General features: G+C 32.1%; 46 protein-coding genes and 1 rRNA gene (1 of these 47 running past the window's edge). 28 read left to right on the top strand and 19 right to left on the bottom strand.

What is annotated here, in order from left to right; all coding sequences use genetic code 11:
• The 9 genes from L3X39_RS10160 to L3X39_RS10120 form a co-directional block, all read left to right on the top strand.
• Positions 1-3,268, top strand: the 3' portion of a protein-coding gene (locus L3X39_RS10160; protein ID WP_237231679.1) for a nitrate reductase. The gene continues 254 nt to the left of window position 1, outside the view; only the last 3,268 of its 3,522 coding nucleotides appear in the window; its start codon lies beyond the left edge, outside the window; it ends in the stop codon at positions 3,266-3,268.
• Positions 3,265-4,698, top strand: a complete 1,434-nt coding sequence (locus tag L3X39_RS10155) for a rubredoxin domain-containing protein (protein ID WP_237231678.1) — start codon at positions 3,265-3,267, stop codon at positions 4,696-4,698. Before L3X39_RS10160 ends, L3X39_RS10155 begins: the two co-directional genes overlap by 4 nt.
• Positions 4,699-4,817: 119 nt before the next feature.
• On the top strand, positions 4,818-5,483 hold the full coding sequence (locus L3X39_RS10150; protein WP_237231677.1) for a Crp/Fnr family transcriptional regulator: 666 nt from the start codon (positions 4,818-4,820) through the stop codon (positions 5,481-5,483).
• Between the two features lie 255 nt (positions 5,484-5,738).
• On the top strand, positions 5,739-7,127 hold the full coding sequence (locus L3X39_RS10145) for a CmpA/NrtA family ABC transporter substrate-binding protein (protein WP_237231676.1): 1,389 nt from the start codon (positions 5,739-5,741) through the stop codon (positions 7,125-7,127).
• Between the two features lie 24 nt (positions 7,128-7,151).
• On the top strand, positions 7,152-8,258 hold the full coding sequence (locus L3X39_RS10140) for an ABC transporter permease (protein WP_237231675.1): 1,107 nt from the start codon (positions 7,152-7,154) through the stop codon (positions 8,256-8,258).
• 121 nt (positions 8,259-8,379) lie between these two features.
• A complete protein-coding gene (locus tag L3X39_RS10135) occupies positions 8,380-9,228 on the top strand; it encodes an ABC transporter ATP-binding protein (RefSeq protein ID WP_237231674.1) in 849 nt (282 codons plus the stop codon).
• Positions 9,229-9,237: 9 nt separating this feature from the next.
• Positions 9,238-10,068, top strand: coding sequence for an ABC transporter ATP-binding protein (locus L3X39_RS10130; RefSeq protein ID WP_237231673.1), 831 nt, complete (start codon positions 9,238-9,240; stop codon positions 10,066-10,068).
• A gap of 126 nt (positions 10,069-10,194) precedes the next feature.
• Positions 10,195-11,475 (top strand): alginate export family protein, encoded by a 1,281-nt coding sequence (locus tag L3X39_RS10125; RefSeq protein WP_237231672.1) that lies wholly within the window; start codon positions 10,195-10,197, stop codon positions 11,473-11,475.
• Between the two features lie 132 nt (positions 11,476-11,607).
• The gene (locus L3X39_RS10120) at positions 11,608-12,459 is read left to right on the top strand and encodes a zinc-dependent peptidase (RefSeq protein ID WP_237231671.1); all 852 of its coding nucleotides are present in this window, start codon (positions 11,608-11,610) and stop codon (positions 12,457-12,459) included.
• On the opposite strand, the gene rpe is transcribed toward L3X39_RS10120, so the two are convergent.
• The 4 genes from rpe to L3X39_RS10100 form a co-directional block, all read right to left on the bottom strand.
• Complete coding sequence (gene rpe, locus L3X39_RS10115; protein WP_237231670.1) at positions 12,456-13,118, bottom strand: ribulose-phosphate 3-epimerase; 663 nt, start codon at positions 13,116-13,118, stop codon at positions 12,456-12,458. The two genes, L3X39_RS10120 and rpe, sit on opposite strands and share 4 nt — an antisense overlap.
• Positions 13,119-13,263: 145 nt before the next feature.
• Positions 13,264-14,127, bottom strand: a complete 864-nt coding sequence (locus L3X39_RS10110) for a sigma-70 family RNA polymerase sigma factor (protein ID WP_237231669.1) — start codon at positions 14,125-14,127, stop codon at positions 13,264-13,266.
• Between the two features lie 209 nt (positions 14,128-14,336).
• Positions 14,337-14,711 (bottom strand): hypothetical protein, encoded by a 375-nt coding sequence (locus tag L3X39_RS10105; protein ID WP_237231668.1) that lies wholly within the window; start codon positions 14,709-14,711, stop codon positions 14,337-14,339.
• A gap of 63 nt (positions 14,712-14,774) precedes the next feature.
• Complete coding sequence (locus L3X39_RS10100; protein WP_237231667.1) at positions 14,775-15,773, bottom strand: hypothetical protein; 999 nt, start codon at positions 15,771-15,773, stop codon at positions 14,775-14,777.
• A gap of 136 nt (positions 15,774-15,909) precedes the next feature.
• Between L3X39_RS10100 and L3X39_RS10095 the strand changes: the two genes are divergently transcribed.
• From L3X39_RS10095 to L3X39_RS10060, 8 genes are all read left to right on the top strand, one after another.
• Positions 15,910-16,062 carry a hypothetical protein gene (locus L3X39_RS10095; RefSeq protein WP_237231666.1) on the top strand — a complete coding sequence of 51 codons (153 nt, stop codon included), beginning with the start codon at positions 15,910-15,912 and terminating at the stop codon, positions 16,060-16,062.
• 227 nt (positions 16,063-16,289) lie between these two features.
• A complete protein-coding gene (locus tag L3X39_RS10090; protein WP_237231665.1) occupies positions 16,290-17,429 on the top strand; it encodes a helix-turn-helix domain-containing protein in 1,140 nt (379 codons plus the stop codon).
• 133 nt (positions 17,430-17,562) lie between these two features.
• Complete coding sequence (locus L3X39_RS10085) at positions 17,563-18,255, top strand: DUF6134 family protein (RefSeq protein WP_237231664.1); 693 nt, start codon at positions 17,563-17,565, stop codon at positions 18,253-18,255.
• Complete coding sequence (locus L3X39_RS10080) at positions 18,252-18,929, top strand: CPBP family intramembrane glutamic endopeptidase (RefSeq protein WP_237231663.1); 678 nt, start codon at positions 18,252-18,254, stop codon at positions 18,927-18,929. Before L3X39_RS10085 ends, L3X39_RS10080 begins: the two co-directional genes overlap by 4 nt.
• Positions 18,926-19,906: an NAD-dependent epimerase/dehydratase family protein gene (locus L3X39_RS10075; protein ID WP_237231662.1), complete on the top strand. Its 981-nt coding sequence runs from the start codon at positions 18,926-18,928 to the stop codon at positions 19,904-19,906. Before L3X39_RS10080 ends, L3X39_RS10075 begins: the two co-directional genes overlap by 4 nt.
• Positions 19,907-19,908: 2 nt before the next feature.
• A complete protein-coding gene (locus tag L3X39_RS10070; protein WP_237231661.1) occupies positions 19,909-20,679 on the top strand; it encodes an SDR family NAD(P)-dependent oxidoreductase in 771 nt (256 codons plus the stop codon).
• Positions 20,680-20,791: 112 nt separating this feature from the next.
• Positions 20,792-21,187, top strand: a complete 396-nt coding sequence (locus tag L3X39_RS10065; protein WP_237231660.1) for a hypothetical protein — start codon at positions 20,792-20,794, stop codon at positions 21,185-21,187.
• 357 nt (positions 21,188-21,544) lie between these two features.
• On the top strand, positions 21,545-22,039 hold the full coding sequence (locus tag L3X39_RS10060; protein WP_237231659.1) for a hypothetical protein: 495 nt from the start codon (positions 21,545-21,547) through the stop codon (positions 22,037-22,039).
• A gap of 72 nt (positions 22,040-22,111) precedes the next feature.
• Here the strand turns inward: L3X39_RS10060 and L3X39_RS10055 are convergent, their stop codons facing one another.
• From L3X39_RS10055 to tamL, 5 genes are all read right to left on the bottom strand, one after another.
• Complete coding sequence (locus L3X39_RS10055) at positions 22,112-24,361, bottom strand: polyribonucleotide nucleotidyltransferase (protein ID WP_237231658.1); 2,250 nt, start codon at positions 24,359-24,361, stop codon at positions 22,112-22,114.
• Positions 24,362-24,546: 185 nt separating this feature from the next.
• Positions 24,547-24,816 carry a 30S ribosomal protein S15 gene (gene rpsO, locus L3X39_RS10050; protein ID WP_237231921.1) on the bottom strand — a complete coding sequence of 90 codons (270 nt, stop codon included), beginning with the start codon at positions 24,814-24,816 and terminating at the stop codon, positions 24,547-24,549.
• Between the two features lie 129 nt (positions 24,817-24,945).
• Entirely contained in the window at positions 24,946-25,803 is an 858-nt protein-coding gene (accD, locus tag L3X39_RS10045) for an acetyl-CoA carboxylase, carboxyltransferase subunit beta (RefSeq protein WP_237231657.1), read from the bottom strand.
• A 293-nt stretch (positions 25,804-26,096) separates the two neighbouring features.
• Positions 26,097-27,164 carry a class II fructose-bisphosphate aldolase gene (gene fbaA, locus L3X39_RS10040; RefSeq protein ID WP_237231656.1) on the bottom strand — a complete coding sequence of 356 codons (1,068 nt, stop codon included), beginning with the start codon at positions 27,162-27,164 and terminating at the stop codon, positions 26,097-26,099.
• Positions 27,165-27,286: 122 nt separating this feature from the next.
• Positions 27,287-29,782 carry a translocation and assembly module lipoprotein TamL gene (tamL, locus tag L3X39_RS10035; protein WP_237231655.1) on the bottom strand — a complete coding sequence of 832 codons (2,496 nt, stop codon included), beginning with the start codon at positions 29,780-29,782 and terminating at the stop codon, positions 27,287-27,289.
• Between the two features lie 213 nt (positions 29,783-29,995).
• Here tamL and L3X39_RS10030 point away from each other — a divergent pair, with 213 nt between their 5' ends.
• Positions 29,996-30,715 carry a TrmH family RNA methyltransferase gene (locus tag L3X39_RS10030; RefSeq protein WP_237231654.1) on the top strand — a complete coding sequence of 240 codons (720 nt, stop codon included), beginning with the start codon at positions 29,996-29,998 and terminating at the stop codon, positions 30,713-30,715.
• A 3-nt stretch (positions 30,716-30,718) separates the two neighbouring features.
• Here the strand turns inward: L3X39_RS10030 and porT are convergent, their stop codons facing one another.
• Both porT and ubiE read right to left on the bottom strand, forming a co-directional pair.
• Positions 30,719-31,450, bottom strand: coding sequence for a type IX secretion/gliding motility protein PorT/SprT (gene porT, locus L3X39_RS10025; RefSeq protein WP_237231653.1), 732 nt, complete (start codon positions 31,448-31,450; stop codon positions 30,719-30,721).
• 4 nt (positions 31,451-31,454) lie between these two features.
• The gene (ubiE, locus tag L3X39_RS10020) at positions 31,455-32,180 is read right to left on the bottom strand and encodes a bifunctional demethylmenaquinone methyltransferase/2-methoxy-6-polyprenyl-1,4-benzoquinol methylase UbiE (protein WP_262910980.1); all 726 of its coding nucleotides are present in this window, start codon (positions 32,178-32,180) and stop codon (positions 31,455-31,457) included.
• Between the two features lie 136 nt (positions 32,181-32,316).
• Here ubiE and trkA point away from each other — a divergent pair, with 136 nt between their 5' ends.
• The 3 genes from trkA to L3X39_RS10005 all read left to right on the top strand — a co-directional run bounded on the left by trkA (position 32,317) and on the right by L3X39_RS10005 (position 35,873).
• Positions 32,317-33,666 (top strand): Trk system potassium transporter TrkA, encoded by a 1,350-nt coding sequence (gene trkA, locus L3X39_RS10015; protein ID WP_237231652.1) that lies wholly within the window; start codon positions 32,317-32,319, stop codon positions 33,664-33,666.
• A gap of 6 nt (positions 33,667-33,672) precedes the next feature.
• Positions 33,673-35,166, top strand: coding sequence for a TrkH family potassium uptake protein (locus tag L3X39_RS10010; RefSeq protein ID WP_237231651.1), 1,494 nt, complete (start codon positions 33,673-33,675; stop codon positions 35,164-35,166).
• Between the two features lie 452 nt (positions 35,167-35,618).
• Positions 35,619-35,873: a hypothetical protein gene (locus tag L3X39_RS10005; RefSeq protein ID WP_237231650.1), complete on the top strand. Its 255-nt coding sequence runs from the start codon at positions 35,619-35,621 to the stop codon at positions 35,871-35,873.
• Positions 35,874-35,920: 47 nt separating this feature from the next.
• Here L3X39_RS10005 and L3X39_RS10000 read toward each other — a convergent pair whose 3' ends face one another.
• Entirely contained in the window at positions 35,921-38,608 is a 2,688-nt protein-coding gene (locus L3X39_RS10000; protein ID WP_237231649.1) for an FIDD domain-containing protein, read from the bottom strand.
• Between the two features lie 206 nt (positions 38,609-38,814).
• On the opposite strand from L3X39_RS10000, the gene L3X39_RS09995 reads away from it, so the two are divergent.
• The 3 genes from L3X39_RS09995 to L3X39_RS09985 are packed head-to-tail and all read left to right on the top strand — an operon-like array spanning position 38,815 to position 39,571.
• The gene (locus tag L3X39_RS09995) at positions 38,815-39,081 is read left to right on the top strand and encodes a hypothetical protein (RefSeq protein ID WP_237231648.1); all 267 of its coding nucleotides are present in this window, start codon (positions 38,815-38,817) and stop codon (positions 39,079-39,081) included.
• Between the two features lie 32 nt (positions 39,082-39,113).
• On the top strand, positions 39,114-39,380 hold the full coding sequence (locus L3X39_RS09990; protein ID WP_237231647.1) for a hypothetical protein: 267 nt from the start codon (positions 39,114-39,116) through the stop codon (positions 39,378-39,380).
• An 11-nt stretch (positions 39,381-39,391) separates the two neighbouring features.
• Complete coding sequence (locus L3X39_RS09985; protein ID WP_237231646.1) at positions 39,392-39,571, top strand: hypothetical protein; 180 nt, start codon at positions 39,392-39,394, stop codon at positions 39,569-39,571.
• 144 nt (positions 39,572-39,715) lie between these two features.
• Here the strand turns inward: L3X39_RS09985 and L3X39_RS09980 are convergent, their stop codons facing one another.
• Positions 39,716-40,900, bottom strand: a complete 1,185-nt coding sequence (locus L3X39_RS09980) for a pyridoxal phosphate-dependent aminotransferase (RefSeq protein ID WP_237231645.1) — start codon at positions 40,898-40,900, stop codon at positions 39,716-39,718.
• Between the two features lie 22 nt (positions 40,901-40,922).
• Positions 40,923-42,023 carry a fatty acid desaturase family protein gene (locus tag L3X39_RS09975; RefSeq protein WP_237231644.1) on the bottom strand — a complete coding sequence of 367 codons (1,101 nt, stop codon included), beginning with the start codon at positions 42,021-42,023 and terminating at the stop codon, positions 40,923-40,925.
• A 142-nt stretch (positions 42,024-42,165) separates the two neighbouring features.
• Between L3X39_RS09975 and rsmG the strand changes: the two genes are divergently transcribed.
• Positions 42,166-42,795: a 16S rRNA (guanine(527)-N(7))-methyltransferase RsmG gene (gene rsmG / locus L3X39_RS09970; protein ID WP_237231643.1), complete on the top strand. Its 630-nt coding sequence runs from the start codon at positions 42,166-42,168 to the stop codon at positions 42,793-42,795.
• Here rsmG and L3X39_RS09965 read toward each other — a convergent pair whose 3' ends face one another.
• Positions 42,796-43,755: a tetratricopeptide repeat protein gene (locus L3X39_RS09965; RefSeq protein WP_237231642.1), complete on the bottom strand. Its 960-nt coding sequence runs from the start codon at positions 43,753-43,755 to the stop codon at positions 42,796-42,798. It lies immediately after the preceding gene.
• Positions 43,756-44,019: 264 nt separating this feature from the next.
• Between L3X39_RS09965 and L3X39_RS09960 the strand changes: the two genes are divergently transcribed.
• On the top strand, positions 44,020-48,948 hold the full coding sequence (locus L3X39_RS09960; RefSeq protein ID WP_237231641.1) for a DUF8202 domain-containing protein: 4,929 nt from the start codon (positions 44,020-44,022) through the stop codon (positions 48,946-48,948).
• Positions 48,949-49,002: 54 nt separating this feature from the next.
• On the opposite strand, the gene L3X39_RS09955 is transcribed toward L3X39_RS09960, so the two are convergent.
• The 4 genes from L3X39_RS09955 to rnhB all read right to left on the bottom strand — a co-directional run bounded on the left by L3X39_RS09955 (position 49,003) and on the right by rnhB (position 54,876).
• On the bottom strand, positions 49,003-50,052 hold the full coding sequence (locus L3X39_RS09955) for a nucleoid-associated protein (RefSeq protein ID WP_237231640.1): 1,050 nt from the start codon (positions 50,050-50,052) through the stop codon (positions 49,003-49,005).
• 121 nt (positions 50,053-50,173) lie between these two features.
• The gene (locus tag L3X39_RS09950; RefSeq protein WP_237231639.1) at positions 50,174-51,718 is read right to left on the bottom strand and encodes an OmpA family protein; all 1,545 of its coding nucleotides are present in this window, start codon (positions 51,716-51,718) and stop codon (positions 50,174-50,176) included.
• 94 nt (positions 51,719-51,812) lie between these two features.
• Entirely contained in the window at positions 51,813-54,245 is a 2,433-nt protein-coding gene (locus L3X39_RS09945; RefSeq protein WP_237231638.1) for a ribonuclease HII, read from the bottom strand.
• 31 nt (positions 54,246-54,276) lie between these two features.
• A complete protein-coding gene (gene rnhB, locus L3X39_RS09940) occupies positions 54,277-54,876 on the bottom strand; it encodes a ribonuclease HII (RefSeq protein ID WP_237231637.1) in 600 nt (199 codons plus the stop codon).
• Between the two features lie 146 nt (positions 54,877-55,022).
• Between rnhB and L3X39_RS09935 the strand changes: the two genes are divergently transcribed.
• Together L3X39_RS09935 and L3X39_RS09930 are read left to right on the top strand one after the other, a co-directional pair.
• Positions 55,023-56,990, top strand: a complete 1,968-nt coding sequence (locus L3X39_RS09935; RefSeq protein ID WP_237231636.1) for a putative porin — start codon at positions 55,023-55,025, stop codon at positions 56,988-56,990.
• A gap of 581 nt (positions 56,991-57,571) precedes the next feature.
• A 16S ribosomal RNA gene (locus tag L3X39_RS09930) occupies positions 57,572-57,671 on the top strand; the annotation flags it as partial.

Raw genomic sequence — 57,671 nt, 5'->3', positions numbered from 1 at the left:
TAGAGCTACAAGTGTTTTTAAATCAATTATTAAAAAATATGGACCGGATAGTGTGGCATTTTATGTCTCTGGACAAAGCTTAACTGAAGAATACTATATTGCCAATAAACTTACAAAGGGTTTTTTAGGAACTAATAATATTGATACAAACTCACGTTTATGCATGAGTTCTGCAGTGGTTGGCTATAAAAAAACTTTTGGTGAAGACAGTGTGCCTATAGCTTATGAGGATATTGAGTTGGCCGATTGTTTTTTAATTACTGGAGCTAATCCCGCGTGGTGTCATCCTATTCTTTTCAGACGTATTGAAAAACATAAAGAAGAGAATCCTGATGTTAAAATTATTGTGGTAGACCCAAGGAAAACGGACTCTGCTAATTTTGCAGACTTACATCTGCAATTAATTCCGGGTACAGATGTAACTCTGTATAATGCCATTGGTAGATGTTTATATAAACGCGGGTTGATAGATGACGATTTCATAAAAAATCACACCGAAGGTTTTCATGCCTACAAGGAACAAATTTTTGCTACATCTCTTAAAAAAGCGTCAAAGATTTGTGGAGTTTCAGAAAAAGATATAAGAAAAGCAGCCGATATTATTGGGCTTTCAAAAGGCTTTATAAGTATGTGGGCAATGGGGCTTAACCAAAGTGTTATTGGAACTGATAAAAATACGGCTTTATTAAACTTATCACTTATAACAGGACAAGTTGGAAAACCAGGTTCTGGTCCATTTTCATTAACGGGTCAACCCAACGCTATGGGTGGGCGTGAAGTTGGTGGAATGGCTAATCTTTTGGCAGTGCACAAAGATTTACAAAATGAAGAACACCGTAGAGAAGTTGCTCAGTTTTGGGGTGTTGATAAAATTTCTTCCACTCCCGGATTAACGGCAACCGAAATGTTTGATGCCTTAGAATCTGGAAAGTTAAAAGCAGTTTGGATTGCATGCACTAACCCACTTGTGAGTTTACCAAACACGCATCGTATAGAGCGTGCTATGAAAAACGCAAAGTTTGTGGTAGTTCAAGATATTTCACATAAATCGGATACTGTGGCTTATGCGGATTTAGTACTTCCAGCTGCGGCTTGGTTGGAAAAGGAAGGAACAATGACGAATTCTGAACGACGCATTTCGTATTTACCAAAAGAAATTAACCCTCCAGGTGAAGCTCGACCTGATGTTGAAATATTCTGTGACTTCGCTCAACGAATGGGTTTTAGAGGTTTTAATTTTAACAGCACAGAAGAAATTTATGACGAGTATTGTTCTATGACCAAAGGAACAAAGATTGATATATCGTTTTTAAATTATGATAGATTAAAAAGTGAGGGCACTTTTCAATGGCCAGTACCAGAGTATCGCCATACTGGAACTCCAAGGCTATTTCAAGACAAAAAATTTTATACGCCTTCGCAAAAAGCCATTTTTAATGTAGCTACTAATACTGAAAACACATCGCCCCAGCCCAACGAGAATTATCCTTTAATACTTACAACTGGTAGAGTGCGAGACCAATGGCATACCATGACCAAAACTGGCAAAGTAGCACGTTTAAAAACCCATTATCCAACACCAGTTTTGGAAATTAATCCTGTAGATGCGTACTTATCTAAGGTAAAGGACGGTGATATTACCGAAATAAAAAGTGAGAACGGAAATGTACGCGTGCGAGCAAAAGTTACTGATAACATTGCCAAGGGATGTGTGTTTTTACCAATGCATTGGGGTAAAAAACTAAAAAGTGATTTAAATAGAGCTAATAATTTAACCAATACTCATGTAGATTCAATTTCAAAAGAACCCGACTTTAAATTTACAAGAGTTTCGGTGTCAAAATATAAAAAACCCGTTGAGAAAATAATAATTGTTGGTGCCGGAGCTGCAGCCTTTAGGTTTGTTCAAAATTATAGAGAACATAACGAAGTTGATGAAATTCATGTGTTTTCAAAAGAGCCTAATTTATTTTATAATAGGGTGCTCTTACCAGAATATGTTACCGAAGAATTATCGTGGGAACAACTCCTAAAAATTAAAGAAAAAGAGTTAAGTAAATTGAATATTAAGGTGCATCCCGAAACCTCTATTAATAAAATTGATAGCAAAAGTAAAATAGTTACTGATACAAATGGAGAATTGCACAATTACAATAAACTTATTTTAGCCACAGGTAGTCGCGCTTTCATTCCAAAAGATGTTCAGTTGGACTTACCAGGACGGTTTACTATGCGCAACAAAAGCGATGCCGATAGATTTAAAGCTTATTTAGATGCTACAGGATTACCACCAGAGGAACAGCATGTAATTATTGTTGGAGGTGGTCTTTTGGGATTAGAATTGGCAGCGGCCATGAAGCACAAAAATGTAAAAATCACTATTATTCAAAGAGCATCAAGGTTAATGGAACGGCAGCTGGACAAAGTTTCAAGTAAACTTTTGGCTTTAGACGTGCAAGAACGAGGTATTCAAATTTATTTTGATAATGAAGTGAGTACGGTATTTGATGATGAGGATACAGGAGAATTAAACGTTACTTTAAAGAGTGGTAAATTTATAACAGCCAACGCTATAGTTTATGCTATTGGTACTATTCCTAACATTGAAATAGCACGAGAAAATGGCATAGTTTGTAGTCGCGGAGTGAAGGTAAATCAGCACTTACAATCATCAAATCCAGACATTTTTGCCATAGGAGAAATAGCAGAATTTAATAATCAATTATTTGGAATAACATCTGCCGCTGAAGAGCAAGCAACAATATTAGCAAACTTTATTGCAGGAGATATTAGTTGTGCTTACAATGGTTCGGTTTTAATGAACATCTTGAAATTCAACGATTTAAATTTATGTAGTATAGGTAATATTGACGTTCCTGAAAATGATGATTCGTATCAGGAAGTTATTTTTACTGATATTTCAAAACGTTATTACAAAAAGTGTATCGTAAAAGATGATTTATTGATTGGTGCGGTTTTAATGGGTGACAAAAATGAGTTTGCTGAATTTAAAACCATGATTGAAAGTAAAATTGAAATGTCTGAAAAACGCAATACTTTATTGCGAGGTTCTTCTAACGATGTTCCAGTTTTAGGAAAACTTGTTTGTTCATGTAGTCAAGTAGGATCTGGTAATATTGAAGAAGCAATAAAAGACGGTTGTGTGAATTTCACTGAACTGTGTAACAAAACAGGAGCAGGATTAGGTTGTGGAAGTTGCAAAACCGAAGTTCGAGAAATACTTAATAACGCAAAAGTTTTAGCATGAAAGAGTTATATAGATTAATCATTAATGGAGGTGTGCTTTCACCAGGAGAACTAAAATATATTTGTGAGGTCGCAGAGAGTTTGGGTTTAGATGCTATTTCGTTCGGCTCAAGGCAGGATATTATATTTCCCAATCCAGTTAACAAAGAAAAACTAAAGGCCTTTGATAAACTTCAAGTTGTGATTCCAAGCGAAGTTCGTATTGAAAATATGGTAACTTCATATGTGTCTGCCGATATTTTCCCAAGCACTTCATGGCTTACAGGTGATAGGTATTTATATATAGCAGAACAGTTTAAACATAATCTTAAATTGCGAGTAAATATTACTGATCCTAAACAGCGTTTAGTGCCATTATTTACAGGTCATATTAACTTTATTGCTTCCGAGCATGAAGATTATTGGTATTTGTATATTCGATTGCCAGAATGGAAAAAAACGGTCATGTATCCAGCACTTATTTATAGCTGGGATTTAGATAAAGTAGAATTGGCTATTGAAAATATTTTGAAAGAAGAGCCAGAAACTATCGAAACCATTTTTGAGTTAGTAAGTGATGCAGTAGATTCAAATAACAGAACAGTTGATAAGCCTTTAGAGGTGCCTTTTTACCCGTTTCCATATTACGAAGGAATGAACAGGATTGGAGATAAATATTGGTTAGGTTTATATTGGAGAAACAACCGATATGATTTAGCGTTTTTAAAAGCCATGTGTGATTTGTGTGCGGAAAACAAAATTGGAAAAATTTCTATAACGCCTTGGAAATCATTCATAGTTAAGGGGATTCCTGTGCAGGCTAAACTTCAATGGGAAAAGTTTTTAGGTAAATTTGGAATTAATGTTAGGCACTCCATGCTCGAATTGAATTGGCACTTACCTGTAAATGATATCGAGGCATTAAGCTTAAAAAAGTATTTAGTTACTAATTTTGATCAGAACGATATAAGTACTTACGGTTTAACCTTCGGTGTTACCAATTTTTCAAGTAACGCGTATTATTTTACATCAGTTGTGGTTGAAAAAAACAAGCAGCCTGAAATATTGGGAGATTTTATTGTTCGAGATACTTACAATTTACTTTACGCTAAAAATTTCGATCCGAATACGAGGGAATATATCTTACATGTACAAGATGTTGATAAGGTAGAGTTGCCAGGATTGTTAATGGAACTTAGTCAATTATATTTTGAACAATTAGGTACAGAGCGTGAGGAAGCTATCAATGAAGATGAAAAAAAGGAAGTAGTTGAAGATAAAGTTTATCAATGTAAAGACTGTTTAACTATTTACGATGAGATTTATGGAGATATTACCCAAAATATAGAAGCAAATACGTCTTTTGAAAATCTTCCCGAAACCTATAAATGTTCGCTTTGTGAAGCTCCAAAAAGTAGTTTTGAGGTGAAATTTTTAATAAGAACACAATAAGTAATCTCAATTTTAAAATGGCATTAACGCAAAATCTGAATAAAGGCATAATTAAAAAAGGTCCAAGCAAGACTTTTTTGAATGCTTTATCTTGTGATAGTTGTGTTAATACAAATTGTTTGATTAAGAAAAACTTAACTACAATTTCTAGTTCATATCTTACTAAGCAAAAGAACAATCTGAAATGCAAAAAAGGGCAACAATTTATAATGGAAGGTGCTCCCGTTAACGGATTGTTTTTTATTTTAAAAGGTACAGTAAAAGTATTTAGAACTGGAATCAACGGTCGAGAACAAATTGTAAGATTTGCAAAAGAGGGTGAGATTATTGGGCATCGAGGTTTTGGAACAGAAGAGTATTATTCTATAGGAGCAATTGCTTTGCAAGATTCAGTTTTATGCTATTTCTCGAAAGAAAATTTGCAAGCAGCTCTACTTGAAACCCCGAAGTTAGCCTATGATATGATGCTGTTTTATGCTAACGAATTAAATCGAAGTGAAAGCAAGGTGAAATCGATTTCTCAAATGACGGTTAGAGAACGTGTCATTGATACCTTATTATATATTCATAGAAAATTTGGCGACTTAAGAGGCTTTTTAAATTTACCACTTAGTAGAAAAGAATATGCTGATTATGCTGGTACTACTGAGGAACAAGTTATTCGAATCTTTTCTGCATTAAAAAAAGAAAAGTTAATCACTTCTCAAGGACGAAAAATTGGTATTTCTAATTTGGATCTACTTAAAAAAGAAATTAACGAGCATAACTATTTCTTAGATAGTTAATTTCATAATAATTCAAATAAATTTATAAAATATAGAGAGGCATACGTAAGCTTACGTATTTTTTCTTTAGTCAAGTGTAAAAGTCATTTTACACAAATTCAATTAGTTACGGATTAAACCTGTTTTTTAACAGGTTTTTTTATGTTTTAAAAAGAGGTTGTTATATGGTTAATGTCATACAACGGAATTAATACTACTTATATATTTGTCAAAAAATAAGTATTTATACTTAGTGTTAATTTTAAACTAGAAAATATGAAATCATTAATTACAAAAGCTTCATTATTAGTTTCCCTTTCCATAATGCTTTTCGCATGTGGAAATGAAAAAAGGAAATCTACTGAAGATGTTGCAATCGCAACTACAAAAACCAAAGCATTAGAAATAGAAAAACCACAATTAACTTTTGGTTTTATAAAGTTAACTGATATGGCTCCTTTAGCAATTGCTAAGGAGAAGGGATTTTTTGAAGATGAAGGATTATTCGTTTCGGTTGAAGCTCAATCTAACTGGAAAAATGTATTAGATCGTGTCATAGATGGTCAATTAGATGGATCGCACATGTTAGCTGGTCAGCCAATTGCTGCGGGAGCTGGTTTTGGTAGACAAGCAGAATTAGTTACACCTTTTTCAATGGACTTAAATGGTAATGGTATTACAGTATCTAATGATGTTTGGAGTAAAATGAAACCTAACGTTCCTAAAGGAGCAGATGGAAAACCCATTCATCCTATAAAAGCAGAAGCGCTAAAACCAGTTATCACTGAATATAAAAACTCTGGTAAGGCCTTTAAAATGGGTATGGTTTTCCCAGTTTCAACTCATAACTATGAAATTAGATATTGGTTAGCAGCAGCGGGTATTCACCCTGGAATGTATACTGCAGATAATGTTCAAGGACAAATTGATGCAGAAGTTTTATTGTCTGTAACACCACCACCACAAATGCCGGCAACACTTGAAGCAGGTACTATTTATGGATATTGCGTAGGTGAGCCGTGGAACCAACAAGCTGTATTTAAAGGTATAGGTGTACCTGTAACTACCAATTATGACATTTGGAAAAACAATCCTGAGAAAGTATTTGTAATGACAAAAAAGTTTGTTGAGGATTATCCAAATACTGCGGTTGCCGTAACCAAAGCACTTATTAGAGCTGGAAAATGGCTAGATGAACCAGAAAATAGACCTGAGGCTGTTAAGATATTATCTATGTCTCAATACGTTGGTGCTGACGAAGCAGTTTTAGCAAACTCAATGACTGGAACTTTTGAATTTGAGAAAGGTGATAAACGCGAAATGCCAGACTTTAACGTATTCTACAAGTATAATGCAACTTATCCGTTCTACTCTGATGGTATTTGGTTCTTAACTCAAATGAGAAGATGGGGACAAATTCCTGAGGCTAAACCAGCTGATTGGTATGCAGAAACGATTAAGGATATATACAGACCAGATATCTGGACTAAAGCTGCAAAATTATTGGTAGAAGAAGGAAATATTCCAGCTGAAGATATCCCACAAACAGATGGATACAAGCCAGTAACTACCGATTTTATTGATGGAACATCCTATGATGCTAAAGATCCTATTAGCTATATCAACAGCTTTAAAATTGGTAACAAAGACAAAGCAATTCAATAATTCGCTTAACTAAAAATTAAAGTCATGAAGCAAAGCATAACATTAGGAAAAGTCACCAAATTTATGGGATTAGGTTTCTTAAGTACTTTAAAAGACTTATTCACTGGGAAGCTAGAAAAAGAAGATTTTATTAACTTCTTACGTAAAGTAGTCGTACCACTTGCTTCCGTACTTTTATTTATTGGACTCTGGCATATGGGGTCTCAATCTTTATATAACATAGAAGCAGAGTTTAAAATTGAAAAAGCACTAAACGATCAAGGTCCTGCAGCTGCCGAAGCTATGCGTGAATGCATTGCTTCGGGAGATGTAAGTTGTAAACCTAACACGCTGCCATCGCCAGCGCAGGTTTGGGATTCTTATAAATCTTTATTAAGAGACCACAACATAATTAGTGCGGATAAAGCTGCATTTATTGAAAAAACGGCAGCTTTAAATGAAAAACGTATTGCTGAAGGTAAAGATGCAATTACTTATACGGGAAGACCATCGTTTGTTGATCAAATATTTAGAAGTTTAAAAACTGTATTTGCCGGATTTCTATTGGCATTAGTTATTGCTGTTCCTTTGGGAATATTTATAGGGTTAAGTCCAACGTTGAAAAGTTCATTTAATTGGTTTATTCAAATTTTTAAACCCGTTTCGCCTGTAGTTTGGTATCTGTTAGTTTTTATGATTGTAAAAACATTATTAATCGACTCTAATGAAGATAGCTCGTTTACCATTTCGTTTATTAGTGTTGGTTTATGTTCTATGTGGGCCACATTAGTGAACACTGCGATGGGAGTATCATCTGTAGATAAGGATTATATAAACGTTGCCAAAGTATTAAAGTTAGGACCATTTCAGAAGATATTTAAAGTGGTATTACCATCGTCTTTACCATTAATTTTTACAGGTTTAAAAATTACATTATCTGTAGCGTGGATGGTTTTAATTGCCATTGAATTATTGGCACAAAGTCCTGGATTAGGACTCTTTGTTTGGGAGGAATTCCAAAATGGTGCAAATGACTCTAATGCGAAAATTATTGTTGCCATGTTTGTTATTGGAATTATTGGGTTTTTATTAGACCGATTGATGTTAACCATACAAAACTGGGTAAGTTTTGATAAAACGGATGCAATTTAAATAGAGTTACAAATACGCGTTAGGGATTGCAGAGAAAAGCCCACAGCCTGACGAAGGAAGTGCGAGGACTTGTTGCATAAATCCCGACCCTTGGGGTAACGCCCATATAAAAATTAGAAAAATGGCATACTTAGAATTAAATAATATTTATAAAACTTACGGACAAGACGAGCACGCAACCGAGGTACTTTCGAATATAAATTTATCGATTTACGAAGGTGAATTTGTAGCGATTGTTGGTTTTACAGGAAGCGGAAAAACAACCTTGGTAAATTTAATTAACGGTTTGTTAGAGCCTACAAGTGGCGAGGTTTTATTTAAAGGTGAACCAGTACAAGGCACGAGCCATGAGCGTGGTGTTATTTTTCAAAATTACTCGCTTTTGCCGTGGTTAACTGTTGGACAAAATGTGTTTATGGCAGTTAAAGAGGCGTTCCCTAAAAAAAGTAAAAACGAGTTAAACGCAATTGTTGCCGAATATGTTGAAATGGTAAGTTTAACACCTGCTATAAATAAAAGACCTAAAGAACTTTCAGGAGGAATGCGACAGCGAGTTGCTGTAGCTAGGGCTTTAGCCATGAAACCTGAAATGATTATTATGGACGAACCTCTTGGAGCCTTAGATGCTTTAACTCGAGGGAATCTGCAAGATGAAATACTTAATATTTGGGGGAAAGAAAAGCGTACTGCGTTATTGATTACCAATGATGTTGATGAAGGTATTTATATGGCAGATCGTATTATTCCCCTAAGACCCGGTCCAAATGCAACTTTAGGACCTGAGTTTAAGATTGATATTGAAAGGCCTCGTGATAAAACCGAAATGAACGATAATGCCAATTTTAAGAAAACTAGAAATGCCATTATTGAATATTTAATGGACATAGGTAATGAACGAAAATTGGAAGCTTCGGAAGAGTTTATACTTCCAGATTTAAGTCCGAAAGATTTTGTTAATCAATTTAAATAATCGAAGCAAATGGCAACTATTATAAAAGATAAAGCAAATGTAACACTTACTGAAAATGGATTGTTTCCATCGTCTGAAGTGATGCTAGATTTAAAAAACTTAAAAAAAGTTTATCCAACGCCAAAAGGGGATTACGTGGTTCTCGAAGATTTAAATCTTCAAATTAAAAAAGAAGAATTTGTAACTATTATTGGGCATTCAGGTTGCGGTAAAACCACGATGCTTTCAATGATAGCTGGATTAAACCCAATTTCAGGAGGAAATATATCGGTTTTAAGTAAACATATAAAAGGTCCTGGACCTGATAGAGGTGTTATTTTTCAGGCGCCTAGTTTAATGCCTTGGATGACAGCGCTACAAAATGTGCTTTTAGGTGTTAACCAAGTGTTTCCTGATGCTACCAAAAAACAACGAAACGATATCGCAAAATACTATTTGCAGAAAGTAGGTTTAGAAGATTCTTTTAATAAACGCGCTTCAGATTTATCGCAAGGGATGCAGCAACGTGTTGGTATAGCAAGAGCATTTGCAATTAAACCTAAAGTTTTATTGTTAGATGAACCCTTCGGAATGCTAGATTCTCTTACTCGTGGGGAACTTCAAGATATACTTATCGAAATCTGGAACAAAGAAAAAATTACAGCTGTAATGATTACACACGACGTTGACGAGGCCATATTTTTAGCAGATCGCGTTGTGATGATGACTAGCGGACCAAAAGCCAAAATTGGTGATGTTTTAAATATAGATTTTGAAAGACCAAGAACTCGTAAATCTGTACTAGAGCACGACGATTATTACAAATACAGAAAACATTTAATTGACTTCTTAGAGCATTAATTAGCATAAAAATAAAGGCATAAATGAGGTTATGAAAGAGTCGATTTTTTATAATCATAGGATAGCTACAATCAAAATTTAAAAAATAAAGAATTAATAATAACTCAAATTTAAAAACAAGTAACAATGAAAAAACAATATGTATTAATAGGCTTGATGGTATTGATAGTTCAATTTGCACAAGCACAGTTTACTTTAGATGGTGAATTTAGACCACGAACAGAATATAGAAACGGATTTGGAAGTTTAATTGCAGACGATGCCGATGCAGGATTTGGTATTTCTACAAGAGCACGTTTAAATGCGGGCTACAAAACAGAAGCTTACGAATTTTATTTAAGTATGCAAGATGTATTGGTTTGGGGTGAAAACAGACAAATTTTACCTTACGACCAAAACAACTCTTTTGCTATTTTTCAAGCATGGGCAGAAATTAATTTTGGTTCTGGTTGGTCTACTAAATTAGGACGACAAATACTTTCTTATGATGATCAGCGTATTTTAGGTGGTTTAGATTGGGCACAACAAGGGCGTAATCATGATGCTGCATTAATTAAATATCAAAAAAATAAATTTATGTTAGATGTTGCTCTTGCATTTAGTCAGGATTATTCTAACCCAACTGGCTTTATTAATGAAGGGACTGCCTACAATACAACAGGGTTCTTTACTTATAAAACCATGCAATATGCATATTTAAAACAGTCTTGGAAAAACTTTTCAGGAAGTTTATTACTCATGAACAATGGTTTTCAAGAGTTTGATACGAATAGCGACCCTGATGGTGTAAGTAATTTACAAACTTTAGGAACGCATTTAAATTATAAAAAAGGAAGTTTTGGTGCTGCACTTAATGCATTTATCCAAACCGGTAAAAGACAAGGTGAAGTAGATGTAAAAGGGGCACATTTATTAGGTCTTGAATTAACCTATAAAGCATCTCCTAAGGTTGGATTAGGCGCCGGAGTTGAAATAATTAGTGGTAACGATGCTGATACCGGTGAAACAGGTGCATTCTTCCCATTATATGGAACCAATCATAAGTTTAACGGATTTATGGATTATTTCTATGTAGGTAATCATGCAAACTCTATTGGCTTAGTAGATATTCATGTTAGCGCCAACTTTAAATTAAGCGAAACTTCTAGCTTAATGGTAAAAGCACTAAATTTTAGTGGAGAGCAAGAACTTGCAAGCGGGGAAAAATCGTTAGGAACTGAAATCGATCTTGTATTCAAAAAGCAATTTAAAGGATATGCTTTGGTTGCTGGATATTCTCAAATGTTTGCTAGCGATGGTATGTACGAGTTAAAAGGAATTGCTGAAAGTGCTGCAGCCAGTGGTCAAAATTGGGCTTGGGCTATGTTAGTTATTAAACCAAAGTTTTTGAATAACTCTAACAATTAAATAAAATTTTATTATAGTTAAAAAATAACCAGTATTTTAAACTCAAACTTAAACCATGGTTTTTGGCATAAGTTTGAGTTTTTTGTTTTAAAATTACAATAATTTAAATTTTAAAAACACGTTATATTTACAATGCTGGTAACTTTATTATTTAAAGAATTTAATTTAGCAAGCCAATTAATCCTTGCAGGGTTTCTGGTTGTCATGACTATTATTATCCTTCATTATGGATTTAAACTGATAGAAATGGGTTATGTTTTACGTCATAAAAAACCATTATATAATCACTTCTACTTACGTTTAAAAAAATTAAAAAACAATCAAAAGTCTATTTTAGAAAATCAGTTTTCATTTTATAGGAAACTTTCAGCGAAGGAGAAAAAATATTTCGAACACCGTTTGGTATTATTTATTAAGGATAAAGATTTTATTGGAAGGGAAGGGATTATAATTACTGATGAAATTAAAGTCTTAATTTCTGCCACAGCAGTAATGCTCACATTCGGTTTTCGAGATTTTTACGTCGGAATCATTTCTAGAATCGTTGTTTACCCAAGTAAATTTTATTCTAATACAAATGAAAATTATCATAAGGGAGAATTTAATCCAAAATTAAGAGCATTAGTGTTGTCTTGGGAAGATTTTAAGGAAGGCTTTGCTGATGGGAAAGATAATTTAAATTTAGGTATTCATGAGTTTACCCATGCCATACATATAAATAGTATCAAAGAGCGCGACGTGAGTTCGATTATTTTTAGTGATACTTTTAAGGAATTTTCCATAATGCTTTCAAAGAATGAGGCATTACGAAGTAACATATCATCTTCGGAATATTTTAGGGAATATGCCTATACTAACCAATTCGAGTTTTTGGCAGTAGCTATTGAAAATTTTATTGAAACTCCAAGAGATTTCAAGCTACAATTTCCACAGGTTTATAGTAAAATTAAGCAAATGCTAAATTTTAACGTTGCGGGTTATTAAGAATTTGCAAGAGCCTTCAAATCTTTTATCGTATCCATTTGGTGTTTGCTTTTAAAAACATAACTACCAGCAACTAATACATCTGCACCAGCATCAACCAGCTGTTTAGCATTTTTATTAGTAACACCGCCGTCAATTTCAATAAGTGTTGAAGCTCCCTTGCGAGTTATTAGGTCCTTAAGTTGTTTTACTTTATTATAAGTGTTTTCAATAAAGCTTTGTCCACCAAAACCAGGGTTAACACTCATTAAACAAACTAAGTCTATATCGTTAATTGTATCTTCTAAAACACTAATATTTGTATGCGGGTTTAATGCAACACCGGCTTTCATGCCTTCAGCTTTAATAGCTTGTAAAGTTCTATGCAAGTGAGTGCATGCTTCATAATGTACAGTTAACACGTTACTACCTAATTCAGCAAAGGTTTTTATATATCTATCAGGGTCAACTATCATTAAATGAACATCTATTGTTTTTTTAGCATGCTCAGAAATAGCTTTTAAAACAGGCATGCCGAAAGAAATATTCGGTACAAATACGCCATCCATGATATCTATGTGAAACCAATCTGCTTCACTTTGGTTTACCATGTTTATATCACGTTGAAGGTTTGCAAAATCTGCAGCTAAAATTGATGGTGCAATTAATTTAGAACTCATTTGTGTTTTTTAAGTTGAACACTGCAAATATAGAAAAAATAAACCCCCGGTAATCAGCCGGGGGTTCTTTCATCAATCAAAAAACGAACAGTTATGTGTAACTGTTTGTTACGGTAATTTAGTCGTAATTTTCACTTAAAAATTACTATCCTAAATAGGTTTTTAATATTTTACTTCTAGACGTATGTTTTAATCTACGAATAGCTTTTTCTTTTATTTGTCTTACACGCTCACGTGTTAAATCAAACGTTTCACCAATTTCTTCTAAAGTCATCGGGTGTTGGTTTCCTAAACCAAAATATAAACGAATAACATCTGCTTCACGAGGTGTTAATGTCTCCAATGCACGTTCAATTTCAGTACGTAATGATTCGTGTAATAGTTCTTTATCTGGGTTTGGAGATTCTCCACTATTTAATACATCGTATAAGTTAGAGTCTTCACCTTCTACTAATGGCGCATCCATACTTACGTGACGGCCAGAGTTTTTCATTGACTCTTTAACGTCATTAATAGTCATATCCAATTCCTTTGCAATCTCCTCAGCACTTGGCGGACGCTCATGACTTTGCTCTAAAAACGCAAATGTTTTATTAATTTTATTAATAGAACCAATTTTATTCAAAGGTAAACGTACAATACGAGATTGTTCAGCCAAAGCTTGAAGAATCGATTGACGAATCCACCATACAGCATAAGAAATGAATTTAAAACCACGTGTTTCATCAAAACGTTGAGCTGCTTTAATTAAACCTAAATTACCCTCATTAATTAAATCAGGTAATGTTAAACCTTGGTTTTGATATTGCTTAGCTACCGATACAACAAAACGTAAATTCGCTTTAGTCAATTTTTCTAAAGCTCTTTGGTCTCCAGCCTTAATACGTTGTGCTAATTCTACTTCTTCGTCTGCGGTAATTAAGTCAACTTTTCCAATTTCTTGAAGATATTTGTCTAACGAAGCCGTTTCTCTATTAGTTACCTGCTTCGTAATTTTAAGTTGTCTCATCTAAAGTTCTCCTGTAAGTTTAAAATGAATATTGTTATTCAGTAGTTATACGTATAAATAAGAGATTTTGTTACAAAAAAATTAAAAAATATTTTGGCATCCCCTTTTTAAGACTTAAAAATTTTAAAAAGGTCACGCTATTCGTTATATCTTTTATTTAAAAAATAAAAGGATGCCACTTCTATCGATAATGCACCATAGAAAACGCACTAAATTTTTATTAAATTTTTGTGTGATAAGTTTATGCTTTCCAGCATGTCTTCAGTAAACTTATAATGTCCACGCGCAGTTATTAATCTAAATCGGGATGATTTTAGGTTACTAAGTGTGTTTAAAAACAACCATTTAGATTTTAATAATTTTGGTTTTTCAGATTTTAGGCTAATGTCAAAATAATGCTTTCTACCTTCTTTAATTGCAACAATATCCGGAGTAATACTTATATCGCTGCCCGCTTTGTGATAAGATTTTGGCGTTTCATAACCATCCATATCGGCTTTAATATTTTCATAGCCGTGGTTTTCTAAATACGAAATAGAATTTTCTAAAATGTCGGAGTATTTTTCTTTGTCTTCATGTATCATAACTTGTAATATAATGAAAATCAATAGAAAAGCAAATTTTTAACAGGTTTTAACGGTTATATGTTAAAGGAAAGACATTTTTTCATCGATTTCAATACGTTCTCTAAGGAGTCCTAATTTAATATGTAGTTTTTTAAAAAATACGGATCTATCTCTCTCGCCAGTGTTAGCTAATAGTTTGGAGTTTGACATTTGCTTTTGCAAAAAGTCATAGATATGTTCACATGTTTCTTGATGCTCAACCTTAAAATAGTTTAATACGGTATATGGAGAAAAAAATATTTTTTTAAATGGTGTTACTACCATAAGAGTGTTGTTTAAGGGGTGTAACTCCGATTTATATAAGCTGTATGCAGCTTTATTGTTTGATCCAATATGGCTTTGAAGAATAGTTTGTTTTTCTGTATGATTTATAACATCTTCAAAATCATTGCAGATTTTTAGTGCGTTTTCTTTAGATAGTAACCCAGCTTCATAATAATATAAGACCTGTTGAAATGAGCCTGTCATGGTATTTTCGCTCCATATTTCAGTTATATTAATGTTTTTGTAGACATTGCCCAACAAATAAGCGGCATTGAGTAGAGATTTTGGTAAAGCCTCTATAAAATTCTCATAATTAACTTTTGAGGTTGTTAAATTTAAATCCACATCTTTTATCCATACAAACATCTTAAAACGGGTTAAATGTGTATCTGTAAGTGAATGAAAAATTGGGATATCTTTTGCTGCATATATAAGTGTAGCTTTTTTGATTTTTGTTAACGGTTCGAGATTAATTAATGACTGCTTAAGCCATTCCTCCAAGCCTTCAACATTATTTATTCTTGGTGATAGCTCTGTAAGTATTGTATTTTGACTTCCAACTTCATAAAGCCTGTTTAATGAAATGTTATAGTGTTTTGCTAGTTTTACACCTTCTTCTAATGATATACTAGTTTTTTGATTAATTCTTCTGTATGCCGCATCATAACCAATATCTAAAACACTAGCTATTTCTTCAGCAAAGGAAGTATTATCTTTTACTTTGGTCTTTAAATATTGTATAAATAAATCTTGCATTTTTTGAGGTATTGCAAGCAGGTTTATGTCCGTTTTGTGAAAATTAAGAAAAATAATTCATTTTATAGACAATTTCTCATATGTGTTATTAAATATTACAATTATTTTTGACTAATGAATAAATAATCAGAGAATCATGAAAACGAATAATATGTTTCCGAAAACTTTTATAGATAGGCTTTTAGATGGGTATATCTATTATTTAATATTAAATGAATCTCAAAAACAAACTAAACTCCGCTCTAAAATAGGTTTAGTAAACAACAAGCCACAACTGTCAAGAGCTTGATTTTTTATTAAACGCATAGCATCTAAAGTATCCAGATAACTTCAACCTGAAAATAATCGTATTATTTTGAAATAAAGGTAATTATAGATGATATAGCGTTGAAAAAAATCTTTTTTTGTTATATTCGTCTTAAGTAAGTTTAGTATTCTCCTTTGTATTATTAATAGTTTGATTTTAATCGATTTTAGAAGGTCTCTAGGGCATTCTGTTTTTTTTAATCGTACTGAATGGATATAGTTTCAATTATCAATTTTTTACTAATTGCTGGGGTTATTCAAGGATTTGGATTTAACCTTGTAACCATATTTGTTAAAAAAAAGTTTGGTAAAGTAATCATATTTTTAAACTTAGTGGTTCTGTTCATTTCTCTCAACAACTTACAACGGTGGCTAATTGATAATGGATTTATTTCAGATTTATTTTTAATTCAGCAATTAGAAGTGCCTTGGTATGTTCTTATATTTCCAATGTTTTATGCATTTGTCACCCATTTTTTAAAAATAGAGCACAAGGTAAATGATTTTATTAAATTCACTTTCATAATTTTTACTATAGAAATTATTATAAGATTATGCTTAATTTCTTATGTCTTTTATGAAGTTCCAGATTTAGATGATTCCTTAATTGAAAGATATACAAGAATCGAGGAAATATTTAATCTTTTTTATTGTGTTTTTCTATTTGTTAATACATGCCTAATCATATTTAAAAAACATAGTTTGCTTGAGTATATTTTAAATTTTGACGATTTAAATTGGATTAAATGGTTTATTAGGTTTGGAGTAATCATTTTATTTTTTTGGGTTTTTGCCGTAATAGTGAAAAGCACTACCGGAAATGAAATGGCTTATATTCCACTAAGACTTGGCACATCAATTTTATTGTATTGGATAGGTTATCAGGGGTTTTACAAATACAATGTGGTACAAGATCGTATTTTTTTAAGAAGTACTTTAGAGACTAATAAGATGTTAATTTCTGCTAGTCACGATGAATTATCAAATCAAAAAGAAAATACACTAAACATAAAGCACCAAAAAGAGTTTGAAGCTATAAAAACCCATATTGTTAAAAACAAACTTTACCTCAATCCGTTGTTAAGCATGGAAACTATAACGGATGAATTGGGAATTAGCAAAAGTCACTTTTCAAAATTAATAAACACTTATAGTAATTATAATTTTTCAGATTTTGTTAATTCTTTACGCGTAGAGCAGGCAAAAAAATTTCTATCAAAAGGTGAATTTAGCGAATATACTATTGTAGCTATAGGACTAGAATGCGGTTTTAACTCTAAATCAACTTTTTATTCAGCCTTTAAAAAATTTACTTCTGAGACACCAAGTAGTTATCGCGATAAATTTTAATTTTTCACTTTTTAATTGTCCGAAATTATCGTTGGACATCCTGATTTTTACATTCTAGAGTATCTTGGATATTAGTACTTCTAATTGCTAATAATTTTACGATTAAATAAAAATAATCTAAAAACTATTAGTTATGATTCCTGCACTGATTTTATACCTTATTAGAAGATTTAAAAGAAAATCTGATCCTTCAAAAGGAAGCGAAACCTTAAACAAACTTGCACTCAAGTTAAAATCTGTTTTATTCTTTGCGGTAATAGCCTGTTCTTTTGCCTTTACTAGTATAAGTAGTAGTAAGGCACTTAAATATCACGTAGTAAAGAATAACGAAGTTATTGGAACCATCAAAATTAGTAAAAACAGTTTTGAAGATTCTATAGTTTATAATCTAGAAAGTAATATTAAGACAAAGTTTCTTCTGAAGTTTAATATTACAGGGAAAGAAAAATCAATATATAAAAAGGGATTATTAGTTTATTCTTCAGTATTCCGCACCCTTAATAATAAAACGAAAGTCAATCATAAAATAATATTTCAAGACGGACAGTATAATCTTCAATCTGATGAACGTCTTGAAACCTTAAACTTCAATGTAATAAAGCAAAATCTTATAACACTTTATTTTGATGAGCCCCTTGGCATTAATACTGTTTTTTGTGACAATTTAAAAGAAATGGTAACGGTAAATGCTTTAGGTGGTGGTAAATATAAAGTTGATTTTTCAAGCGGCAAGCATAATATTTTTCATTATAACAATGGAAAATGTATCAAAGTTGAAGCCGTAAGCACCTTATTTAATGTAACCTTAATTCCAGTAAAATCATGAATAATATATCCATTATATGGACACTAATTGTAGTGATTTTTACCACCTATTTTGTTGTTAGTTTGGTGTACAAAAAGTTAGGAGTTAATAATCTATATACAGCATTATTATCAACCAACGGATTGCGGTTATTGAATTTAAAACACCTACTCGGTATTGTGCTTTTCGGGGTGCTTTCATACATTTCAATTCCGGAATTAAAATACCTGGTTAATACTATTGAAATTCCAAGATTAGAGGTGTTACTACCTTTTATTGTAATCTTATTCCTTTCGGCTTTTGTATCACATTTAAGCATTCAAAAGCAACAAGATTTTCAAGAAACTCAAATTAATCAGTATAATTTTTCAAATGCGTGGTTCTATTTTATAATAAGGTTTTCATTTTTATTATGTTATGAATTTTTCTTTAGAGGAGTCTTGTTATTTAAGTTTTTAGAACATACTTCACTTTCTATAGCCATATTATATAGCACCATTTTATATGTAATCATTCACATTTTTGATTCTAAAAAAGAAATCATTGGGGCCATTCCTTTTGGAGTTGTTTTATGCCTATTTACCTATCTCACAAACAGTATTTGGTATGCCTTTTTAATACATCTTGCCTTATCGGCTGTTTATGAGATTTCGGTGTTTTATTATCTAACCTTAAAAAACAAAATAACATCATGAAAGTATTTGTAACAGGAGCAACAGGTTATGTTGGTCATCAATTAGCATTAAAACTAGCCAATGAAAACTATACAGTTATTGCGTTAGTAAGAAATTTAAACTCAGATAAAATTCCTAGTCATAATAACATAATTCCTGTAAAGGGAGATATCTGCGATTATGAATCTGTAGAAAAAGGAATAGAAGGTTGCGACTATGTTTTTCATGCAGCAGCTTACACAAATTTGAAATGTAAAAAACTAGATAATTTTTATGATGCCAATGTATTGGGTACTGAAAACATATTGAAAGCTTCATTAAAACATCAGATTAAGAAGGTTATTTATACCAGTACACTTGCCGTTCATGGACCTTCTTATAAACGCATACCCATCACAGAAAATCAACCTCGATTGATCTCTTTTTCTAATGATTATGAGTTGACTAAAGGTATTTCTGAAGAGTTGGTATTTACATATATTAAAAAAGGATTGCCTTGTGCTATCTTAAATGTATCCAGGGTATATGGACCTGGTTTAAAAACGTTCACTAGTGGGGTTAATACGCTTATTTCAAAAATAGCGAAGAACGATTTTTTAGTGGTCCCTTCAAAACTCGATATTACTACAAATTATGTTTTTATAGATGATGTTGTCAATGCTCATATATTGGCAATGAAGAAAGTAAACTCTACCGGTAAATATATTATAGGTGGAGAAAATGCAAGCTATGAAACTCTTTTTGGAGCTATTAAAAGCATAACAAAAAGCAAAATAAAAATTGTAAAAGTTAACTATGGTTTAATAAAAATGAGTTTTTCGTTTGTAAATCTATTAAAAAGACTTTTAGGTGTCCAATCAGGAATTACCTTAAAAGTGTTGGACACATTATTTGTGAATAGGGTAGCATCATCAGAAAAGGCGTTAAATGACTTGGGCTACCAAGTTACATCTTTGAATCGAGGTTTAACGACAACAATTAATCACTTAAAAATTTAAAAATGAAAGGCTATACTTTAATAACGGGAGCCAGTCAAGGTTTTGGAAGAGCATTGGCAATTGAACATGCAAAAAAATCTATGAACTTAGTGTTGGTGGCACTACCGAATTCGGGATTGGAACAATTAAGTGATTTTTTAACATCTAATTTTAGAATTGATGTTTCATTTTTTGAGATGGATTTAAGCTCAAAAAAGAATTGCTTACGCCTATATATTGAAATGAAAAGAAAAGGGATTTCAATAAAATACCTAATAAATAATGCTGGAATGCTAAGTAATGGTTTGTTTGAAGATATGACCGAGGATTACTTTTTAACTCAGATTAAAGTAAATGTGGCAACACCAACCTTACTAACAAAATTATTTTTGGATGATTTTAAAACAAATGTACCATCAGGAATTTTAAACGTAAGCAGTATGGCTAGTTTTTTTCATTTACCAAGAAAACAAGTTTATGGAGGAACCAAAGCTTATCTATTATCTTTTTCTAAAAGTTTAAGAAAAGAATTAAAACGATATGGAATATCAGTGTCTATTGTTTGCCCTGGAGGTATGAATACTACATCAAAATTATGTTTACAAAACAGAAAGTTAAACCATGTTTCAAGAAGCTCCATTTTGAATCCTGAGGAAGCTGCAAGAATAACACTTAATGATTTTTTTAAAGGAAAAGAAGTTATTATTCCTGGAGCTATGAATAAGATTTTTATGTTTTTGGATAGTATCATTCCAGCATTCATTAAGAATAGACTCACGGCCAACGTTGTTTGAGTTTGAAAGTGTCTTGATATGTCCTAAATCATCCATAAAATATAATCTCGGACACCAATTATATATAGATAAGGCAAATTTGTATAAGACAACCAGCCTAAATAAAATTAAGATGAGAACACTTTTTATAACTTTTGTATTTGTTTTAATGATGAACCTGATTCAGTCTCAAAATCAAAGACAAATCACTGATTTACATATGTCTGATAACATATCCAACAACTTTAGCATAGATAATACATTGAAGTTATTTAAGTGGATAGATTTAACTATGTCACCTCAATTAGGAGGGCTCTTTGCTAAAATGTTCAATACAGTTGCGCCTAATTTAAAATGGCAAGATATGTATAACGATTTTGATTTTGGATTTAATGCAAAAGTAGGATGGAGGCCGAATAAAAAGATAAAGATTCGGGCTTTTTATAATATTGGAATGCTAAAATTTAATAATAATTTTGGAGAGGCTAATGCTTATCAAATGAAAGTATCTGTCGTTTATAAATTTTAATGGAATTATGAAAAATATTCTAGAGACAGGTGCAAGTGGATTATTAGGTATAAATAAAATACAATGATTACTCTGATAGAGAAAGGATATCGTGCCACAGGATTTCCAAGGAAATATAAAAATATATCAGTTTTATATATGAAAATCCTTAAATACTGGATATTTTTTATATAGATATAGTTGTTCAGACAACAACGATTAGAGATTAAAGTTTGTTTGAGTATTTTAAGCAGTTTTTGAGTACTGTAAGATATAAAAACGGTCCTATACAAATGATGCATTCGGTAATATTACTTTTAAAAAAGTTATGATATAGGATGCTAAAAAAAAAATCTATTAACCAATAATTAAATAATTATGAATGCACGAGTTAAAACTTTTCTTTTAGCCATTTCATTTTTTGTTTTTACCAATTGTAGCAAAGATGGAGTAGAAGAGCCAGCGCGAAATGAGTATGGAGTTTTGGAGGCCAGAATTGATGGAATTCAAAGAATTTTGCCTGCAATTTATGGAGCTCCCTTTAATGGGATTGATGATATAATCCTTATATATGGTTATAACGACGATAGTGAAATAGGTATTTCAATGCAAGTTCCTCCGGCAATTGGCACCTATAATTTTAGCGAAGATGCATATAGCGCAACTTTAACCTTTGGAGATCCTTTTGATTTTTTTGATCAAAACAATGATGGACCTACAGTAGACTATTTTTCGGTTGAGGGATACGTTACTATTACTAAGATTGATGGAGAAAGAGTTGTTGGGGTATTTGAATTTACCGCTGAACAAGACTATCTCGGACAGCGCTCTGTTGAAGAAGGCAAGTTTGATGTTTTGAGACAAAAAAATTAGATTTTATAATAAAAAAAGCCTGCTAAGTTAAAATTAGCAGACTTTTCTTATTAAATTAATAGAGAATTAGAATTAATCCTCTTTCTTATCCTCTCTAGGTCTTCTATCATCACGACGGTTGTCACGTCCACGATTATCTCTACCTCGGTTATCACGTCCACCACGATTATTATCTCTTGGCGGTCTAGCTACATAACCTTCTGGTTTTTCTAGTAAAGCCTTACGAGACACTTTTTCTTTACGCGTTTTTGGGTCTACACCAAAATACTTCACGTTAAAAACATCTCCCATATTAACAACATCAGAAACATTTTCAGTACGTTCCCAAGCCAATTCACTAACATGTAATAAAACCTCATTTCCTGGAGCCTGTGTATATTCAACAACGGCACCAAAATCTAGCATTTTAATAACTTTTACTTCGTAAGTGCCTCCAACTTCTGGTTTAAACATTAACGAATCAATTTTAGCTAAAACGACATTAATGCCATCTTGACCAACCCCTAAGATTTCAACAATACCTTCTTCAGTCACCAGATCTTCATTAATAACAATAGTAGTTCCTGTTTCTTTTTGTAACTCTTGAATCACTTTTCCACCAGGACCAATTAACGCACCAATAAATTCATTTGGAATTCTTCTGGTTATCATTTTAGGCGCATGAGGTTTTACATCAGCAGCAGGAGCAGCAATGGTATCAGTTAATTTTTCTAAGATATGTAAACGACCTTCTCGAGCTTGTTTTAAAGCATTTACAAGAATTTCGTAACTCAATCCTTTTACTTTTATATCCATTTGGCAAGCCGTAATACCGTCTGCGGTACCAGTAACTTTAAAGTCCATATCACCTAAATGATCTTCATCACCTAAAATATCGGATAGAACCGCATATTTTCCAGTTTCTAAATCTGTGATTAAGCCCATAGCTATACCAGAAACGGGCTTTTTTAGTGTAACACCAGCATCCATAAGCGCCATTGTACCTGCACAAACAGTAGCCATAGAAGAAGAACCGTTAGATTCTAAAACTTCTGAAACCACACGTACTGTATAAGGGAAGTCTTCAGGAACCATGCCCTTTAAAGCACGTTGTGCTAAATTTCCATGACCTACTTCACGACGAGACGTTCCTCTTAAAGGACGTGCTTCACCCGTTGAAAAAGGAGGGAAGTTATAATGTAAATAGAAACGCTCTTCACCTTCAAAAGATGGCATGTCTATTTGGTTAGCTTCTCTAGATGTACCTAAAGTAACAGTTGCTAATGCTTGAGTTTCCCCACGTGTAAAGATTGATGAACCGTGTGTAGAAGGTAAATAATCTACCTCACACCAAATAGGTCTAATTTCATTAGTTTTACGTCCGTCTAAACGTAAACCTTCATTTAAGGTTAAATCTCTAATGGCAGCTTTTTCTGCTTTACTATAATATTTTGATACTAAACCACCAAAATCTTCTAGTTCCTCTTCAGAAAAGGCAGCTTTTATTTCTTCTTTAATTTCTGAAAAAGCAGCACCTCTTTCATGCTTTGAGGAACCCGCTTTGGCTACAGCATATACTTTATCGTATGCCATATCGTGAATCTTTTTCGCTAAATCTTCATCCTCTCTTTCAGGCTCATATTCACGTGTTTCTTTTTTACCAAAAGCTTCAGCTAATTTAACTTGAGCAGCACATTGAACTTTAATGGCTTCATGCGCAAACTTAATTGCTTCTGCCATTTCTTCTTCTGAAATCTCATCCATTTCACCTTCAACCATCATCACTGAATCAGCACTAGCACCAATCATCATATCAATGTCAGATTCTAATAATTGTGATTGCGTTGGATTGATAATGAATTCTCCATTGATACGACCAACTCTTGCTTCAGATATTGGAGTTTCAAAAGGAATGTCAGATAATTGAATAGCTGCTGATGCTGCTAATCCAGCCATAGCATCTGGCATCACATCTTCGTCGTGAGACATCAACTGAATCATCACTTGTGTTTCAGCATGATAATCTTTTGGGAATAATGGGCGTAATACTCTGTCTACTAAGCGCATAGTTAAAACTTCACCGTCACTTGGTCTAGCTTCTCTTTTAAAGAAACCGCCTGGGTATCGTCCGGCCGCAGCAAATTTTTCTCGATAATCTACCGTTAGCGGTAAAAAGTCAACATCACTTTGTTGGTAGTTGGAAACAACTGTACACAAAAGCATACATTTTCCAGATTGCACAACAACAGAACCATGTGCCTGTTTTGCTAATTTTCCGGTTTCAATAGAGATTTCTCTACCGTCACCAAGGTCAATGACCTCTTTAAATGTCTTTGGAATCATAAATTTTTAATTCTAGTTCCGACGAATTTTTCCATGTCGGAACAATGTTAAACAATGGTCGTTGTGTTGTTGTGTGTAGTTGTTGTATGACCAATGAAAAACTGTAATTAGCTTCTTCAAAACGTGTTTATACTCTACGCAGAGTTGTATTTTAACAAAAAAGAGGCTGTAAAAGCCTCTTTTTATTATTTTCTTAATCCTAATTCTTTTACTATGGCACGATATCTTAAGATATCTTTCTTAGTTAAGTAATCTAGTAAAGCACGACGCTTTCCTACTAGTTTCACTAACGAACGCTCTGTATTATAATCTTTACGATTATTTTTTAAATGTTCAGTTAAGTGATTAATTCTGTGCGTAAATAACGCAATTTGCCCTTCTGCACTACCAGTATCGTTTTTTCCTTTACCGTGTTTTGCAAACAATTTTTCTTTTGCTTCTTTTTCTAAATACATGCTAATATTATTGTAAATGATTTTTATGTATACGAAAGGTTTTCTTTCGAGCGGCAAATATAGTAATTTTTAGTGATTTGCAAACGAAGTATATAAAAAAACAAAAGCGACTATTTAGTCGCTTTTGTTTTATGCTCTTAAAGGTTGATTTAATATTAAATCTAGATATTGATTTATTTTATCTTTTAGGTCTTTACGATGTGTAATAAAATCTAAGAAACCATGTTCTAATAAAAACTCTGAGGTTTGGAAACCTTCAGGTAATTCTTTACCGGTAGTATCTCTTACAATTCTTGGACCTGCAAAACCAATTAAGGCACCAGGCTCTGCAATATTAATATCGCCTAACATGGCAAAAGAAGCTGTTGTTCCACCAGTGGTTGGATCGGTGCATAATGAAATGTATGGAATACCAGCATCGGCTAATTGAGCTAATTTTACCGATGTTTTAGCCAATTGCATGAGTGATAATGCTGCTTCCATCATACGGGCACCACCAGATTTTGAAATAACTAATAAAGGAATCTTATTTTTTAATGAATAATCTGCTGCTCGTGCTATTTTTTCACCAACAACACTTCCCATTGAGCCACCGATAAATGCAAAATCCATACAAGCTACTACCAAATCTTTTCCTTTGGATTTACCAACTGCACATCTCACGGCGTCTTTTAGTTTGGTTTTTTCTTGGGCTGCCTTTAAACGGTCTGGGTATTTTTTGGTATCAACAAATTTTAAAGGGTCTTTAGATTCTAAATTAGCATCTAATTCTTTAAATTTATTATCATCAAAAAGAATTTCGAAGTATTCTCTACTGCCTATACGAACATGATATCCATCTTCTGGACTAACGTAGAAGTTTTTTTCTAACTCTTCTGTATCTACTATTTTTCCTGTTGGAGATTTATACCAGAGCCCTCTTGGGGTGTCTTTTTTTTCTTCTGTTGTGGTTGTTATACCTTTTGTTTTTCTTTTAAACCAAGACATAGTGCTTTATGTTTTTAGATTAACAATTTACGATTTTGGACTAAACTTACTCCATGACATCGAAAAACTGCATTAAGGATTTAGGCATTTGTTGAAGCTCACCCGATTGTTATCGGGAAGCGACTGCCGAAAGCCTGACTACAAAATTAAACCTTTTTTTAATTTTGTGGTAACGCCCAAACGATTTTATTAATTAGGAACTTTTAATTATCTGATAATTAGAGCTGTAAATAAAAAGGGTTCTGAAAATAACAGAACCCTTTTAAGATATGTTTGTAGTAAATTTACCTAGTTTATAAGGTGTTTACGTTGTTCAAATCTTCAAATGCCTTTTTTAAACGCTCAACAAACGTTTTTTCACCTTCTCGCAACCATACGCGAGGGTCGTAGTACTTTTTGTTAGGTACATCTTCACCATCAGGGTTTCCTATTTGTCCCTTTAAATAATCGGCTTTAGCATTCATATAATCGCGAATACCGCTCATAAAGGCATATTGTAAATCGGTATCGATGTTCATTTTGATTACTCCGTAGCTGATACCTTCGCGAATTTCTTCAACCGTTGAACCTGAACCACCATGGAATACAAAATCAATATGATTATGCTCGACACCATATTTTTTAGTAATATACTCTTGAGAATTTTTTAAGATTTTTGGCGTTAATTTTACATTGCCAGGTTTGTAAACACCATGAACATTACCAAAAGCCGCCGCAATTGTAAACTGAGGGCTTACCTTGCTTAACTCTTCGTAAGCGTAGGCCACTTCTTCTGGTTGTGTGTAAAGTTTAGAATCATCAACATCGCTATTATCAACACCGTCTTCTTCACCACCAGTTATACCAAGTTCAATTTCTAAAGTCATACCCATTTTGCTCATACGCTTAAGGTATTGTTTACAAATTTCAATATTTTCTTCAATGGGTTCTTCTGAAAGGTCAATCATATGGGAACTGAATAATGATTTTCCAGTTTCAGCAAAATGTTTTTCACTGGCATCTAATAAACCATCAATCCAAGGTAATAATTTTTTTGCGCAATGGTCTGTATGTAAAATAACAGGAACACCGTAAGCCTCAGCTAATGTATGTACATGTTTTGCACCTGCAATGGCACCCGCGATAGCTGCTTTTTGACCGTCATTACTTAACCCTTTTCCAGCGTTGAATTGTGCACCTCCATTTGAAAATTGAATAATTACTGGCGCATTTAAATCTCTTGCGGTTTCTAGTACACCATTAATTGTATCAGAACCAATAACATTTACTGCTGGTAATGCATAGTTGTTAGCTTTTGCATGATTAAAAATGGCTTGTACTTCTTTTCCTGTGGCAACTCCTGGTTTTATATTATGTCCCATTTTATTGAATTAATTTTGATTTGTATTTAGTAAGTTCAAAAGTAATTAATTTTTGAATAAGTAGTTGCTGTTTTGTGCTTTGAATATTTAAAAAGACACTAAAACGTTATAGTGTAAATAGTTTAGAATGGATAGTTTATTCCAATATTATAAACTGCATTTGCAAAATTATAATCGTTAAACCACCTGTTTTGGTCCTGATAAGATGGATCATAAGTTTTAAAGCCTACATCAAATCTGAAAACGAAAAAACTAAAATCGTAACGGAGTCCAAAACCAGAACCTACAGCAATATCTTCAAGTGAGCTAAAGCTATCAAATGTAGCACGATCGTCTTCCACATTATCTAATACATTCCAGATGTTACCAGCATCAACAAATAATGCACCATTAAGATTTTCAAAAATATTGAAACGATGTTCCGCACTTAATGCTAGCTTTAAATTAGCCTCATTAAATTCATTTGTGGTTTCTGAGCTTCCAGGGCCTAAACTATATGCTGACCAAGCACGATTATCATTGGGCCCACCTCCAAAAAAACTCTTAGAAAACGGAATACTGTTTGAGTTGCCATAAGGAATAGCTATTCCGAAAAAACTCCTCACGGCGAGTACATTTTTTCTACCTAAATCCCAGTGCTTAATATAGTCTAATTCTGTTTTTACATATTGAGAATATGCAACATTAAAAAGCTCATAACGATTAGCATCATTCTTTTTTAAACCAAAAAGCTTTGAAGCATTTGACAACAAATTACCGGCAAGTTCTAATTTAGCTCTGAATATTGAAAAATCTTCATCAAACAAATTGGTGCGTTCGTCATTTATAAAATTGAAGCTTGATGATAAAATTAAGTTGTTTTCGGTTAACCTTTCTTTACGCTCATCAATGCCATTAATAGTTTTTACTTGTGTGGTTGATATTTCGCTAGGTGTTGGGTTTCCTAAAGCATAATTAATAAAATTATTAGCCCCATCTGGAATTGTTAAATCATCCTCTGTCGGTATATAATTAACATCTTTTGCTATTTGATTTAAAGCATTAAAGGAGTTTTGATATACACCAAAATAATTTGCAACATTTAAATTTCTAACATATTGAATATTAAACAAATCTAATCTGTTTGAAACTTTTTTATTAGGTTGCCAGTTGTAGCTAAAAATACCGCTTAAAGTTTGTTTATCTAAACCTATATTAGTTTGACTGGTAGTGGACAAACTAATGCGAGTATTTGGCGACATGTACTTTGGGATGAGCCCTTCAGTATAAAACGGCGAAAATATTCTTGGTATTGTAAGTTTTAAATCAACACCATACTCATTAATGTCAAAAAAAGGATCTTCAGTATTATTTCTATTACCATCTTTTGAGGCGCCTATAGACCCAATAGCAGATATTTCAAGTGTTTCGGCACCCCTAAATATATTTCTAATAAGTAAGCTAGGGTTTAATGAAAAGCCTATAGTTTGTATATTACTTTGAGACGCATCGGCACTAAAACCTAAGCTGAATTTTTTTAAAGGTGTTAGTCTGATAGTATCCGTTAGTGTATTATCTGAATTTTCAATATATTCAATATTAGGGTATTTAAAAGTACGCAGTTCGTTTAAGTGTCGATAGGTTCGCGTTCTATCAATATCTCTAAAAATAGTTCCTGGATTTATAAAAATAGCATCAGAAATAGCTTTAGGTCTGTAGCGCATTTTATTGTAGCTATATATTTTATACCCATTGTAATATATAGAGTCTTGAAAGGGTTTATTCCTATTTTCGAAAGTATAATCGGTTACAATATTTACGTCTCTAATCGTATAAACTTTAAAAGGCTCGTGCCTAATGGAATCTTCTGTTCTAATAGCCCTGTCTTGAATATTAATATCTACATTAACTTTTTTATTGGTTCCTATAGTATCCATTTCAAAAGTTATATAATCAGTTTTAAAATGATAAATTCCTGAGTTTCTTAACTCGCTTGAAATTCTATCACGCTCTTCATTAAAGTTAGTAGTTTTATACTGTTCGTTTTTCTTTATGAAAGTTTCCTTTTGAATTTTTTTATAAAGCGAATCAACAATCGGAGACTTAATATTTGCTGTTATAGAATCAATAATAAAAGCATTGCCTTTTCTAACATTATATTCAATTTCTGCACGTTTATTATCGTTTTTTTTAATGTCGTAAGTGGCTTCAGTATTGAACCAACCATTATTGATATAGTAGCTTTCTAAACGATTAATTGATTTTTTGGTTTTATCTTCATCAACAATTATAGGAGCCTCACCAGTTTTTTTAATCCAAGCATTAAAATCTTTTCGAGACTGAATGTACTTATTCAATTGTTTTTTAGATAAAAAGTTTTCTAAGTTTTCTTTTTTATTAGGTCTTTCGTTTAAGTTGCTATCAATTATTGAATCGATATTTGGTCGCGCCATATTATAAATATGGAGTCTAAGTGGAATATTTAAAAAAGGAATTTTGCTGTTAGGTTGTTGGTAAAGTAGATTATTTAAAGTTTCGGTGTTATCCTTTTCTCCATCTACAATAATGGTGTTTTTTGTAAGTAAATGTTCGTCATAACTAACTCGTTTAACAGCATCACAAGATATAAAAAACTGCACAAAGCATATAAGAATTAATATTTTAGGGAGTTGCTTTACCAAATGAAAACGATTGTTAATTTGTTTTTTGGGTGTTATGTTTAATTTATAATTGTGTGTTCAATATTAGCTCAAAAATACATTATTTCATTCGAAAAAAATATTTAATAAATCATCATTAAGCTAATCTTACTAATATTTTCTTTTCTTTATAAAAAATTTATAAAAGAAGGCATGCTTTCTAAAAGTCAAATAAAATTAATAACGCAATTAAAGCAAAAAAAATATAGACAGCTAAACGGCTTTTTTGTTGTTGAAGGGGTTAAAACAATCAACGAATTGTTGCAATCTCATTTTGTGCTTCAAACATTATATACTACAGAAACCTTCAATATTGATGCCAAAAAGGAGGTTTTAATTTCAGAATCGGATTTAAAACGAATTAGTTTTTTAACAACACCTAACAAAGCACTTGCTATTTTTAAAATACCTGTGCCTAAACCCATTATAAAAAATGGACTTATTGTAGCTTTAGACGCTGTTAGAGATCCAGGAAATTTAGGAACCATTATCAGACTTTGTGATTGGTTTGGAATAAAAGATTTGGTATGTAACAATGAAACGGTTGATTGTTTTAATCCAAAAGTCATTCAAGCCACTATGGGTTCAATTACGCGGGTCAACATTAGTTATATAGATTTGGTTGATTTTTTAAAAGAAAGTAGTTTACCTATTTATGGTGCTTTTATGGAAGGCGATAATGTTTATAATAAGAACAATCTTTCTGAAGGAGTTTTAGTAATGGGTAATGAAGCTAATGGAATATCTAAAGAGGTTGAGGCTATTATAAATGAAAAAATATCTATCCCAAGATTTGGCGATTTACGAAGTACAGAAAGTTTAAATGTGGCTACAGCAACCGCTATTTTATTGAGTGAGTTTAAAAGGAGATAAGTTTTACTGAAACGTAAAATTCACAAAAATCCCACGAGTTTTCATACTGTTAATATTACTAGTCCAAGGACTGTTAGGGTCTTTATCTCTTACTAATTCGTCATTAATTCCAAAAAGTCCACGAATAGAGGGTGTAAACTTAAAGTTGTATAAATACAAATCAATACCAAATCCTAGTTCGTAAAATATAGAGTTTTTTGTGGTTCTAAACTGTCCGCTACTATTGTCTTCTGGGTTGTCTTCGTTACTTGACAAGTTTAAAGCTGTAGAGAAACCACCAACAATAAAGGGTTTAAAATTATTGATACGCTTTGTTGAGATTTTCACAAGCAATGGAATATGAATATATGTAGATTTTACTTCTCTAATTAAATCTGAACTGTTAACATTCGGTATACCGTTAAAATAGGTTTGACTATAATATAACTCCCTTGTGGTAATAAGCAAACCAGGTTCTAAACGTAAATCTATAAAGCTATTTATGCGCAGATTCCCTATTAAACCTACATTAAAACCAGGGCTTCGTTTTACATAAATATCACGTAAATCTTCGTTATAGTCAAAGTTAAAATCGTAATTACTAATTCCTAAAAAATAACCCCAACGTAGTAATTTGTTATCGGTAGAACCTCTTCCTTGATTAGCATCATAAGTTACTTTTTCTTTTTTAAAAAGCTGAGCATCAGAAGTATGTATTATAAATAAAAATGAGAGTAATGCAAAAAAATGCTTCATATTATTACTTAGATGATTTATAAATTGTTGCAACCCCAAAGGTTTGCGGAAAATCTTCAACATTAATAAACCCAATTTTACGCAAAATATTGTTTAGTGCTTCACCATAAGGAAAAACTGAGGCTGATTCGCATAAGTATTTGTAAGCACTTCTATCCTTTGAAAACACTTTGCCAATTAAAGGCAATATGTTTTTAGTATAAAAATTATAACCGTGTTTGTAGACCGTCTTAGTAGGAACCGAAGTTTCTAATATAACAAAAGTGCCATTAGGTTTTAATACCCTGTAAATTTCTTTTAAACCATTTTCAAGAGTTTCAAAGTTACGTACTCCAAACGCTACTGTTACAGCATCAAAACTATTATCATCAAAAGGCATATTTTCGCTATCGCCTAAAATCATTTCAATTCTTGAATCTAAACCTTTCTTTTTTATCTTTTGTTTGCCAATTTCTAGCATGCCACTGCTAATATCTAAACCAACAATTTTTTTAGCACTTGTTTCAGCAAGTGTAATAGCCAAATCGCCAGTTCCTGTGGCAATGTCTAAAATGGTTTCGGGGTTGGTTTCCTTAACTATTTTTACCACTTTATTGCGCCATTTAACATCAATTCCGAAAGAAATAACGCGGTTTAAACCATCGTAGTCGCCAGATATGGTATCAAACATTTTGGTAACCTGTTCTTTTTTACCTAAATCGCTGTTTTTGTAAGGTTTTACTTTTGACAAATCTAAATTTTTCGACAAATATAAACTTTTAAAAAAGCATAACACAATACCGTAATAAATATTATTATGGAATCAATTTAATGATGTAATATGGATTTTATAGTATATTTGCCATACTTTTTATGATAATAAAATAATGAAGATTATTATTGCCGGTGCGGGTGAAGTTGGATTTCATTTAGCAAAATTATTGTCCTACGAATCTCAAGAGATTACATTAATAGATACAGACAAAGATAGTTTAGCCTACGCTGATACACATTTAGATATAAAAGTGATTAGGGGTGATGCTACTTCTATTCGTATTTTAAAAGATGCCAAAGTAGAAAACTCCGATTTATTTATAGCTGTTACAGCAAGTGAAACTACCAATATTACGGCTTGTGTTTTGGCAAAGCAAATAGGTTCTGAAAAAACCATTGCAAGAATTACAAATACGGAATTTATCCTGCATAAAGATGAGGTTGGATTTACAAAATTTGGAATTGATGAACTAATTTCTCCAGAATCATTAGCAGCATCAGAGATAGAATTGTCTTTAAAACAATCTTCTTTTAATGATACTTATGAGTTTGAAGAAGGGGCACTTACCATGGTTGGTTTAAATTTATCAGGTTCAGCATCGTTTGTTGGTAAAACAGTTAAAGATGCAGCTAAAATTTTTCCCGAAATTCATTTTGTACCTATTGCTATTCAACGTTTTGGAACACAATACACTATCATTCCGAGAGGTGACACTAAGTTTAAAAAGGGAGATAATGTTGTATTTATAACGTCTGAAGGTGGTGGAGAAGAGTTGTGCAAACTTACTGGAAAAGCAAATAGGGAAATAAAAGATGTGATGATTTTGGGTGGTACCCAAATTGGATACAAATCGGCCAGAGATTTATCAGACAAAGGATTTAACGTTAAGCTTCTAGTTGAAAATAAGGAGCGAGCGTTTGATATAGCTGACGATTTACCTAATGTTTTAGTGATTCATAGTGACGGACGAAATGTGGATTTACTGGTAGAAGAAAATATTAGTGAAATGGATGCTTTTATTGCTGTTGGCAGTAATTCTGAAACTAACATTATGTCTTGTTTGGTTGCCAAATCTAAAGGTGTTAAAAAATCGGTTGCTCTGGTTGAAAATATGGACTACTTTGAATTGTCTCATTCCATTGGTATCGAAACACTTATTAATAAAAAGCTTCTAGCTGCAAATAATATTTTTAGATATATCAGAAAAGGTGAAGTAGTTGCTATGACTAAACTCAGTAATATGAATGCTGAATTATTAGAGTTTGAGGTAAAATCAACGTCAGCTATTTGTAATAAATATATTAAGGATGTCGATTTTCCTAGATCTGCTATTATAGGTGGCGTTATTAGAAATGGGTTGGGAGTTATTGCTTTAGGTGATTTTAAAATCCGTGAAGGAGACCGAGTGGTTGTATGTAGCTTGCTCCAATCAATAAAAGGTGTTGAAAAATTATTCCGATAAATTTTAATGAAGCTTAATTACAAAATCATTTTTCATTTTTTAGGATTACTGCTATTATTCAATGGTGGCTTTATGCTATTGTCAACACTTATTAGCCTAATTTATAAAGATGGTGTTACGTTTCAATTATTTTTATCAGGTATTTTAACGCTCCTTGCAGGTGTTATTTCTATGCTTGTTACAAGACGGCATAATAAAGAAATGAATAAACGAGAAGGCTACATTGTGGTAACTTTTGGTTGGATTATCATGTCATTGTCTGGCACACTTCCATATATATTAACAGAAAGTATTCCTGATTTCACCAATGCTTTTTTCGAAACCATGTCTGGTTATACAACTACCGGTGCGTCTATTTTAAACGATATAGAGGTTGTGCCAAAAGGGGTTTTGTTTTGGCGAAGTTTAACACATTGGATTGGTGGTATGGGTATTATAGTATTGGCAATTGCTATTTTACCATTACTTGGAATCGGAGGAATGCAGCTATTTGCTGCTGAAGCACCTGGACCAAGTGCGGATAAATTGCACCCTAGAATTACAGATACTGCAAAACGTTTGTGGCTAATCTATTTTGGTTATACTGCTGCTGAAACAATTTTGTTACAAGTTGCGGGCATGTCTTTTTTTGATGCCATTAATCACGCATTAAGTACACTTTCAACCGGAGGGTTTTCAACTAAAAATGCGAGTGTAGCTTATTGGAATGGGCAACCAGTTATTCAGTACATAATAATGTTATTTATGTTTTTGGCAGGTACTAATTTTGTATTAAGCTATTTTGCTTTTAAAGGAAAGGTGCAAAAGATTATACATGATGAAGAGTTTAAACTGTACTTTAAGTTTATAGTTGTATTTACCATTATTGCTGCTTTGATTATTTATTTTAGGGCAGATGTTTCAGCATCTTCAATTAATCACCCTATGGTTTGGGGAGAAGCAGAAAGCGCTTTTAGGCATGCTCTTTTTCAAGTTCTGACAGTGGTTACAACTACAGGATTTGTTACCGCAGATTATACTTTATGGACACCTTTTTTAGTTGTTTTCTTTTTTGGGCTTATGTTTTTAGGTGGGTCAGCAGGTAGTACGTCTGGAGGTGTAAAAGTAGTACGTCATTTAATTTTAATTAAAAATGGCTTTTTGGAATTTAAAAGAACCTTACATCCTAGTGCCATTTTACCAGTACGTTATAACAAAAGAGCTATATCAGGTGATATTGTTTTTAATATTCTTGGATTTTTTATATTGTACATGTTGTCATTTATAATTGGTGCTTTAGGGTTTTCAATGTTTCAAATAGATTTTCAGTCATCTATTGGGCTAGCTGCATCAACCCTAGGGAATGTAGGTCCAGCTTTAGGCGATTTTGGTCCTGTAAATAATTATGCTGCTCTACCACATTTAGCACAATGGTGGGCTTGTTTTTTAATGCTCATAGGTCGTTTAGAGTTGTTTACCGTTCTTATTTTATTAACTCCGTTTTTCTGGCGTAATCGCTAATAATTTAACGTTTTCGCTATAATTTATTTTTCGAATCATCGTTTAATCTATTGCTAAATATTTTAATTTAAAATAGTTTTTAAGAATGGTGATTTGGTATAAATATTGATGCTATAAAAACTTTTATAATCTTAACCTACAAATATTCATAAATGAAAAAAGCAATTGTACTAGCAGTAATTTTATTGGTTATATTACTCTTAAATATAGATAGATTACTAATTATTGATGATTATTTAAAAGCCACTATTCTTATTGTGATAGCTGTACTTTTATCTTTTTATGAATATAAAACAAGAAATAAAATAAGTTAAATAGAAATTAAAATCGTTAGTATTTATAGGTTCTATGATAGTATTTAGGTGATGTTTTCTTTAGTTTTTAATTAGTTGAATTGTAACATTTTGGTTAAATATTCGTCTACTTTTTATAACCAATTAAATTCATCAATCATGGAATTAGTATTAACAAAAGAAGATTTAGAACCATTACCTAAACAAAAAGAAGACTTAATTAGCGAACCCTCTGGGTTTTTAAATTCTTATTATAAGAATATTGTAAGCGAGAATTATAAAAAGCTAAATACAACTTCAATTTTTGCTTTCAAGCAACGTATCAAAAGAAAATGTTATACAAGAAATTGTATGGCAGAAACTACTTTAAAATTATCAATATTTCTTGTTGCTATACTTCTTATATTTAATTAAAAGCAAACACAACTTTTTAAAGAACAATAAAGGTAATTAGCTTGTATTTAATACTTTGCGCTAAAATGTCCTGTTTTAGTGAATGTATTATTTTCATTGTCGGTTAAGGTTGCTTTAAACCAATAATCGTTTGAGGCAAGCTTTTTACCATTAAATGTTCCATCCCAACCATGTAAGTTTGTTGTTAAGTCCATAAAATATAAACTTCTACCATATCGGTCATATATATAAATATCGCCAGAAATGTATAAATCGTTGGATATACCTTCAATTTTCCAATAGTCATTTATTCCATCGTTATTTGGTGTAAAATACCTTGGGTAACCAATAAATGCAACTTGCTGGCTAATGGGTTGCTCGCAATCATTAACATCCTTTACGTGTAGTGTATATATCCCAGCTTTTACATTTGAAAACGTGTATTCTTTGCCATTACCAAAGTAATTTATTCCGTCAATAGAAAATTCATAGACACCAAAACCATTTATAGAAGCAAATATTTGATTGTTTTCTGTTTTTACCTCATAAAAAGCCATAGGGTTTGGAAGCCTAACATCAAAGTACTCAGTTCGAGAGCATAACAAATTGTTTTCAGTTTTATAGGCAGTTAATGAATAATTTCCTGGAGTGCTTATAGAAATTTTTTGATTTGTAGATATAATATTGCCGTTACTATCTTTCCATTCCCAAGCATCGTTCGTTTGATTTCCATCTAAATTAATTGATGAATCTTCGTTAGAATAACAAATAGTATAGGAATCTTCAATATCCAAGACTATTGCAGAATTTACAATGGCATTAAACGACCCAATTCCTGCGCAGTCATTATTACTGGTTTCTATTCTAAACCATAAGGTTGTTGAAGTTGTATTAACGAATAAGAAAGGTGGGTTAACTTTTGTTTGAGCATCTGAAAAGGTGCTATAAAAATTAACTTTTGATGATGCTGGAATGTTAAATTGTGTTCTTATTTCAGACTCTTTTAAACTTAAATCAAATCTTGCAATTCCATTGTTATCAATATTATCTGAGTTTTCACAAACATAAATATCCGCAGAATTCAATAAATCACTATTGGTATTTTCAATAAAAAAATTGCTAATTGTATAACAGCCTTCTGGAGTAACAATTCTAACAAAGAGTTCTTCCGGATTGCTTTTATTTATATAGTTTTCTGGTGATTCTATTGGATTTATATCATTTAATGCATTATTATTCGAATTGTAAAAAAAGTACTCAAAATCCCTGTTAAGGTTGATAACTTTATCTTCAATATTATATAAATTAAATAATGATACCCCATCATAATCTGTATCACATTGCGTTAATGTTTCGTTAGAATTAATCAAAGGTTTAGCGTAAACCTCAATTTTCTTTTGAATTAAATAGTCTCGATTATTGTAAGTAATAGTTGCATTTACTACATAGCCGCCACTAACATTATAAATGTGAGTTGGAGTAAGTTCTGTTGATGTTGATCCATCTCCAAATTCCCATAGTATAGAGTCTATAGGCATGTATGAGTCTGTATAAAATTCAAATGTTTCTTCTACACATTTATTTTCTGTAATGATTCTATTTCTTAAAAATGAAGAAATGAAATTAGGCAAACCTTTATACGAAGCGTTTGGATTTAAGTTAAAAGAGGACAGTGAAAAACCTGAATCTTCTTCATTTTCAGGGTCATTAATTACACTTATTGTTTCAATTGAGTTAATCGGAGTTTCAGGAAAATAATTTGCAACATATATTTTACCATTAGAGGCTAATTGCAAATCACCAAACCTATAGTCCGAAGAACTAGCAATTCCCTGCTTTTCATATAATGGATCTACGCTGTATAATAAGTACTTAAACAAAATACAAAAACTAGCATTTTCGGCGGTAAAATATATTATTCTAGAATCAGGTGAAAACTCAACGCTATATGGAAATAACGTGGAGAAAGGAACATTAGGGCTAATTGAAAAATCAAAAGCAATAGAAGAATCTGTATTGTTAAAATTGTATATGTAAATATTATTACCATCATAATCAGCTAAAGCAATTTTCTTTCCATCAGGAGTGAATTTCATTCCTCCTTTTGATGATTTAATAATATTAACTTTAGATTTAATAGGTGTTCTATTTATACCATTTTCATCAATGTTAAAAACAAAAAAGGTGTCTTTGGGATCACCGTCTGCATTTTCACTTCCAAAGGCAACCACTTTTATGGATTCGGATTCAATATCATGTATTGCAGTCAAGCGTTCGGTTGTGGTATTTAAAAGTCTACTACTTCTTATGGTCACCTCGCCGAGTGGTTTATTGTTTGAAAATCTGACTTCGGCAAAAAATAAGCCAGGAGTGAATAAAGGAGCAGAGGTTGTTTTTTCTACCCGAGTTAAAAAAATATAATAGGTACTATCATCATTTGGTTTCGGAATAATTATAGATGTTTGGGTGTTGTTAATATCGCCAGCCAATGTGGCGCCATTTTCCATTATTTCATGGTTCCTGTTCCAAATGGTTCCACCATTGGTGTAAAATAAAAGATTACCATTTCTGTCTGAAATACTAGAACAACCTGCAGGCGTACTCATAGCGCCGTTATTTAGGACAATAGGTCTAGTGTCTTTAAAATTTATTCCTGCGTTTTCACCAAAATACCAATTGTTCGTTTCATTTTGAGATAAAACAAGCACAGTGAACAGCATAATAGCTAAAAAGACTATTTTTTTGAACAAATACATTAATTAAATGCAGAATTTTTTGGTGAATTTAAAGCATATAAATTTATGTAAAGAATTTACTAGTTGTTTTAACATTAATTATGGCTCTAGTGAATAAATTGTGCTCAGTAACTCCAAATCTCATTGATTTTAAGTAACATTTTAATCAAATATGCTACATATAATAAAGTGTTTTTAGAGTATATAATTTTTAAAATTAATCAAGAATGAGCTTTGGTGTTGTACAATCTGCTATTTCATCTATTAAATATAATAGAAGTTTGATGTCTAAGCGAGGACGGTTGAAAAAGCCCTTACTTGCAAGTAATAAATCTAAAAAACTTGAATTGAAAAGTAATGAAGCAACTACTTTTGAATTAAAAATGCTTCGTGATAAATTACGTCAAGAGCATAAGCAGATAAGAGTTAAACAATTTACAGCTCTAACCATAGTAATGATTATTTTAATTTCAGTTTTTGTATACTATTTTTAATAAACATTTTTTAGATTTTAAAAACAATTAATATGCCTTTTGGTGAATCTTTTTTGAGTACTATAAAGAGTAATAAATCAATTATGCTTGATAAGAGCAGGAGGTTCAGAAAATCAAAAGGGAGTTTTGATTGGTCAAAAAGCCCACAATTGAACTTGCCTAATTCAACTTCCGAGCAGTTGGAGGAAATAAGATTAAGACTTAAAAAAGAGAATAAAGAAATTGAATTCAAACTGTTTATATTTTTAGTGTCAATGGCTATTGTTTTAATAATAGCGGCAGTTTATATACTATTTTAAATTTAGAAATCATGGGTGGAGAAGGGTCAATGATGCACGCAATTAAGTCGTTAAAAAGTAATAGGGCGCTTCTGAAAAGAAAAGAAAGAGGTACTTTGTCTGGGAGTTATGGAAATTTAGAATTAAAAGAATTTCCAAAAGCTACTTCTGAACAATTGCTGGAGATTAAAAAAAGAATAAAAAAAGAATAAAAAAAGAAAATAAACAAGCTAGAGTAAAACAGTTAGCAGTTTTTATAGTCTTTGTTTTAAGTTTAATTATACTATTTTTCTATTTAATACATTAAAAAAAGAGCCACAATCTAAATTGTGGCTCTTTTTTATATAGGTTTGTTTTTAACTAACAGCTTCCTTAATACGTTTTATAGCTTCAATAATTTGCTCTTGTGATGCCGCATAAGAAATACGGATACAGTCTGGATTACCAAACGATTCACCATCAACAGTAGCTACTAAAGCTTCTTCCAATAAATACATAGAAAAGTCAGAAGCATTGTTTATAGTTCTTCCACGTAAGGTTTTGCCATAGAAATATGAAATATTAGGGAAAACATAAAAAGCACCTTCTGGTGTGTTAGTATTAAATCCTTCAATGTCACTCAATAGACTTAAAATTAAATCACGACGCACTTTAAATTCGTCAATCATATATTGAACACGTGTAGGCGACTCGTTTAAGGCTGTAATTACAGCACGTTGAGCAATACAGTTAGCACCACTAGTAATTTGCCCTTGCATTTTGTTACAAGCGCGAGCAATTTTTTCAGGAGCACCAATATATCCAATTCTCCATCCTGTCATTGCAAAAGCTTTAGAAACTCCATTAACTGTAATGGTTCTATCATACATTTCGCTAAATTCTGCGATACTAGCATGACCACCAACATAGTTTATATGCTCATAAATTTCATCAGAAACCACGTAAATATTTGGATGCTTTACTAAAACATTAACCAAGGCACGCAATTCTTCTTTACTGTAAACAGAACCACTTGGATTACAAGGTGAACTAAACCAAAGCATTTTTGTTTTTGGTGTAATCGCAGCTTCAAGTTGGTCAGCAGTCATTTTGAAATCGGTTTTAATAGAGGTTTTAACCTCTACAGGCACACCATCATTCAACTTAACAATATCGGCATAACTTACCCAATATGGGCATGGTAAAATAACTTCATCACCAGCATTAAGCATAACAGCAGCAACATTTGCTAAGCATTGTTTAGCACCTGTAGAAACTACTATTTGTGGTAGTGTATATGTTAGGTTATTATCACGCTTAAATTTAGTGATAATAGCTTGTTTTAACTCTACATAACCATCAACTGGTGTATATGAGTTGTAGTTTTCATTTATTGCTTGAATAGCTGCTTCCTTAATAAAATCTGGTGTATTAAAGTCTGGTTCACCAAGACTTAAACCAATAATATCTTTTCCTTCGCCTCTAAGTTCGCGTGCTTTTGCAGCCATAGCTAACGTTGCAGACGTAGCCATGTTTAAAATTCTGTCTGATAGTAGTTGCATTAATTAAAAATAAAAAATGTGGTTAGACTTGTAAAGCTGGTTTCATTCCCATTTCTCTCAAATGCTTAAAATGAGCAATGATGGCTTTACGTGTGGTTTTATATTCGTTATATGGTAAGTTAAATTCTTTAGCTGTTTCCCTTACAATTTTTGAAATTTTAGTGTAATGAACATGACTAATATGCGGAAAAATATGATGCTCTACTTGGTGATTTAATCCACCAGTAAACCAATTAACAATTTTGTTTTTGGTAGCAAAATTAATGGTTGTTTTAAGCTGATGTACCGCCCATGTGTTTTTCATAGTGCCATCTTGTTCTGGTAAAGGCATTTCAGCTTCTTCCATAACATGTGCTAATTGAAAAACAACACTTAATATTAAGCCAGCTGTATAGTGCATTACAAAAAAGCCTATTAATATTTTCCACCAAGCAATATCTAAAAAGACCATAGGGATAACAATCCAAATACCTACATAAATAATTTTCGATATTACTAACTTACTCCAGTTCCACACAGGGTTTGGGAATTTTCCATAAGACAATTTACGTTTCATATAACGTCTCATCTGTTGCCAATCAGTCGTAATAGCCCAATTTATGGTAAGTAATCCGTAAAGTAAAACAGAATAATAATGTTGAAATCTATGATGCCATTTCCACTCAGAATGCTCAGTAAATCTTAATATGCGTCCTGCATCTAAATCCTCATCATGTCCATGAATATTAGTATATGTGTGATGCAAAACATTATGCTGAACTTTCCAGTTATAGGCATTTCCGGCAAGTATGTAAATACTACTTCCCATTAATCGGTTAATCCATTCTTTGTTAGAGAAAGAACCATGGTTTCCGTCATGCATTACATTCATGCCAACTCCAGCCATACCAATTCCCATAACTATGGTTAGTAATAATTGAGTCCAACCAGGAATGTTTAGAGTTAATATTAAGAAGTAAGGTGTTAAAAACAAGGAAAACATTACTACGGTTTTCACCCAAATTTTCCAGTTTCCAGTACGTTTCACATTGTTGTCTTTAAAATAGTCATTAACACGTTTGTTAAGAGTTCTAAAAAACTTTGCAGAGTCTGTTCTTGAAAATGATAGTGTCTGTTTAGTCATGTATTTAATTTTTTATATGATATTGAATTAAATTCGAATTACATATATGCGGCAAAGATAGGTATAAACGAACTTAAGTTATAACGTTTTTATGTAAAAAAATGTATTATAAAAGTATATTTTTGTTGAAAATTTAACAAGAATGCAAATCATTTCAAAATATTTTCCAAATCTTACTGAAGACCAAATTAAAAAATTTGAGTTGTTAAAATCACTTTATCAAGATTGGAACCTAAAGATTAATGTGGTGTCTAGAAAAGATATTGACGAACTTTATTTGCGCCATGTATTGCATTCATTGGGTATAGCTAAAGTAATCAGTTTTAAAAGTGGAAGCAAAATTCTTGATGTTGGTACAGGTGGAGGGTTTCCAGGAATTCCTTTAGCAATTTTATTTCCAGAATGCTCATTTCATTTGGTTGATAGCATAGCCAAAAAACTAAAGGTTGTTGACGAAGTTGTTGAAGGACTAGGGCTAATAAATGTAAAAACAACGCACAGTCGTGTTGAAGAAATTGATGGCACGTATGATTTTATTGTAAGTAGAGCAGTAGCTTTTATGCCCACATTTGTTCAATGGGTAAAGGGCAAAATTGCTAAACAGCAAAATCACGAACTTAAAAATGGAATTTTATACTTAAAGGGAGGCGATTTAAACCAAGAGCTTAAAGATTACAGAACAACTACGATTTATAATTTAAGTGATTATTTTGAAGAAGACTTTTTTGAAACCAAAAAAGTGGTACACTTACCGTTAAAATTTAAAGGCTAATTAGTTTAATTTTACTAAGTCGTTAATATTACTGTTAAGGAAATAATATTGGGTTTGAAACCAATAAGTATTAGCATATTGCTGAATACTTGTTATGGCCTTGTCGGGTGAAATTATAGCATTTGCTCTGTCAAAATTTATTTTTGCATTAGCTGCATCATTTACCTTATTATAAGCCATGGCAAGACCTAGATAAGCATCGAAATCTACCGAATCAAATTCCACAGCCGTTGAAAAATCTTTTATAGCATCAAGGTGTTGTCCTAATAATAAGTTTGAAGCACCTCTATAAAAATAGGCGTAAGAATTATTTTTATTGAGTTTTAACGATTTTGTTAAATCTACATGGGCTTCTTTGTGGTAATTAAGATCCATTAAAAAAACACCACGGTTATAATAATTATCTGCACTTGGTTCAATTAAAATGGCGGTTGAATAATCTTCTGCAGCCTTTGTGTATTGCTCAAGTGCTTTATAGGCTGACGCCCTTAAAGTATATGCGGTAGGGTTAGTTGGTACTCGTTTAATAAAATTACTAAAGTCTTTTACCGCATCTTCAAATTCTTCTAAATCAAATTTTACACAGGCTAGACTATAAAGTGCATCTAAGAAATTATCATCTAGTAAAAAAGCTTTGGCATAATCTTCTTTAGCTCCAGAAAAATCCTTAATACTGTATCTAGAATTTCCTCTATTATAATAAGTGTCAGCATCAGGTTCTTCAACAATTATCTTTGAGTAATCTACAATAGCTCCACTAAAATCACCCAAATCATTCTTGGCTAATGCTCTATAAAAATAAGCGTCTAGGTTGTTTGGTTCTAAAGCAATTGCTTCTGTGTAAAGTGCAATTTTTTTGTCTAAATCAGTTTCTCTGGTAGCTTGTCTTATAATTTTATTGGCTTGCCCAAAATTAACAATGGGATACAGAGTAATTAAAATAAGAATGATTTTTTTCATAGTTGATTTGAAGCAAATAATGTACCGTTTTTTTATTATTAAAGTTAATATATTTTTTTTAATAAATGATTTAATGGATTTTAAGTTTTTTTAAAAATCTTTTAATAATGAATCAAAAAATAACCAAAACATTGATAAAAATGCAATTTTTTTAATTTCATCGAAAAAAAGTGTATTATATCGATTTTTATTAATATGTTTGTGGACCGATTATTACAAAATCGCACGTCTCTCAGAAAAAAATAATGCCCTAAAGAAAGTTATATGAGAAGACTACTACCCTTAAATCTACTAAGAAAATTCGTTTTTTTTCTATTCGTACTGTGCAGTTACGTTGGTAGTGCCCAAATTATTCAGGTTGAAATTGTTGGTGGCGCAGTTGTAACGCAAGGTTCAACAGTTGTAATTAATGCTGGATCGAGTCTTGATTTTAGAATTACTAATACTGAACCCGGGAGTTGTAGTAATAGTAATAGATTAAGAATCGAGGATGTTAATATTTCTAATATTATAGATTTTGATATATCTCCAAATAACCCTAGTCGAAATATTAGACAAGCTTCTTGTAATGGAAATGGTAGTAAAGAACTTGATTTTGAGATAGAAAACATTAGTGCCACCTGTATAACGGCAAGCACATTGGTGACTATTGAAATAAGGAATCAAGTAGATTTTACGTTTACTTTACAGGTTAATTCATCACCTGAAATTTTTGTTTTGGGTGGTACTCCGTATGCCGACATTTACCATGGAGACACAGTAACATCAGATACCAACGGAACTTATTTTGGTGTTGTAGAGGAAAGCGGGTCAGTTACAAGAACTTATGTTATATCAAATATTGGTAGTTGTAACCTAGATATTACGTCCCTTACAAGTGATAATAGTGATTTTGCAATTACATCACCATTTCCAATACCTTGGAATAATATGTTGCCCTATGATGCTATTGTTTTTGATGTTACGTTTACTGCTCCAGTAGCGGGAACGGGTACTCAAACAGCCATTATAAGTATAGGTAACACTGATAACACAACCTTTACTTTTACAGTTAGTGCTGAAATGTTTGACTTTAATATCCCAGGTCCAGGTGGTATTACCGCAGATTTTAGACTTTGGTTAAAATCTACACGGGGTATTACCCAAAGTGTTACTAAAGTATCAACTTGGGCAGATTTAGGAACCAATGGTAAAGATGCGATTCAGCCAGTAGCTGCTAATCAGCCTACTTATTTAGACAATGCAACCGATAATATAAATTTTAACCCTGTAATTAAATTTGAAAATGATGGAGCAGGTGTAGAACAATATTTGTACAATCCAGTAAATGGGTTTTATAGTCAAGATATATTTATAGTCATGATTCCTGATGCAACCATGACGAGTACCTCACCTAGAAATACCATTTTTGCAGGTATAACAGTGGGAACTGTTGGTGATATTACAGGTGTTGGCTTTGGAGATTATTCATCTGAATTTACCAATGAAACGCTATCATACAACCAAGATATTGCCGGTGGAGGTAATTATAATGGGGTTGCAGAGTTAAATTCAACATACTCAAATGCGGGTATTATAAATATCAGAAATAATTCAGTCGCATTGTTAACGGGTCAGGAGATTTTGTATAATTCTAATTTATTGACAACATCTGAAGTTAACGATTCGCCTTATACAAATGTAACATCTGTAGATCCAGGTCCACCACCAACAGTTTTAGGAACTCGCTATTGGGTTGGAAGAAATTATGATTTACAAGGTAGTTTAAATGGACGTGTTGCAGAAATATTTACGTTCGCTGAACGTGTTCCTGATGCTGACCGACAAAAAATTGAATCTTATTTAGGTATAAAGTATGGTATTACATTAGGTGCTTCTACTGAAGCTCAAAAAGATTACATTAACTCATTTAATACTTCTGTATGGGATATTTCTGCAAATGCTGGATACAATTATCATGTTGCTGGTATTGGTAGAGATTCAATTTCGGATTTAAATCAAAAACAGTCAAAAACTATTAATTTATTAAACGAAGTGACTATCGGCTTAGGAGGTGTTTTTAATACTAACAACGCTAATTCCAACGAGTTTAAAAAAGATGGCGATTTTTTAGTTTGGGGTAATGACGATGGAGCATTTTCTGGTACTAACACCAATACGGTAACAGTTGCTTCTGGGGTTACTACAAGCTTAACTAGAATTGATAGAAAATGGATGATAGTTGAATCAAATGAAGATGTAAATGGAGATGTAGGAACGGTTTACGTTTCTATCCCATCAGCAGCATTCAGTAGTTTTTCAAAAACAGCCACGGAGGAATACGCTTTAATTATATCTGATACGCCGAATTTTGCAGATGGAGACATCATTGATGTTATACCATTAAGGTCTGAAGACGGTGGAATCAATCTACAAACTTGGTATGACTTTGAAGGAACTAAATATTTTACTTTTGGAAAAACACCAAAATTAACCGAAAATCATGCTATCAATATCGCTTCGGGTGATTATATGGTTGGAGAGTTTAGCCTTAATTTAAATACAGATAATTTCACAATTTCAGCATGGATTAAGTGCCCAACAGGTTCTAGTGTCCGAACTGTAATGGCCAAAGGTGAAAAACTTCAAATAAGATTAAACACATCTGGTAACATCGAAGTTTATATTGATGACAGCGTAACGCCTAAATTTACTTCAAATATGGATGTAGATGATGGTAAATGGCACCATACAACATTTGTTTATGATAGTGGGACCATTTTAATGTATATAGATGGTGTACTTGATAAATCTGTTCAAAATATAGTGCATCCTTCACCAAACTTTAATAACTATGCTATTGGTGCGTTATATATTGATAAAAATAATATTATAAATCCTCTATTAGGAGAAATAGATGAGGTGTATGTCTGGGACGTAGAACTATCGCAAGATCAAGTTAGATACCTGATGAACCAAGAAATTGAACGATTTGATATTGTTGGAACTGATTATACTACAGGGAAAATAATACCTCAAGCATCAGCTAGCAATGAAGTTGCAGCTATTCCTTGGAGTAATTTAAGGGTGTATTATGATTTCAATTCTATTTATGGTTCTACAATTGAAGGTTTAACAGATGACCGCTTCTTTTTAAGGCTAAAGTATTTAGATAAAGATAAATCGATTCTTGATGACCAAACAGCACCATTACCATATATTTCAGCAAATGATGGTGATTGGGATACGGCCGTAACTTGGAGTAATAATGCTGACCAAGTAATTCCTAACTCTTTAAGTTTAGACGGAACTACCATGGTGGATTGGAATATTGTTCAAATATCACATAATATTGATTCTGGAGATAGAGATATTTCGCTTTTAGGTTTGATTCAAACCGATGGGATTTTAAAAATATCAGACCCTGTTGATGCGCAAGATGAAACAAATTCCGGGCAAGGGTTAAGCATTTCGCATTATTTAGAATTAGATGGTATTATAGATTTAGTTGGAGAGTCTCAGCTAGTTCAATCAGAAGGTAGTGTTATTGATATTGACAGTGGTGGGTTTATTGAGCGCGATCAGCAAGGAACTGCAAACGGCTACAATTATAACTATTGGTCTTCGTCTGTAGGTCCTATAGCAGGAAATACGGCAACTAGAGGCACAGGAGTTTCAACCACTAATGCAAATCATACAATTGCTGGTGTTTTAAAAGATGGAACTATTTCAGGGCTATATCAAGATATGCTATTTAATTCATCACCAGATGGAAGTGGTACGCCTCCACCTCCAGGTTTTGCAAGAACCATTAGTACGGAATGGTTGTATAAATTTTATGGTGGAGCAAATAATTATAATGCTTGGGTAAAAATAGATGAGTCTTCATCACTCTTAGCTGGAGAAGGTTTTACAATGAAAGGAACAGGGGGTACTGCTTCAATTCCAATTTCAACACAACAAAATTATGTGTTTATTGGTTTGCCAAATAATGGAGATATTACTCTGCCTTTAGATAATTCGTCCAATGAAGTTGATAGGCTTGTTGGAAACCCGTATCCTTCAGCCATTGATGCGTCTGAGTTCATTTTAGATAATATGAGTATTGCCGATGGAGGTAACAATACGACAGGTACTGTTTTTAATGGCGCTTTGTATTTCTGGGATCATTTCGGTCAAGAAAACTCACACACATTGAAAGACTATGTGGGTGGTTATGCAACTCGAAATCTAACAGGAGGAGCTGCGGCAATTTCAAATGATAGTCGAATTAATAGTACATCAAATGCTGGAGGACCAGCCACTGGGACCAAAGTTCCCGGGCCATATATTCCAGTTAATCAAGGCTTCTTCGTATCTACAGCTCTTGATGGTTTTAACAATGATAATGGTACTCCAATTTTAACCGTTGATGGTGGAGATATTGTATTTAAAAACAGTCAACGTGTTTTTGAAAGGGAAGATGGTTCAAACTCCTTGTTTTTAAAGTCATCCTCAAATAAAAAAGGTAAAAATGTTGCAGCAAAAAATGATGTTACGCCAACAATTAAGCTCGTGTATAGTTCTCCTAAGGGATATCATAGACAAATAGTTTTAGGAGCTAATCATAATGCTTCCATAGCATTTGACATGGGTTATGATGCTTTTATGGTGGATGTTAATGAGGAGGATATGTATTGGATTATTAATCAAAGCAAATTTGTTATTCAAGGAGTTGGAAGCTTTGTAACATCTGAAGAATTTCCAATAGGTGTAAAAGTAAAAGAAGCGGGAATATCAAGCATAAAAATTGATGCTTTGGAGAACATTGATAATAATTTCCCAATATTTATTAAAGATGAAAGTACTGGAGAAACCCATCAAATTAATAATGATTCGTTTGATATATTTTTAGAACCAGGTGAGTATTTGGATAGGTTTAAGCTTGTTTTCGAACAAAACAATGCCTCTCTTAGTATTGATGAATTAGATAATATAGCTAATAGTGTATTGGTTTACTATGATTCAGAATCTACCGAATTAAAAATTGTAAATAAGCAAGGTGTTTATCTTTCTAAGATTGAGGTATATAATATTTTAGGACAAAGTATTATTACTGAGGAATTGAATTCATCTAATAATGAATCCATATCTCTAAAAGCAGAAACAGGTGCTTATATTATAAAATTAAATTCTGAAAAGGGTGCTATTAACAAGAAGATAATAATGGATTAAACATTATTGTTCTAATTAAAAAATAAAGAAAGCTAATTTGATATTTTACTCAAATTAGCTTTCTGCATTAAAAAACACCTTGTAAAAGTGCATTTTTTTCTCGTCGTCATATCCGCGTTCTAAATATTCAGCTGAGGCATCAGGAGCATCAATATCGAGCTTTATTTGTATATGAGTATCTAATTTAATATCGGTTTTAATCTTTTTCTTTTCTTTATTAACAACAGCTTCTGCAACATCAAACTGGTTTCTGAGGACTATATTTTTTTCACCTTCAAATTCTTTCTTATAATCTTCAAACTCCCTAATCTGTTTTTCATCTTCAAACAGCTCTTCCTTAAATCGCTCAACATTAACTATTTCATTTTCTTTAAAAAAATCAATCGTTTTTGCTAAAAATGTGTTTTGTTCTTGGGTGCCATAACTAGTTTTTAAAATTTCGGTAGAAAAGTCTTTACAAAGTTCAATATATTGTTGTGTATGATTATTGGCGTCATCAGCATATTTAATATTTAAGAAATGATTAATCCAATATTGTGTATCATAGCTGTTATTATCAATACTAAAAATAATATTCCCTTCGGTATCACTTTGGTTTAAAATTAAACAGCCTTTGTCTACTTTTTTAGAACTGATTCCTTTTTGTACCAATACATCATAACTGTTATTTTCTAAAAAGGTTTGAAAAAAATTAACCTTATTTTCAATTTTAAAAATCCCTAGTGCGTTCGTTGTTATATCTCTAAACTCAACACCTTCAAACATAACTACTAAAACATCGCCTGTTTTAATATTGGCAGAGTTTGATTGTTCATAAAGATGAGTTACTATATGTTTTGAAACTTCAACAAATGCATCATCATCATTAAAAATTTGAGTACTGTAACTATTAATTTCATTTAACGAGATATTGGCATGATGATTAAACCGGTAGCTTTGTACTACACTACTAAAAGAGCGTAGCAAAAAAGGCAGCATAAGGTCATAACTGGCTTCATCAAAATCCACTAATTTTGAAGAGAACGCATTTTTAGTATCGTTAAACTTGTTTCCAACTTTATGAATAATGAATTTTGAAATAGAGGCATTTTTACGTGAAATCATCTGTTGTTTTTTAATACTGCAATAGTACTAATTTAGATAGAGAAACCCATAAAAAAAAAGAACGCCAAAGCATTACACTTTGACGTTCCATAAGATTCGAGGACTTGCGACTTGGTTGTCGTTATATTTTAATAAATTCTACACGTCTGTTTTGGGCTTTACCATTGCTTGTTGAGTTATCGGCAACAGGTGTGCTTTCACCTTTACCATCAGTTTGTAATCTGTTGCCAGAAATATTGTAAATATTAATTAATGCTTGTTTTACAGCATCTGCTCTTGCTTTTGAAAGTTTTAAATTGTCATCTTCAGTTCCATCTGAATCGGTATGACCCACAATATTGAGGTTAATACTCTCATCTTGCAATAATACTTGAGAAATCTGACGAATAATACCGTATGATTGAGGTTTAATATTAGCCGAACCTGAATCGAACAAAATCCCATTGGTGGAAATTCTACCTTCAGACATGAGTTTTCGCCGTAAATCTACACCACCTTCGGCAATTTTAATGTTACCAATAAATACCTTGTCTACGCCGTCACGAAGACCTTCAAGATTAAACTTTAAGAAACCAATTTTTTCAGGACTATAAATAAACTGAGGAATATCGATATATTTTATTTCGTTTACCCAAAGTCTAAACCGCTGTTTATTAACAGCCAAAGAGATGTGCGGATTATTAAGTACGGCTTTTCGAATATCTGCAGTAATTGTGTTATTGATTCTAGAATTAGTTGGGTTGGTGTTTCTAACTCTTATACCAAATGCCCCGTATTGACCAAAAGGAATGGCAGCATAGGCATAATCTCTTCCTTTTTTAAAGCCATTGTTATCATCGAATGTAACTAATAAAAGGGCATTTGAAGATGTCCTGTTGTCAAGACCTTCAGTAAATAAATCAAATTCGATGGTATATTCTTCTGGTAATTTATTGGGGATTAAAGGAATATACATAATGTTATAGCCAGATTTCATTTGAAACCAGTTGCCCTCAGCTTTACTCAATCTAACTACCTCACCAGATCCGTTAGTGTTCCATTTACTTGGAAAATCGCCAACGAAGTCTTGAGAAAAATCATCAAAGTAAATAAGCTTATCTCCAGGAACATAATCGAATTTGCTATAAACTTCTAGATTGTCAGATATATTTTCATCTTCTATATCTTCAGACACATTTCCTTCTTGAGATGGGTTGTCAGAAGTTTCATTACTTTCTCCTGTTGCAGTTTCAGAACCCTCATCGTCTTTGTCATATTCTCGTTGTCCTAGTAATAATTCCTTAGCAGTTGTAATGCTATAGCTTAAAGCTTTTTTTGCTTTATTCATTTGCAATGTTGCTTTCCCTTTCTTTAAAACACTTGTGCCATCTAAATCGCTTAAAATATTAGGTGCACTATTGCTTAAAGCATCCAAATCATTAAGAGCATCTTCTAGCACATCAATATCGTCATCATCAAGGGGTGTTCCTGCAGCAGCATAACCATCGTATTTATATACTTTATCATATATGTCGAAGGAATTTTTCACAAAATTATCAACGCTGCTAATACCTACTGAACTATTAGGTCTTTTTAAGCGCTTAGTTTGCGCTTCTGCAACCTGAATAAACATTAAGGTAACCATCCAAAAAGTTAGGATGCTTAATGCATTTTTAGGAAATTTCATTTGTAATTATTTGATTAATAGCTGCCTAAATATAGAGATTAGTTTTTTACAAACAAAAAAGCTTGAGAAAAAATACTAACAGAGTTATTAGTAACTAATTAATTTGATATAGAATAACAGAATTACTTTCACCCTTTGTTACAAATTCTAATTTGTTATCTCGATCAATATTATCAAGATCTATAGTAGAATTTCCATAAACAGGAAAGTTAGGTATTGGTTTGGATTGACTATCAAAAAGGTAAACTTTATGCGACTGCAAATCAGTAACAGTAACGTAAATTTTGTCATTTATATAGAAAAGTTTACAGCTGGTATAATCACCAAAATCTAATTCATTGGTTCTATTTTTTATTGATAATTGATTTTCGGTTAAAGTAACTAGCGTTTTACTGCTTGTATCAATAAAGTGTTTTTCAGAAAGATTGAGATTCCTTGACGACACATTGCCCTTACTATCAACCATAATTAAATCACCTCCTGAGCTAGTAGTTGTAAAGGCATTATTATACAAGAAAATAGGTTGACTTGAATAGGTGCTTTGTGTTTTAGGGCTAACTCTTGTTCTTCCAGTTCTATCTAAAATGTATAGCTTATTTTCTGTTTTAAAAGTAATATAATCTTTACTTCCAATTCTAAAATGTTTGGGTTGGCAAATGATATTATTATTAGCAGATTTAAAAGTAAAACCGTTTACAATTTGTGCCTTGACATTATACATTAATACATTTTTCCCTTGTGTAACTAAAAGGCGATAGTTTTTGTTTTTATCATAATCAAAAACAGAAAGCGGTTGCGTAATGTCATCGTTAAATCTGGCTGGAAAAGGAGCTACATCATTACCGTTTTTGTCAATAACATAAATGCGATTAGGCGTTGCAAAAGCCAATTGTAACCTACCATTTTTATAAATATCTATTTGTTCAATGTTTCCTAAAACTGGACCTTGCAATGTTTTTTTCCAAAGAATTTTTCCTGTATTAGAAATTAAATAAAGGTTGTTATTAATATCCTGAACAACAATTTCCTTTTCATTGGTGATATGGTTTTTTACAAATTGCGGATTATTTAAAAGATCTTTATCAAGTTTAATATTTAAGACTTCCGAAACTGAATTTAATGACGTTCTGGATGCGTTCTTTTTTATTACGGCATTCACATGGGCAAAATTCACATCATAAACGAACTGAATAGCCGATGTATTATAGTCACTAAGTTTTAGATTGTTATCAGAATCTAGGTTTTTATTTATTACCGTACTTAGAGTTGAAGCATTTGTTACCTGTATTAATGAGGAGGCATCACTCAACTGATTTTTTATATTTTCAAAATAGTCTTTATTACCTAGCGTTGTTTCGTTTTGATAGTTGGCAATAATATTTTGAAGCATTTCATTATCATTACAAAACACAAAAAAGTTGTCAAGCACGCAATACATAGTTGCTTTATCGAAGGTAATTAACGGATAAAAAGTGTCCTTAAATAAATTAGAATTACTAAAACTATAAATATCGATTTCACGATACGAATCAATTTTAGATTGTTCGCCAATAAGAGCGTCTTTAGTAGCTATAATATCAATTGAATTTAAAGCGATAGCCCTGTTTTCATCTTCGTAAATCACACCAACTTCAATTACATCATTAAAAAGTGTTGATGCATTTAATATAGTATCTTTCTTTTGAAACTTTCCTAAATTACCTTCAAAGGTTTTAAAATCATCAAAAGTAAAACTTAAAAATCCATCACTGTTTGACGGGGTAATATTTTGAATTTGATTTTCTTGAGGGACCGTATTTTTAAAAATATTAATGAGGCTTTTTGTACTGTCGCTAGCTTTTGTTACGCCATTTACAATAATACTATTTTGACTAATATCTACATCGGCAGCAATATATTCGGTAAAAGTGTTTAAGGTAAGTGAATCTGCAATGAAAAATGATTTTGCAAAAGGGTTATTGGGCTTTAATATGATTGAAAATGTTTTGTCATCGTTAATAGTGCTGTATATTTTTTCTAACTCAAAATCCAATTCCGAATTATTAAAAATGCCATCAACAACATCTTTTGATGACGAAGCAAAAAAAGTACTATCCAGTACTGTACTGTAAAAAGTACTTTTGTTAATGGTAGATTTAGTAATGGTTTTGTTTTTATATTTAAGAGATTCTTCAATATAATTAGGTAACGAATCTGTTATAAACAAACCTTGGTGGTTTTTTGTGATTATAGAGTATTGCAAACTATCGTTTATATCTTTCGAAAAACAAATAAGAATATCACTCGCAGGATTTAAATAAGTTAAATTTTCAAGTTTGTCTTCTAAACTTTTATAAGAATTCGTATTTGATATTTTTTGTAAAAAATCACTGTTGTTAATGCTGCTTTTTAATCCTTCAATGTTATTAGACTTTATAATTGCTGAAGTATTTTCAGGAACAAAGTCTATAAGCTTAGAACGATTTGTTTCAGTAGAATTACAGCTAAAAAAAAGTAGAGTGATGAGGGCAAAATAAAGTAATCTCATAAAATGAATTAATTTTTACAAATATAAAAACTTATAAATCTAACCTAAGTTGTTCTGGTAATAATCTAAACGATTTTCTGTGGTATTTTGTTATACCATATTTTTTTATGGCTTCACGGTGTTCTTTAGTTGGGTAACCTTTGTTCTGTTTCCAATTATATACAGGGAATTCTTCATGAATCATATTCATATAGATGTCTCGATGTGTTTTAGCTAAAATAGATGCAGCAGCAATACTTAAATACTTACCGTCACCTTTAATAATGGTTTCAAAAGGAATATTTTTAAACGGTTTAAATTTATTACCATCAACAATTATAAATTCTGGGTTCGGTGTTAATTGTGCAATAGATTTGTGCATGGCCAAAATAGAAGCATTAAGTATATTAATACAGTCAATCTCATCTTGAAATACGTGGGCAACGCCAAAATCTAAAGCTTGAGATTCAATAATAGGTTTTAATGAATCTCTTTTATTTTCGCTAAGTTGTTTGGAGTCGTTTAAAATCAAATTTTTAAAATTTTCTGGCAAAATTACAGCCGCAGCTGTCACAGGTCCAGCTAAACAACCCCGACCAGCTTCGTCGGTTCCACACTCGATATTAAATTTTGAATGTTTTTGCAATAACATAAAGCGAAAATATTGATAAACTTAATAATTGTTTTAGTTATGTTAAGTATTTATTTAAAACACCAAGAGAACATAACTTCTTTATTTAAAATATTTGCTAACACTTTACGTTCAAATAATTACTTTTGCCTCGGAAATTTGCATTTATGAATAAATTAATCTTCGTTTTACTTTTTGTATTGCTTTGCAATGGGTTGAATGCCCAAAGAAAGCTAGGATCTTCCGGAGCGTCAAGAGAGAGGTTAGATCCTCAAGATACAATTAGTAGAGGGTCGTCAAGCAGATTTGGTTCCAAAAGCAACAAAAAGCTTGAAACGAAAATTCAAGACTATTTAATTATTTCTCATAAAAACGATACAACTTTTGTTGATACCACTTTAACTATCCAAAAAGAATATAAGTTTAATTATCTAAGGAAAGATAACTTCGGGCTTATGCCATTTTCTAACTTGGGTCAAACCTATAATAGTTTAACTTATAATTTTGAAAACACGAGCCTAATGCCAGGGTTTGGCGCACGTGCAAGACACTTCAATTATATGGAAATTGAAGATATAAATTATTACCGCGTTCCAACACCTTTAACAGAACTTATGTTTAAAACAGCATTCGAGCAAGGGCAATTGGCCGATTCATTTTTCTCGGTAAATACATCACCACAATTTAATTTCTCAATTGCTTACAAAGGCTTAAGATCATTAGGTAAGTATCAACATGTATTAACAAGTACAGGTAATTTTAGATTTACCACTAATTATAGAACCAAAAATAACCGATATAATGTTCGTGGTCATATAGTAACTCAAGATTTACTAAATCAGGAAAATGGAGGAATTATTGACGATAATATTGATGAGTTTGAAACTGGCGATCCCGAATTTATAGATCGCTCAATATTTGAAGTCAACTTTGAAAACGCCGAAAGTATACTTCGTGGTAAACGTTTCCATTTAGAACATAACTATAAAATTATTCGAGAAAAAGATTCTTTATCAAACAATAAGCTAAGTATCGGCCATATTATTTCGTTTGAAGATAAATACTTTCAATACGACCAAACTACAGCAAATACAAGTTTTTTTGGTGATGCTTTTAAAACAATCGGATTAAAAGACCGTGCTACGTTAGAGAATTTTTATAACCAAGTCCAATTAAACTATAGCAACAATATTATTGGTAATTTACAATTCAACATTAGTAACACCAATTATAATTATGGTTATGATAAGTTGGTTGTTTTAAATGGAAACACCATTACCAATAGATTAAAAGGCGATGTTTTTTCTGCAGGAGGTAAATACCAAAAACAATATAAAGGTTTCGATTTGCAAGGTGAAATGGGCTTGAATATATCTGGAGATTTTGATGGTAACTACATAAAAGCAAAAGCTACTTTTAAATTAAATGAAGATATTGCAGCTTCAGCTTCCTTAAACCATAGTTCACGGGCACCAAATTATAACACATTATTATACCAAAGCGATTATATAAATTATAATTGGCAAAATAGTTTCAACAATATCGAAACCCAGCAATTGGCATTTAATTTAAAATATAAACAATTGTTAAATGTTTCTGTAGACCTTAACACTATAAACGATTACGTATATTTTAAACAAGACGAAAACACCAATCAAGTAAAACCATTCCAAAACAATAATTCAATAACGTATCTCAGAGTAAAGCTAGAAAACGAAATAAAGTTTGGTAAGTTTGCGTTGAACAATACCATATTATATCAAAACGTACAAGACGAAAATAATGTTCTAAATGTTCCGGAACTTACCACCCGAAACACATTATATTTCTCTAGCCATCTATTTAAAAAGGCTATGTACTTGCAAACGGGAGTAACTCTCAATTACTTCACACAATACTATATGAACGATTATAGTCCAGTCTTAGCAGAATTTTATGTTCAAAACGAAAGAGAATTTGGCAGTTTTCCGCGTTTAGATTTTTTCATCAATGCAAAAATTCGTCAAACACGTATCTATTTAAAAGCCGAACATTTCAATTCAGCTTTCACAGGTTACAACTATTACTCGGCACCAAACTATCCTTACCGCGATTTTACAGTACGTTTTGGTGTTGTTTGGAATTTCTTTTTATAAAATTTCTAGGGCATTTGGTTTAAAAAAAATAAACCACAAGGCTTTCACTACTCACTTTATTAAACGTTTTTCAAACGCTTAAAAGAGTTCAAACAGGTCGTTCAATCCTTAATGCAGCGATAAATTAATGTAACCTCAAAATATTTTTCAATCGTAAGTTGTTGAAAATAAAGCACAAAAAGCAACTCAAAAAAAAATCTAAAAAAAAGGTTTAAAAAGGCATTGTAAATTTAAAAATAGGTATTATGTTTGCACCCGCAAAAACGGTTAAGTACTGTTTGTGTAAAAGTTCATTTCCACGGTTGGATATTTTTTTAGAAGGGGTAAAAAAAGTTTTTCTAAAAAAGATTGAAAAAGTATTGTGGGGTTAAAAAAAGGGTTTTATATTTGCACCCGCTTAGCAAGGAAACGAGCTAGTAAAAGATAAAAAAAGTTCATAAACATATTGAATTGACAGCGTAAGATTTGAATTGGAAACGATTTAAATCAACAAAGAGAATAGACCATTTTGAGTACTAGAGATTCTGATTAGTTGTTAAAGTAGCTAACATGTTTTATATATGTATAGCACAAATAATTTAACGATGAAGAGTTTGATCCTGGCTCAGGATGAACGCTAGCGGCAGGCCTAACACATGCAAGTCGAGGGGTAACGGGGTGCTTGCACCGCCGACGACCGGC

The sequence above is a fragment of the Flaviramulus multivorans genome (assembly GCF_021728415.1).
In the GTDB taxonomy this organism is placed as follows: domain Bacteria; phylum Bacteroidota; class Bacteroidia; order Flavobacteriales; family Flavobacteriaceae; genus Sabulilitoribacter; species Sabulilitoribacter multivorans.
The sequence above is the reverse complement of the archived record's forward strand: the minus strand, read 5'-3'. Positions and strand labels throughout refer to the sequence as shown.

Excerpts from the sequence above, each read along its gene's own strand:
- L3X39_RS10100 (WP_237231667.1), bottom strand. The coding sequence starts at position 15,773 with ATGCAAGATTTATTTATACAATATTTAAAGACCAAAGTAAAAGATAAT.
- rnhB (WP_237231637.1), bottom strand. The coding sequence starts at position 54,876 with ATGTTATTGCAAAAACATTCAAAATTTAATATCGAGTGTGGAACCGAC.
- L3X39_RS09980 (WP_237231645.1), bottom strand. The coding sequence starts at position 40,900 with ATGCAACTACTATCAGACAGAATTTTAAACATGGCTACGTCTGCAACG.
- L3X39_RS09975 (WP_237231644.1), bottom strand. The coding sequence starts at position 42,023 with ATGACTAAACAGACACTATCATTTTCAAGAACAGACTCTGCAAAGTTT.
- L3X39_RS09960 (WP_237231641.1), top strand. The coding sequence starts at position 44,020 with ATGAGAAGACTACTACCCTTAAATCTACTAAGAAAATTCGTTTTTTTT.
- rpe (WP_237231670.1), bottom strand. The coding sequence starts at position 13,118 with ATGAGTTCTAAATTAATTGCACCATCAATTTTAGCTGCAGATTTTGCA.
- L3X39_RS10145 (WP_237231676.1), top strand. The coding sequence starts at position 5,739 with ATGAAATCATTAATTACAAAAGCTTCATTATTAGTTTCCCTTTCCATA.
- L3X39_RS10140 (WP_237231675.1), top strand. The coding sequence starts at position 7,152 with ATGAAGCAAAGCATAACATTAGGAAAAGTCACCAAATTTATGGGATTA.
- porT (WP_237231653.1), bottom strand. The coding sequence starts at position 31,450 with ATGAAGCATTTTTTTGCATTACTCTCATTTTTATTTATAATACATACT.
- L3X39_RS10000 (WP_237231649.1), bottom strand. The coding sequence starts at position 38,608 with ATGTATTTGTTCAAAAAAATAGTCTTTTTAGCTATTATGCTGTTCACT.
- L3X39_RS10060 (WP_237231659.1), top strand. The coding sequence starts at position 21,545 with ATGAATGCACGAGTTAAAACTTTTCTTTTAGCCATTTCATTTTTTGTT.
- L3X39_RS10085 (WP_237231664.1), top strand. The coding sequence starts at position 17,563 with ATGATTCCTGCACTGATTTTATACCTTATTAGAAGATTTAAAAGAAAA.
- L3X39_RS10120 (WP_237231671.1), top strand. The coding sequence starts at position 11,608 with ATGCTGGTAACTTTATTATTTAAAGAATTTAATTTAGCAAGCCAATTA.
- fbaA (WP_237231656.1), bottom strand. The coding sequence starts at position 27,164 with ATGGGACATAATATAAAACCAGGAGTTGCCACAGGAAAAGAAGTACAA.
- L3X39_RS09990 (WP_237231647.1), top strand. The coding sequence starts at position 39,114 with ATGCCTTTTGGTGAATCTTTTTTGAGTACTATAAAGAGTAATAAATCA.
- L3X39_RS10005 (WP_237231650.1), top strand. The coding sequence starts at position 35,619 with ATGGAATTAGTATTAACAAAAGAAGATTTAGAACCATTACCTAAACAA.
- L3X39_RS10030 (WP_237231654.1), top strand. The coding sequence starts at position 29,996 with ATGCTTTCTAAAAGTCAAATAAAATTAATAACGCAATTAAAGCAAAAA.
- L3X39_RS09985 (WP_237231646.1), top strand. The coding sequence starts at position 39,392 with ATGGGTGGAGAAGGGTCAATGATGCACGCAATTAAGTCGTTAAAAAGT.
- L3X39_RS10065 (WP_237231660.1), top strand. The coding sequence starts at position 20,792 with ATGAGAACACTTTTTATAACTTTTGTATTTGTTTTAATGATGAACCTG.
- L3X39_RS09955 (WP_237231640.1), bottom strand. The coding sequence starts at position 50,052 with ATGATTTCACGTAAAAATGCCTCTATTTCAAAATTCATTATTCATAAA.
- L3X39_RS10155 (WP_237231678.1), top strand. The coding sequence starts at position 3,265 with ATGAAAGAGTTATATAGATTAATCATTAATGGAGGTGTGCTTTCACCA.
- L3X39_RS09965 (WP_237231642.1), bottom strand. The coding sequence starts at position 43,755 with ATGAAAAAAATCATTCTTATTTTAATTACTCTGTATCCCATTGTTAAT.
- trkA (WP_237231652.1), top strand. The coding sequence starts at position 32,317 with ATGAAGATTATTATTGCCGGTGCGGGTGAAGTTGGATTTCATTTAGCA.
- L3X39_RS10080 (WP_237231663.1), top strand. The coding sequence starts at position 18,252 with ATGAATAATATATCCATTATATGGACACTAATTGTAGTGATTTTTACC.
- rpsO (WP_237231921.1), bottom strand. The coding sequence starts at position 24,816 with ATGTATTTAGAAAAAGAAGCAAAAGAAAAATTGTTTGCAAAACACGGT.
- L3X39_RS10095 (WP_237231666.1), top strand. The coding sequence starts at position 15,910 with ATGAAAACGAATAATATGTTTCCGAAAACTTTTATAGATAGGCTTTTA.
- L3X39_RS10070 (WP_237231661.1), top strand. The coding sequence starts at position 19,909 with ATGAAAGGCTATACTTTAATAACGGGAGCCAGTCAAGGTTTTGGAAGA.
- L3X39_RS10105 (WP_237231668.1), bottom strand. The coding sequence starts at position 14,711 with ATGATACATGAAGACAAAGAAAAATACTCCGACATTTTAGAAAATTCT.
- rsmG (WP_237231643.1), top strand. The coding sequence starts at position 42,166 with ATGCAAATCATTTCAAAATATTTTCCAAATCTTACTGAAGACCAAATT.
- L3X39_RS09950 (WP_237231639.1), bottom strand. The coding sequence starts at position 51,718 with ATGAAATTTCCTAAAAATGCATTAAGCATCCTAACTTTTTGGATGGTT.
- L3X39_RS09945 (WP_237231638.1), bottom strand. The coding sequence starts at position 54,245 with ATGAGATTACTTTATTTTGCCCTCATCACTCTACTTTTTTTTAGCTGT.
- L3X39_RS10135 (WP_237231674.1), top strand. The coding sequence starts at position 8,380 with ATGGCATACTTAGAATTAAATAATATTTATAAAACTTACGGACAAGAC.
- L3X39_RS10010 (WP_237231651.1), top strand. The coding sequence starts at position 33,673 with ATGAAGCTTAATTACAAAATCATTTTTCATTTTTTAGGATTACTGCTA.
- L3X39_RS10130 (WP_237231673.1), top strand. The coding sequence starts at position 9,238 with ATGGCAACTATTATAAAAGATAAAGCAAATGTAACACTTACTGAAAAT.
- accD (WP_237231657.1), bottom strand. The coding sequence starts at position 25,803 with ATGTCTTGGTTTAAAAGAAAAACAAAAGGTATAACAACCACAACAGAA.
- L3X39_RS10125 (WP_237231672.1), top strand. The coding sequence starts at position 10,195 with ATGAAAAAACAATATGTATTAATAGGCTTGATGGTATTGATAGTTCAA.
- L3X39_RS10090 (WP_237231665.1), top strand. The coding sequence starts at position 16,290 with ATGGATATAGTTTCAATTATCAATTTTTTACTAATTGCTGGGGTTATT.
- L3X39_RS10075 (WP_237231662.1), top strand. The coding sequence starts at position 18,926 with ATGAAAGTATTTGTAACAGGAGCAACAGGTTATGTTGGTCATCAATTA.
- L3X39_RS10110 (WP_237231669.1), bottom strand. The coding sequence starts at position 14,127 with ATGAGACAACTTAAAATTACGAAGCAGGTAACTAATAGAGAAACGGCT.
- L3X39_RS10055 (WP_237231658.1), bottom strand. The coding sequence starts at position 24,361 with ATGATTCCAAAGACATTTAAAGAGGTCATTGACCTTGGTGACGGTAGA.
- L3X39_RS09935 (WP_237231636.1), top strand. The coding sequence starts at position 55,023 with ATGAATAAATTAATCTTCGTTTTACTTTTTGTATTGCTTTGCAATGGG.
- L3X39_RS09995 (WP_237231648.1), top strand. The coding sequence starts at position 38,815 with ATGAGCTTTGGTGTTGTACAATCTGCTATTTCATCTATTAAATATAAT.